The 57671-nt window shown below is 62.1% G+C and carries 52 protein-coding genes and 2 pseudogenes (1 of these 54 running past the window's edge); 35 read left to right on the forward strand and 19 right to left on the reverse strand.

The features are described 5' to 3' along the window. The first annotated feature begins 93 nt into the window (after positions 1 to 93). Together DXK94_RS00005 and DXK94_RS00010 are read left to right on the forward strand one after the other, a co-directional pair. Positions 94 to 1068: an IS481 family transposase gene (locus DXK94_RS00005; protein ID WP_115523290.1), complete on the forward strand. Its 975-nt coding sequence runs from the start codon at positions 94 to 96 to the stop codon at positions 1066 to 1068. 1666 nt (positions 1069 to 2734) lie between these two features. Next, the gene (locus DXK94_RS00010; RefSeq protein WP_115523490.1) at positions 2735 to 3082 is read left to right on the forward strand and encodes a hypothetical protein; all 348 of its coding nucleotides are present in this window, start codon (positions 2735 to 2737) and stop codon (positions 3080 to 3082) included. A gap of 63 nt (positions 3083 to 3145) precedes the next feature. Here the strand turns inward: DXK94_RS00010 and DXK94_RS00015 are convergent, their stop codons facing one another. The 4 genes and pseudogenes from DXK94_RS00015 to DXK94_RS00030 all read right to left on the reverse strand — a co-directional run bounded on the left by DXK94_RS00015 (position 3146) and on the right by DXK94_RS00030 (position 4746). After that, positions 3146 to 3358, reverse strand: a complete 213-nt coding sequence (locus DXK94_RS00015; protein WP_147294341.1) for a hypothetical protein — start codon at positions 3356 to 3358, stop codon at positions 3146 to 3148. Between the two features lie 43 nt (positions 3359 to 3401). Further along, positions 3402 to 3695, reverse strand: a pseudogene (locus tag DXK94_RS00020) (nucleoside deaminase); the annotation flags it as partial. A 62-nt stretch (positions 3696 to 3757) separates the two neighbouring features. Next, positions 3758 to 4306, reverse strand: a complete 549-nt coding sequence (locus DXK94_RS00025; protein ID WP_115523292.1) for a hypothetical protein — start codon at positions 4304 to 4306, stop codon at positions 3758 to 3760. 104 nt (positions 4307 to 4410) lie between these two features. Continuing rightward, the gene (locus DXK94_RS00030; RefSeq protein WP_115523293.1) at positions 4411 to 4746 is read right to left on the reverse strand and encodes a PadR family transcriptional regulator; all 336 of its coding nucleotides are present in this window, start codon (positions 4744 to 4746) and stop codon (positions 4411 to 4413) included. Between the two features lie 315 nt (positions 4747 to 5061). Between DXK94_RS00030 and DXK94_RS00035 the strand changes: the two genes are divergently transcribed. The 5 genes from DXK94_RS00035 to DXK94_RS00060 all read left to right on the forward strand — a co-directional run bounded on the left by DXK94_RS00035 (position 5062) and on the right by DXK94_RS00060 (position 10373). Further along, positions 5062 to 5580 carry a TetR/AcrR family transcriptional regulator gene (locus tag DXK94_RS00035; RefSeq protein WP_181884689.1) on the forward strand — a complete coding sequence of 173 codons (519 nt, stop codon included), beginning with the start codon at positions 5062 to 5064 and terminating at the stop codon, positions 5578 to 5580. A 1-nt stretch (position 5581) separates the two neighbouring features. Continuing rightward, a complete protein-coding gene (locus DXK94_RS00040) occupies positions 5582 to 6700 on the forward strand; it encodes a glycosyltransferase (protein WP_181884690.1) in 1119 nt (372 codons plus the stop codon). A gap of 432 nt (positions 6701 to 7132) precedes the next feature. After that, on the forward strand, positions 7133 to 7741 hold the full coding sequence (locus tag DXK94_RS00045; protein ID WP_115523491.1) for a LysE/ArgO family amino acid transporter: 609 nt from the start codon (positions 7133 to 7135) through the stop codon (positions 7739 to 7741). Between the two features lie 207 nt (positions 7742 to 7948). After that, positions 7949 to 8545, forward strand: a complete 597-nt coding sequence (locus DXK94_RS00050) for a TetR/AcrR family transcriptional regulator (RefSeq protein ID WP_115523492.1) — start codon at positions 7949 to 7951, stop codon at positions 8543 to 8545. Positions 8546 to 9524: 979 nt separating this feature from the next. Continuing rightward, complete coding sequence (locus DXK94_RS00060; RefSeq protein WP_181884691.1) at positions 9525 to 10373, forward strand: LysM peptidoglycan-binding domain-containing protein; 849 nt, start codon at positions 9525 to 9527, stop codon at positions 10371 to 10373. Between the two features lie 376 nt (positions 10374 to 10749). Here the strand turns inward: DXK94_RS00060 and DXK94_RS00065 are convergent, their stop codons facing one another. After that, the gene (locus DXK94_RS00065) at positions 10750 to 11775 is read right to left on the reverse strand and encodes a DUF4192 domain-containing protein (protein WP_115523298.1); all 1026 of its coding nucleotides are present in this window, start codon (positions 11773 to 11775) and stop codon (positions 10750 to 10752) included. A 438-nt stretch (positions 11776 to 12213) separates the two neighbouring features. Here DXK94_RS00065 and DXK94_RS21870 point away from each other — a divergent pair. The 5 genes and pseudogenes from DXK94_RS21870 to DXK94_RS00085 all read left to right on the forward strand — a co-directional run. Continuing rightward, a pseudogene (locus DXK94_RS21870) lies at positions 12214 to 12387 on the forward strand (DUF4236 domain-containing protein); the annotation flags it as partial. 15 nt (positions 12388 to 12402) lie between these two features. Then, complete coding sequence (locus DXK94_RS00070) at positions 12403 to 13851, forward strand: HIRAN domain-containing protein (protein ID WP_258868372.1); 1449 nt, start codon at positions 12403 to 12405, stop codon at positions 13849 to 13851. A gap of 851 nt (positions 13852 to 14702) precedes the next feature. Then, positions 14703 to 15158, forward strand: a complete 456-nt coding sequence (locus tag DXK94_RS00075) for a prevent-host-death protein (RefSeq protein ID WP_115523300.1) — start codon at positions 14703 to 14705, stop codon at positions 15156 to 15158. Between the two features lie 3 nt (positions 15159 to 15161). After that, entirely contained in the window at positions 15162 to 15506 is a 345-nt protein-coding gene (locus tag DXK94_RS21570; RefSeq protein ID WP_115523301.1) for a hypothetical protein, read from the forward strand. Between the two features lie 253 nt (positions 15507 to 15759). Beyond that, a complete protein-coding gene (locus DXK94_RS00085; protein ID WP_258868373.1) occupies positions 15760 to 18180 on the forward strand; it encodes a DEAD/DEAH box helicase in 2421 nt (806 codons plus the stop codon). Positions 18181 to 18339: 159 nt separating this feature from the next. On the opposite strand, the gene DXK94_RS21305 is transcribed toward DXK94_RS00085, so the two are convergent. Further along, the gene (locus tag DXK94_RS21305; RefSeq protein WP_181884692.1) at positions 18340 to 18579 is read right to left on the reverse strand and encodes a hypothetical protein; all 240 of its coding nucleotides are present in this window, start codon (positions 18577 to 18579) and stop codon (positions 18340 to 18342) included. A gap of 174 nt (positions 18580 to 18753) precedes the next feature. Here DXK94_RS21305 and DXK94_RS21575 point away from each other — a divergent pair, with 174 nt between their 5' ends. From DXK94_RS21575 to DXK94_RS00105, 3 genes are all read left to right on the forward strand, one after another. Next, on the forward strand, positions 18754 to 18909 hold the full coding sequence (locus DXK94_RS21575) for a helix-turn-helix domain-containing protein (protein ID WP_258868374.1): 156 nt from the start codon (positions 18754 to 18756) through the stop codon (positions 18907 to 18909). A gap of 1398 nt (positions 18910 to 20307) precedes the next feature. Then, positions 20308 to 20697, forward strand: coding sequence for a hypothetical protein (locus DXK94_RS00100; RefSeq protein WP_115523304.1), 390 nt, complete (start codon positions 20308 to 20310; stop codon positions 20695 to 20697). Continuing rightward, positions 20697 to 21074 carry a hypothetical protein gene (locus tag DXK94_RS00105; protein ID WP_115523305.1) on the forward strand — a complete coding sequence of 126 codons (378 nt, stop codon included), beginning with the start codon at positions 20697 to 20699 and terminating at the stop codon, positions 21072 to 21074. The genes DXK94_RS00100 and DXK94_RS00105 overlap by 1 nt, the downstream gene beginning before the upstream one ends. Positions 21075 to 22389: 1315 nt before the next feature. Here DXK94_RS00105 and DXK94_RS00110 read toward each other — a convergent pair. Next, entirely contained in the window at positions 22390 to 23325 is a 936-nt protein-coding gene (locus tag DXK94_RS00110; protein WP_258868375.1) for an AraC family transcriptional regulator, read from the reverse strand. A gap of 261 nt (positions 23326 to 23586) precedes the next feature. On the opposite strand from DXK94_RS00110, the gene DXK94_RS00115 reads away from it, so the two are divergent. The 9 genes from DXK94_RS00115 (at position 23587) to DXK94_RS00160 (ending at position 33239) form a co-directional block, all read left to right on the forward strand. Then, on the forward strand, positions 23587 to 24939 hold the full coding sequence (locus DXK94_RS00115) for a sugar ABC transporter substrate-binding protein (RefSeq protein ID WP_115523306.1): 1353 nt from the start codon (positions 23587 to 23589) through the stop codon (positions 24937 to 24939). A gap of 20 nt (positions 24940 to 24959) precedes the next feature. Beyond that, positions 24960 to 25928, forward strand: coding sequence for a carbohydrate ABC transporter permease (locus DXK94_RS00120; RefSeq protein ID WP_115523307.1), 969 nt, complete (start codon positions 24960 to 24962; stop codon positions 25926 to 25928). Continuing rightward, positions 25925 to 26848 (forward strand): carbohydrate ABC transporter permease, encoded by a 924-nt coding sequence (locus DXK94_RS00125; RefSeq protein ID WP_115523308.1) that lies wholly within the window; start codon positions 25925 to 25927, stop codon positions 26846 to 26848. Before DXK94_RS00120 ends, DXK94_RS00125 begins: the two co-directional genes overlap by 4 nt. A gap of 40 nt (positions 26849 to 26888) precedes the next feature. Further along, positions 26889 to 27947: an NAD(P)-dependent alcohol dehydrogenase gene (locus DXK94_RS00130; RefSeq protein ID WP_115523309.1), complete on the forward strand. Its 1059-nt coding sequence runs from the start codon at positions 26889 to 26891 to the stop codon at positions 27945 to 27947. A 59-nt stretch (positions 27948 to 28006) separates the two neighbouring features. Next, on the forward strand, positions 28007 to 29011 hold the full coding sequence (locus tag DXK94_RS00135; RefSeq protein ID WP_115523310.1) for a carbohydrate kinase: 1005 nt from the start codon (positions 28007 to 28009) through the stop codon (positions 29009 to 29011). An 8-nt stretch (positions 29012 to 29019) separates the two neighbouring features. Next, positions 29020 to 30498, forward strand: a complete 1479-nt coding sequence (locus DXK94_RS00140) for a mannitol dehydrogenase family protein (protein WP_115523311.1) — start codon at positions 29020 to 29022, stop codon at positions 30496 to 30498. Positions 30499 to 31187: 689 nt separating this feature from the next. Next, entirely contained in the window at positions 31188 to 31364 is a 177-nt protein-coding gene (locus DXK94_RS21310) for a hypothetical protein (protein WP_181884693.1), read from the forward strand. Between the two features lie 401 nt (positions 31365 to 31765). Further along, entirely contained in the window at positions 31766 to 32707 is a 942-nt protein-coding gene (locus DXK94_RS00155) for a glycoside hydrolase family 43 protein (protein ID WP_258868376.1), read from the forward strand. Between the two features lie 238 nt (positions 32708 to 32945). Continuing rightward, positions 32946 to 33239 (forward strand): DUF4259 domain-containing protein, encoded by a 294-nt coding sequence (locus tag DXK94_RS00160; RefSeq protein WP_115523314.1) that lies wholly within the window; start codon positions 32946 to 32948, stop codon positions 33237 to 33239. 29 nt (positions 33240 to 33268) lie between these two features. Here the strand turns inward: DXK94_RS00160 and DXK94_RS21315 are convergent, their stop codons facing one another. After that, entirely contained in the window at positions 33269 to 33439 is a 171-nt protein-coding gene (locus DXK94_RS21315; protein WP_181884694.1) for a hypothetical protein, read from the reverse strand. A gap of 579 nt (positions 33440 to 34018) precedes the next feature. Between DXK94_RS21315 and DXK94_RS00165 the strand changes: the two genes are divergently transcribed. From DXK94_RS00165 to DXK94_RS00175, 3 genes are read left to right on the forward strand one after another with little or no spacing between them, the layout of a single operon-like run. Further along, positions 34019 to 34306, forward strand: a complete 288-nt coding sequence (locus DXK94_RS00165) for a BatC protein (RefSeq protein WP_115523315.1) — start codon at positions 34019 to 34021, stop codon at positions 34304 to 34306. 3 nt (positions 34307 to 34309) lie between these two features. Beyond that, the gene (locus tag DXK94_RS00170) at positions 34310 to 35515 is read left to right on the forward strand and encodes a cupin domain-containing protein (RefSeq protein WP_115523316.1); all 1206 of its coding nucleotides are present in this window, start codon (positions 34310 to 34312) and stop codon (positions 35513 to 35515) included. 22 nt (positions 35516 to 35537) lie between these two features. Continuing rightward, complete coding sequence (locus DXK94_RS00175) at positions 35538 to 36434, forward strand: sucrase ferredoxin (RefSeq protein ID WP_181884695.1); 897 nt, start codon at positions 35538 to 35540, stop codon at positions 36432 to 36434. Between the two features lie 190 nt (positions 36435 to 36624). On the opposite strand, the gene DXK94_RS00180 is transcribed toward DXK94_RS00175, so the two are convergent. The 3 genes from DXK94_RS00180 to DXK94_RS00190 all read right to left on the reverse strand — a co-directional run bounded on the left by DXK94_RS00180 (position 36625) and on the right by DXK94_RS00190 (position 40192). Then, on the reverse strand, positions 36625 to 37959 hold the full coding sequence (locus DXK94_RS00180) for an MFS transporter (protein WP_115523317.1): 1335 nt from the start codon (positions 37957 to 37959) through the stop codon (positions 36625 to 36627). Positions 37960 to 38053: 94 nt separating this feature from the next. Next, positions 38054 to 39070 (reverse strand): PDR/VanB family oxidoreductase, encoded by a 1017-nt coding sequence (locus DXK94_RS00185; RefSeq protein WP_115523318.1) that lies wholly within the window; start codon positions 39068 to 39070, stop codon positions 38054 to 38056. A gap of 27 nt (positions 39071 to 39097) precedes the next feature. Next, on the reverse strand, positions 39098 to 40192 hold the full coding sequence (locus DXK94_RS00190; protein WP_115523319.1) for an aromatic ring-hydroxylating dioxygenase subunit alpha: 1095 nt from the start codon (positions 40190 to 40192) through the stop codon (positions 39098 to 39100). A 159-nt stretch (positions 40193 to 40351) separates the two neighbouring features. On the opposite strand from DXK94_RS00190, the gene DXK94_RS00195 reads away from it, so the two are divergent. Further along, positions 40352 to 40951, forward strand: coding sequence for a PadR family transcriptional regulator (locus tag DXK94_RS00195; protein ID WP_115523320.1), 600 nt, complete (start codon positions 40352 to 40354; stop codon positions 40949 to 40951). A gap of 119 nt (positions 40952 to 41070) precedes the next feature. Here DXK94_RS00195 and DXK94_RS00200 read toward each other — a convergent pair whose 3' ends face one another. The 3 genes from DXK94_RS00200 to DXK94_RS00205 form a co-directional block, all read right to left on the reverse strand. Continuing rightward, positions 41071 to 42111, reverse strand: coding sequence for an AAA family ATPase (locus DXK94_RS00200; RefSeq protein WP_115523321.1), 1041 nt, complete (start codon positions 42109 to 42111; stop codon positions 41071 to 41073). Positions 42112 to 42173: 62 nt separating this feature from the next. Further along, positions 42174 to 42329 carry a hypothetical protein gene (locus DXK94_RS21320; protein ID WP_181884696.1) on the reverse strand — a complete coding sequence of 52 codons (156 nt, stop codon included), beginning with the start codon at positions 42327 to 42329 and terminating at the stop codon, positions 42174 to 42176. Further along, positions 42326 to 42970: a hypothetical protein gene (locus tag DXK94_RS00205; protein ID WP_115523322.1), complete on the reverse strand. Its 645-nt coding sequence runs from the start codon at positions 42968 to 42970 to the stop codon at positions 42326 to 42328. The genes DXK94_RS21320 and DXK94_RS00205 overlap by 4 nt, the downstream gene beginning before the upstream one ends. 944 nt (positions 42971 to 43914) lie before the next feature. Between DXK94_RS00205 and DXK94_RS00210 the strand changes: the two genes are divergently transcribed. Then, on the forward strand, positions 43915 to 44520 hold the full coding sequence (locus DXK94_RS00210) for a carboxymuconolactone decarboxylase family protein (protein ID WP_115523323.1): 606 nt from the start codon (positions 43915 to 43917) through the stop codon (positions 44518 to 44520). Positions 44521 to 44747: 227 nt separating this feature from the next. Here the strand turns inward: DXK94_RS00210 and DXK94_RS00215 are convergent, their stop codons facing one another. After that, on the reverse strand, positions 44748 to 45278 hold the full coding sequence (locus tag DXK94_RS00215) for a DM13 domain-containing protein (RefSeq protein WP_309544302.1): 531 nt from the start codon (positions 45276 to 45278) through the stop codon (positions 44748 to 44750). Positions 45279 to 45528: 250 nt separating this feature from the next. Here DXK94_RS00215 and DXK94_RS00220 point away from each other — a divergent pair, with 250 nt between their 5' ends. Then, the gene (locus DXK94_RS00220) at positions 45529 to 46188 is read left to right on the forward strand and encodes a hypothetical protein (protein ID WP_220272940.1); all 660 of its coding nucleotides are present in this window, start codon (positions 45529 to 45531) and stop codon (positions 46186 to 46188) included. Positions 46189 to 46333: 145 nt separating this feature from the next. Here DXK94_RS00220 and fdhA read toward each other — a convergent pair whose 3' ends face one another. From fdhA to DXK94_RS00235, 3 genes are all read right to left on the reverse strand, one after another. Continuing rightward, positions 46334 to 47554 (reverse strand): formaldehyde dehydrogenase, glutathione-independent, encoded by a 1221-nt coding sequence (gene fdhA / locus DXK94_RS00225; RefSeq protein WP_079595940.1) that lies wholly within the window; start codon positions 47552 to 47554, stop codon positions 46334 to 46336. A gap of 119 nt (positions 47555 to 47673) precedes the next feature. After that, entirely contained in the window at positions 47674 to 49068 is a 1395-nt protein-coding gene (locus DXK94_RS00230) for a ferredoxin reductase (protein WP_115523324.1), read from the reverse strand. Beyond that, positions 49065 to 50369, reverse strand: coding sequence for an SRPBCC family protein (locus DXK94_RS00235; RefSeq protein ID WP_079595942.1), 1305 nt, complete (start codon positions 50367 to 50369; stop codon positions 49065 to 49067). The genes DXK94_RS00230 and DXK94_RS00235 overlap by 4 nt, the downstream gene beginning before the upstream one ends. 156 nt (positions 50370 to 50525) lie before the next feature. On the opposite strand from DXK94_RS00235, the gene DXK94_RS00240 reads away from it, so the two are divergent. Then, positions 50526 to 51458, forward strand: coding sequence for a LysR family transcriptional regulator (locus tag DXK94_RS00240; RefSeq protein WP_115523325.1), 933 nt, complete (start codon positions 50526 to 50528; stop codon positions 51456 to 51458). A gap of 75 nt (positions 51459 to 51533) precedes the next feature. Here DXK94_RS00240 and DXK94_RS00245 read toward each other — a convergent pair whose 3' ends face one another. Then, positions 51534 to 52325 (reverse strand): PIG-L deacetylase family protein, encoded by a 792-nt coding sequence (locus DXK94_RS00245; RefSeq protein ID WP_115523326.1) that lies wholly within the window; start codon positions 52323 to 52325, stop codon positions 51534 to 51536. 185 nt (positions 52326 to 52510) lie between these two features. On the opposite strand from DXK94_RS00245, the gene DXK94_RS00250 reads away from it, so the two are divergent. The 4 genes from DXK94_RS00250 to pntB form a co-directional block, all read left to right on the forward strand. Further along, complete coding sequence (locus DXK94_RS00250) at positions 52511 to 53710, forward strand: pyridoxal phosphate-dependent aminotransferase (RefSeq protein ID WP_115523327.1); 1200 nt, start codon at positions 52511 to 52513, stop codon at positions 53708 to 53710. Next, positions 53707 to 54666 carry a D-glycerate dehydrogenase gene (locus tag DXK94_RS00255; RefSeq protein WP_115523328.1) on the forward strand — a complete coding sequence of 320 codons (960 nt, stop codon included), beginning with the start codon at positions 53707 to 53709 and terminating at the stop codon, positions 54664 to 54666. The genes DXK94_RS00250 and DXK94_RS00255 overlap by 4 nt, the downstream gene beginning before the upstream one ends. Before the next feature lie 106 nt (positions 54667 to 54772). Beyond that, positions 54773 to 56326, forward strand: a complete 1554-nt coding sequence (locus DXK94_RS00260; RefSeq protein ID WP_115523329.1) for a Re/Si-specific NAD(P)(+) transhydrogenase subunit alpha — start codon at positions 54773 to 54775, stop codon at positions 56324 to 56326. Next, positions 56323 to 57671, forward strand: the 5' portion of a protein-coding gene (gene pntB, locus DXK94_RS00265) for a Re/Si-specific NAD(P)(+) transhydrogenase subunit beta (protein WP_258868377.1). The gene runs 130 nt beyond the window's last position; 1349 of the gene's 1479 nt are visible here — the first part of the coding sequence; it begins with the start codon at positions 56323 to 56325; its stop codon lies off the right edge, out of view. The genes DXK94_RS00260 and pntB overlap by 4 nt, the downstream gene beginning before the upstream one ends.

A 57671-nucleotide genomic window follows, 5' to 3' on the forward strand; every position in this document is an offset into this window, starting at 1 on the left:
TGTACTGAGTCAGGACGTTGGTTACAGGCGTGAATAGGTGAAGACCTCTTAGGTTGGTGGTTACCACACACAGCCAACGACTAAGAGGTCTTCATGATCCACCGTAATGCCCGTCTGACCCCGACCGGTAGGCGCATCCTCGTCGAACGTGTCATGAGTGGCCGTCCGGTTGCCCATGTAGCCAAGGAAATGGGCGTCTCCCGGACCTGTGCCCACCGCTGGATCAGCCGGTTCCGGTCCCACGGCTTGGACGGCCTTCAGGACCGCAGCTCCAGACCAAAGTCATGCCCGCATGCCACCCCGGTGGAAGTCGTTGCCGATGTCCTGACCCAGCGGGTGGAGCACCGCGAGGGTCCGACGGAGCTGGCCTTGCGCTGCGGCACCAGCGCCAGGACGGTCTCCCGGATACTGGCCCGTGCCGGCATGCCCAGACTGTGGGACCTGGACCCCGTGAGCGGGGCACGGATCCGGGCTTCCCGCGCCACCGACCGCCGCTATGAACGCGACGCACCAGGGGACATGATCCACATCGATGTCAAAAAACTAGGCAGGATCCCCGAGGGCGGAGGATGGCGGGCGGACCCTGCACAGAGCCCGGCCAACCACCGCTCCTCGGGCAGGAACCTGGGCTTTGACTACGTCCACGTCGCCATCGATGACTACACCCGGCTCGCTTACGCCGAGGTCCTGCCGGACGAGAAAGGGCCCACCTGTGCAGGGTTCCTCATCAGGGCCGCCGCAGTTATGGCAGCCAATGGTGCACCCGTGAAACGCGTCATGACTGACAACGCCTTCGCCTACCGGCTCTCCCGGGATTTCCAGGACGCCCTGGCCGCGCTGGGCGCGAAACACATCCTGATTAAGCCCCGCCATCCCTGGCAGAACGGCAAAGCAGAACGCTTCAATCGCACCCTGCAGGAAGGCTGGGCCTACCGCCAACCCTTCATGTCCAATCAGGCACGCACCGAGGCCCTGCAGCCATGGCTAGACTTCTACAACAACCACCGGCCCCACGGCAGCCTCGGAAGCAAACCACCCATCAGCAGGTGCAACCAACCTACTGGCTGAGTACACCTAGGCGCCGTCGGATTGGCGACACTGCGAAGCGGTTCCTTCCCCCGTTGGACCGGAGTCGTGGCACTAGTCGGGGCGGTTTCCTTCCTCATTACGTTCTTGACGGCCGTCGTAGGCCTCGGTGAAGACAGCGTTTTCGGGTACGGCTTTCTTCCTGGCATCCTGGCACTGGTGGTCTGGTCGATGGCCACAAGTATTACTGAATACCGTGCAGTGCCGACCTCTACAGCCGGGCCCGCCCCACCAGAAACCGAGGGGTAGACACCCCCAATACGAAAGAGCGCGCGCGTCATGTCAGCGCCCGGCGTCGGAGGAGCCTCTCTGCACAAGGTGCTCCTCCACGACAGGAACAATTCCGTAGGGCAACCCGCGCCGAGGACTTCGGCGGCGGCAGTGCACTCAAAACGCTCGTGATCGAAGCCATCAACCAGGGCCTGCGCACACACCGAGAGCGACATCAGCGCATCGCGGAGGACCTTCCCAGGCGCTGCACATCCTCAGTGCCCGGCAACGCCAGGGCTCCGATGCGCCTTTAACCCTGCCTTTCTGGACATCCCCGCCGTAAACTGGGTCCTGGCTGAACAATTCTGACCCAAGGAGTCCGGGGCGAAAACGCCACGAAATGAGGGCGGGAGACAGCCCCTTTCCAGGCACTCCCCCGCCTGTTATAAAGAGCCGATATTAGCGATTCCGTCAAGCTAGGGCGAGGAGCGGCTTCTTTACCCTTCGCGGGTAGGCACAAGTTGGTCTAAGCGTTACCGATTGCCTCTTCTCCTGGTGCTTCCAAAAGGGCCATGATTAGCCTTACAGCCACGTTATGCGGACAAACCAAGAGACAGCTGGGCAAGCCCCAGAAAAGACATCACCATGATCCGGAAACTGTTTTGCAGATGGGGCATCGGCCATCACTGGCTGGCCCGAATGAACGACGGCGAGTTTCGACGCCAATGCAGTCACTGCGGGAAGGAAGATTCCCACAGTGCCCGACGGTCGGGAAGGCTCGCTAGCGGTGATCACCCCGAAGACCCCCACACCCGCGACTACTACTAGGCGCTAGATTGTGATGCTCACAGACATGCTGTGCAAGCTCAATCTCCATCACCGCTGGCACGTCGAACACAACGACGACGGTGGCTTGTACAAACGCTGCCTGCATTGCGGCAAGGACGGCGCCGACGGGGACGGGGCAGCCAACGACTGGGCTCTAAGGCGGTGGTGGTAGGTGACCACCATGAGTGGTATGGACCATTTCGATTGGTTTCGGAGGATGCCATGATCCAGGCCCTGCTGTGCAAATTTAACATCCGACACGAATGGCATGTCGAACATGCCGAAGACGGCAGTGTGTACAAGCGCTGTCGGCGGTGCGGCAAAGACGATGATGAACACACTAGGGGAGGCGGCAACTTTAGTGCTTGGTGAGGCGGGTAAAACGAGGCAGTGCGGTTCGGGTCATCGCCTAGGCTGCCTGCGCAAGGTTGGGGTGTGCGTTAAGTGGACGCACTGAAGATGCAGGATTCACTTTTCTGCTGATGACAAGGACCCAACGCCGATAATGGTGAGGGCTCCGCTCACCACGCTACTGTCAGCGCCGGAGCGGCACCTGAGTGGACGGGTACGCGTTTCGGCAGATGGGGAACGCGTAGGTAGGCTCCAGTGGATGGGGGAGACGTTGCCGCGCGTGAAGCCGGCCGGGTGGCTGGCGTTGAGCGTATTGTCCGCGGTCCTGCTGTTCGTAGTCTTCTTCATAGGTGTCTCCGCCGGAGGGCTCGACGTGGGGGAGGTGTGCGAATTGGGTGGGCACAGGTACGACCACGAATACCGAAGTCAAAACGCGCATGAGCAGCTTCAGCTGTTCCCGCTGACCATTAAGTGCAACGCCGAGTACGATTTGGTTCCTCCGTGGACGAATCCGGCGTTGGCGGTCCTGGCCCTTCTGACTTTGTCCTTCTTCGCGATGGCGTTGGCCGTCCTGTTCGTCCGCGTAAGGAGCAGGCTCCGAGGATGACGCCCTAAACGCCTGACCGGGCGAGCGACCTGATGTCATCGAGGGCGGGAGCAGCTGAGGTGCTCACCATGTCCGGATCGCTTCCTTGAGCCACTGGTAAATGCTGGTCAGGATACACACCAGGCCAGCGGCCAGGATCAGTACGCCAACCAGGGAGAGCAGGGTGTAAAGGTCCTCATCGCTGCGGTACTGCTCTTGGCTGGACCGTCCGCCAAGGACCTCAAAGAGCACCCACCCGATGGGCAGCATACCCAGCCCGAGCAGGAAAGCCCTCATACGTGAACCGTGCATTCATCCCCCAAATTGGATTGGCCTTGAGCGTATCTGCTGCACACGGGGCCAGGGTGGTGTATAGCGTGCTGTCCCGGTAACTTTTCTGGCGGCCGGCCACGCGCAGAGCGGACATCTCCCCGTGCGCGATCGGATCGCCGTTTTGGACTCTTTCGTTGTGTCCGCTCGCGATGACCACGCCGTCACGGGCGAGTGCTGCCCCGATAGGAATGCCGCCCTCCCTGAGGCTCTTTTGGGCGGCTTGATACGCGGCCTCGAAAGCGGCGTCAGGGGCTGCTTCCGGTCCCGGCTGGGCGGCGGGCTGCAGCGGTTCGTGAGTCATGCGGTCATTGTCCCATTCCCCACTTTTGCCACGACCCCGCTTGCTGGGGCATCTGGCATTCCCTATCCGGCAGCGGCGTCGATAGGCCGTCCGTTCTCATCAAAGGGGACGCCCCGGTCGTCAATCAGGAAGTCCTCAATGACCAAGCCGGATGTGGCATCGATGATGACGATGGAATTGGCCGGCCACGAGGGGTCGGGGACAAGGTCGTAGTCGACATCCGAGATCAGTGTGCTGTTTTTCGCCCTGTTGAAGGCATCAATTATTTTGCCGGTGCGGGTGTTCACGGTCACGGTTTCTTGGGGGAGGCTCTCTGTGCTGCCGGAATCAGGGGTGGAGTTCCACCAGCCTTCGTAGCCGCCGATTGGACGGTCTGCCTCGGGCGTCCGGGGCACCGGCGTCTCTGTGTTGAAGTGGCCCGCCTGGATGCCAACGGCGGCGCCGCCGACCAGGATCGCGGCCGCACCGGCTATGCCCAGTAGCAGTTTCACGTTTTCCCCCTTTGTGATGCGCGACAGCACCTTGCCGCCACGGTGCAGCAGATCGTGAGACCTTGCCGTTGCTGATGAGCAAAGAGCGCCGATAAGCAGCGACTGCGCGGAGATGCCCATGGCGGGCCCATCGCGCAGGTCGGCTCTCCACTGCTCCTCGCGGACGTCCCTGAGACGGGTTGGAGTCAGGGTCACGGCCAAGGCAAGGATGGTTTCTGCGGGCCTCATGCGCCCTGCCACTTGCCCTCAAAGGTGGCAGGCGACGGCCTGGTCGCAGAGGTCCTGATTTTGGCCCGATGGGTGTTCACGTAGTCCTGTGCCAGCGGGCGTGCTTCAGCCAGCAGCCGGTAGTAGCGCCGGCGGGGCCCCTTGCGGTCCTGAGTAGAGCCCCATTCGCCCTGGATCCACCCGGCAACTTCCAGGCGGTCCAAAATCGGGTAGACAGTGCCGGGCTTTTTCCCGACGTGCTTCACGATCTGCAGCCCCCACACACTGTCGGCTGACAGCAAGGCCTCAAGGACCAGTGCGGTGGCGGGTGTGACCCGTGCCAAGTTCTCCATTATCCAAATCTAGCTATATAGATTTGGAAGTCAATGCCCGGGGCCCCACTTCTCGAGCTGCAAAACGATCGACAGGGCTGGTGTCCTGCCGAGCGTTTGCTCGAGCCATCAGCCACCCTCTCGTTTCATCCGACAAGAAGAGGGGTGAGCGCGCAGAGAGCTGCAGACGAAGTGATGCATGGAGCAGCAATTTAGTGTTAGTAGCTATTGACACGAAACACCGGTTTGGCGTTAATAGTAATTATCATGAAAAGCACCAGACCATACGTACTGAAGGCCAGAGCGCAGAGTGTGCACGAGACGAGGGAACGCATCATGGAGGCAGTCCTTGCATTGGCTAATGAAGCGCCCCTGTCAGCGCTTGTCTTGCCGGAGGTAGCTGCTCGCTCGGGTGTTTCGGTGCAGACCGTGCTGCGGCAGTTTGGGACCAGAGAGGGGTTGCTCGACGCAACCCAGGAACTTGCCTCGGCTCGGGTTACTGCAGAGCGGGAAGTTGTCCCCGGTGACGTCCCCGCAGCCATCACGAACTTGTTCGATCACTACGAGTTGCGCGGTGACGGGGTCCTCCTGCTGCTGGGGCAGGAAAGCTGGGAACCCCGCGCGGCCAAGATCACCACCGAAGGCCGCAGCATCCACCGGAATTGGGTGGAACGCGTCTTCGCACCCTTGCTTGCCGACACAGCTGAGCCCGCAAGGGGAGAAATTCTGGACCTGCTTGTAGTCGCCTGCGATGTCTATACCTGGAAGCTGTTGCGCCGGGACCGGAAGTTGGACCGGGAGGACGCGGAGTCGCGCCTGCTCCGGCTGGTCGCCTCTATTCTGCAAGGAGCTTGAAATGTCCACCTTTCTGTTCGTGACCATCGACGCCGGCGGGAACGTTCCTCCGGCAATTCAGATTGGCAGGGATCTGCTTGCCCGCGGCCATAGGGTCCGGTTCCTCGGTCACGAACGGCAGCGTGCCGCGCTGACCGCAGCCGGCTTCGAATTCAGCGCATTCGGGAGGATGCCCCACTGGGACCCTGCCGAGATACGGCCGGTGCATCGGGACCTCCCCGGCTTCCTGACCATGTGCACCAACGCGGGAGCTGGCCAGGACCTTGTCGACCTGCTCCACGCTGACCCGGCCGACCTGGTCATTATCGATTGCATGCTGCTGTCCGTCCTGCAGGCGGCGCACAGGCACGCACCTCCCTACGCCGTCCTGTTCCACAGCTTCTATCAGTTCTGGGGCGGCAACTTCGCGAACGGACCGATAGGAATGCTCGCCCGGGTCAAAGGCCTCAATGCGCGCACCCTGTGGGCGGAGGCTTCACTGGAGTTGGTAGTGAGCGATCCGGGACTGGACCCGGCCGGAAACCGCGCAAGTAAGACCCGCGTCTGGTGCGGGGTCACCGAACAGGCTGCACAGGAGATTGGGAGGACCACCAACAAACCGACAGTTCTGGTCAGCTTAAGCACCATTGGGGTCCCTGGACAGGAGGACGCCTACCGGAGGATCCTCCAGGCATTGGAAGACCTGCCGTTGGATGCAGTCGTTACGACGGGTCCGGCAATAGATCCGACACGGCTGCCCACCCCGCCCAACGCTGAGGTATTCGCGTTCACACCGCATGCCCAGATCATGCCGCGTGTCACCGCAGTCGTTGGTCACGGTGGCCACTCGACAACCATGAACGCACTCATCCACGGACTTCCGATGCTGCTGATGCCCATGAACCCGTTTATCGACCAGTCAATGGTTTCGCAAGCCGTTGCCGATGCTGGAGCCGGAATCAAACTCAACAAGAAGGCATCGCCCGCAGCAATCCGGCGGGCGATCCTGGACATCACCGGCACCGAGGGCTTCACAACGGCCGCCCGCGCACTCGGGACCCGGCTCCGACAAACGCCCGGAGCATCAGTAGCCGCCGACCGACTGCTCGCCGTACTGGAGCACCCCCGCGCCTCCAACTAGGACGACAACAACTCCGACACAAGTGCCGCCGCCCGTCCGGCACTTCGCCCTCAGGCCTAGCCGCGAACTGCGCACAGACCTGTCCACCTTTACCCCGACACCCGCACCCTTTCGCGCGGGATCCATCCGTGGGGAACAGAAATGCGCTCGAACCTATCGCCAGCAGTACTCATTCGTCATGGACCTCACCGCAAGACCAGAGGCACCCGACCCCAGGCGGCCCTGGTCTTGGTCATGGTGCCCATCCTGGCTGGCGGTGCCGCAACCCTAGCCCTGACCGATCAACCGGAGACATCCCGTCCGGTCTCGGATCACAGCTCCCCACCGGGTTCCTCGCTCTGGACGGATCGCCGTCCCGAGCCCAGCCCCCGACCAGGACCAAGCCCGGTACCCGACTCAGACGAAAAAAACTGAAGTGCGGTGGTAACAACCATGTGGAGCATTTGGAGTGCAGGGCTGATAACCGGCCTCGCCTTGATTGTTGCAATCGGTGCGCAGAACGCGTTCGTGCTGCGCCAGGGAATCCGCCGCGAGCACATGGGCGCGGTGGTGATGCTCTGTGTCACCAGCGACGCAGTACTGATTTTATGCGGTACCTTAGGAGTCGGCGCATTGGTGGCGGACTTCCCTACGGCATTGATTGTGCTGAAGTGGACCGGCGCGGCTTACCTTGCGTGGTGGGCTGGGCGGTCTTTCGCGGCCGCGCTGAAGCCTTCGTCCTTAATGACAGAGGCACCGCGATCCTTGGGATCAGTGGTAACCACCACACTGGCCGTGACCTACCTGAACCCGCACGTGTACCTCGACACAGTGGTGCTGCTCGGCGCGCTGGCCAACCAGCACGGCTCCGACTACCGGTGGGCCTTCGCGGCAGGGGCGCTAGCGGGCAGCGTGCTGTGGTTCCCCGCTCTCGGCTACGGCGCCCGGGCAATGTCCAATCTGCTGGCCAGGCCCACCGTCTGGCGAATCATCGACCTTGCTACCGGCGTTGTCATGATCCTCCTCACAGTAAATCTGATACTGCACCAATCTGCCGCGTGACAAGGACCAGCCAATGACACGGATGAGCCATCTCCAAAAAACGACAACAGCCGCACCCACAAAGCGCAGACCCCGCAAGGCGGGACGGGTCCTAAGTCGCGCCGGGTACAGTGGACCGTCCAGGAGAAAGGCGGGTGCCTCGTGGTTGACCAGAGACGGTTGAAGCGTGAGACAGTCCCGCAGACGGCTGAGCGGACACCGAATACAGTGGTACGCGATGAGCGGCGGCGGCAGCTTCTGCAGGCAGCCCAGGAAGTTTTTGTAGCCAGTGGTTACCAGGGTGCCAACATGGACGATATTGCCCAGGCGGCCTATGTGAGCAAGCCGGTTCTGTACGCGTACTTCCCATCCAAGCGTGAGCTGTACCTCGAGCTTCTGGACATCAATCTCACCGCACTCGGCGATGTATTGCAGGAGTCCGTCCGTTCCACGAAGCTCAATAAAGAACGGGTACATGACGCTATCCGGGCTTATTTTGGCTACATTGCCCGGGACGATGGTGCATATCGCCTCGCGTTCGAATCCGGTTTGAGCAATGATCCTGACGTCCTCGCGAGGCGGGAGGCATTCAGAAGGGGATTCGCCGGCGTTGCCGCCCGAATCATCAGGGAGGACGCTCAGTTGCCGCTTGTCGAAGCGGAATTCCTGGGCAGGGCTTTGATGGGTTTGGCTCAAGCAAGCGCCCGTTACTGGGTAGAGAACACTGCTGAACAAGGCAGCGCTGCCCTTAGCCTGGACGCGGCCAGCGAGCTTGTTTACCGCCTGGCATGGCGGGGTATTTCACGTTTTCCCAAGGAGACCTAGAAATGACTGAGGTGTCACCGGGGGCATGCCGATAGCTCTTGACCCCGTCGCTTTTTCTCCCACCGTTCCGCGGTGAACGGGCGGTGACATTGGCTCCCCAACATCGTTGGGGTAGCTCCCATTGCAGCAGTAGCGGTGGATAACCCCCAAGGAATTGTCCCCGGGCGTAGGCGGGACCGAGCCTCTCAATGGAACAGATCCAAGTCCCTCTTTCACGGGCCCAAGCCCAAACGCCCTGGGCTGCCAGAGCGGGACTTGCGGCGATCAGAGAATTTCAAGCCGCCTCATGGACGCCGTCCCGGTGCCGGGTTGAGCGTCAACGTGGGGAGTCGGCGTCCAGGCCTTCCATAGCCCAGGCCAGAACACTGAGTTCAAACGGGGGAGCCTCCTGGATCCCGTAGAGGTGTGCATCGAAGTCAAATTCGTCCGCACTGCCGCCATTGCCCCAGTACCTCAACCAGAGGCCCTCAAGGCTGATGATGTCCCGTTCTAATAAAACTCGGGCGGTTTGCCGTGGATCATTCATCACTGCTACCTGATCAACTGGCGGGAAGCACCCGCGTCTTAGTCAGTATACTTACTAATTCAAAGGGTACGGGATTGTGCTGGGCCAGCCAACAGGGAGTGCAAATTCTGCGGCCCGGGAGCAGATGCTGCACTACGGCCTCTCAGTTCCCGGATGCTGGTCCGGCCGGACGGCAGGTCCTGCCCATTGAGCCTCATCCACTAGGCTCAGGTTTGGTCTAACGGACTTTGCTCCCGGTGTGCGCCGGGCTTTTTGGGGGGATGTACGGTGAACAATGCAGTTGCACGGAAGCATGTAGGGCTATCCAGATGGGCAGCTGCGTCCATCGCTTTACTAGCGATGGGACTGGCCGGATGCACGCAAACAGAGCCTCCAGCCCCAGCACATCCCACCACGGCCGCACCGGAAGTAACAACAGCCAGCAACGGTAAGCCTTCCCTGCGTGGGGAAGCGGTGATCGACTCGTTCGGCAACGTCGATTACTACACCACCGTCTCCGGCGACACCCTTGCCAGCGTGGCTGCCGCATACAACCTTTCAGAGGCAAAGGTCGCAGAATTCAACGCACTCCAGCCAAGTTCACCCGTGGGTCCGGGCACTAAGCTCCGGTTGATTCCCGCTGGACCAATAACAGGGGCAAACGGCGCGGCCACCGTTGACCCCCACGGGATCCCAACCAGTTACAAGGTAGAAACCGGTGACACCTTGAGTGGCATTACGTACCGGTTCAACCTGACCCAGGAGCAGTTAGCCGAAGCCAACAAGGTCCCCTTCACCTACGAAAAAGGCGGCACCTACTTCATCCAGGCCGGACTCGTGATCCAGCTCCAAAAAAACCCGGTGGACAACCGATCAGGCAAGGGAAAAACCGTCACCAACTCGTTCGGGCAGCCCGTTTTCTACACCACCGTGGACGGTGACTCGTTCGACAGCCTCGGATACAAATTCCGCTCCACTACCGAACAGATCCTGCTTTACAACCCGGCACTCACGGCCGACGAGCCAATCCCGGCGGGAAGCATACTGCGGTTGATACCCGGTGAACTGAAGATCGAGGGTGCGCAGGGCACGTTCACTGCCAATGCTGAAGGAATCCCACTCACCTACACCACAGCCCCCGGTGACACGGAGCGACAAATTTCGTTCCGATTCAGTATTACCGACCTACGAGCAGCGAACCGCCCGACCACCGGCACAGGCGGAACCTGGTACGAAGCTGTTGACCTACCAACTGGCGAATTAGCACCCGGACAGACCATAAGCCTCGCGCTGGACAAGCCCATCAACAAACCAGGCCTTTGAGACCGCAATAATCCAGATACGGCCCGGCAGGTGGACGTGTCAGGACGGTACCCGAACAGCCCCATTCCGGGCTACTCCCCTCAATTTAAAGAGCCAATAATTGCGATTTTGTAAAGCTGTGGTCAGCAGGTGGAGCTGCTGACGGAACCATGAGGCTCGAAGCAGCGTGGGCGAGGGGTGCCAGATAAGCCGTATGCTCCTGCAGTCTAAGCGCACGAAGCTGATGCTTCTCAACCGCAATTGTCCAACAGCCTGTTGGACAATTTGCTGCGGCTTGTCTTGTCCGAGTAGATAAATCGCTCGTCAGCAGCCCACACATTGCGTGGCCGAACCACCCGGCTGCGGGGCTCGTTGATTCTCTGCCCTCCCTGGAGGGCTAGTCGAAGGGTAATGCTCTAAAGGCGGTGTTTTTGTTCATGTTCCAGCCGGCGACGATGCCGGAGCCGATCATTTGGTCGCTGAGGCATGCGAGGCGGTAGGCGGGGTCGGTGTCGAGGGCGAGTTGGAGGAATTGGTGTGCTTTGCTGCCTCTGCCTTCCCACCAGTTGATGTAGCCAATGGTCGTGAGGACCGGGGCTGCGTGTTCTGCGCTGGTGCGGGTGTAGGCGTGCAGGAGCAGTTGTTGTGCCCATTCGATGCGTGGCCATTTGGGGGCTTGGTCCGTTTGGGCGAACAGGATCTGCTGCATGGGTTCGTCCACTCCTGGGATGTCGGCGATGAGCCGGTCCCGGATCGCCGGGAACTGCAGGTTCGCGACCAGGGCGTGGCAGTCATCGTCGCTGGGGAAAGTGTCGGCGTCGAGCATGTCTGCCCAGAGTTTGCGGCCTTGCTGGAGCGCGGTGCCGGTTGGTTGGGAGGCGATGCCTTCTATGTGGTGTTCGACGGCGGCCGCTTTGGCTGCTTCCTGGCCGCTTGGGAGGGTGACGCGGTCGGTGGGTTCGATATAGCTGCCGCGGTAGATGAATTCGGCGTTGATTGCGCTGGTCTGGGTGGAGTTGACGGGTAGGGCGAGGCTGGTGCCGGGGTCGCCGTCGTAGGGGGAGAAGGTTTGATCTCCGACGAAGAGTCCGTCCCGGATGGTGATGCCCTGTTCGGCGAGGACCCCGGTGAGCGCGGCGATGGTGCCGGCGTATGGCCTGGCCTGTCCGGGGCGGGCGGTTTCGCTGGTGTAGATGGCGAAGAGGATGGATGTGGCGGTGGTGTCGCTGGTGAGGTAGTGGGCGACGGTGCGTGCGTAGGGGAGTTCCTGACCGGGTTGGCGGGGCAGATCGATGCGCAGGGTCGCGCCGATGCTGTTCTCGTTCAACGTAATGCACACCAGGCTCTCCTGAGGCCAAAAGCCCAGGGTGTGCCCGACGAAACTGAGCACATCTGATGGTGTTGTGATCGTGAGCTTTTCCATGATCCGTGTTCCCTTCACCCATTTTGTTGCTGTGTTTTTCGCGGTTGTTGGTTGTGGGCGTCGTTCTGGTAGGGGACCACCCGCTGGGGTAAGGGGCCGGAGTGCAACTTGGGGGACCGGCGCCGGGGCGAAAACTTCATATGGCGGTAGTGCTCCGCTGTTCTGGTGGTGAAGTTTTCGGTTCCGGGGTCGGCGCGGTAGCGCCCTGGTTGCGCGGAGGTCCCGCCCAGCGATCATTGGACATACCAGAATGACAAGCAGAGGTAATGCTCTCGTCTGTTCATTGAAGTCAGGGAATCAGTCGGCATGACTTCGACAGATGCAGGGGTTCTTACTGCTCTTGATTGGGTTTATATAGATAATTCGAGCTTCTGGAACTGTCCCCATTTATATGGCGCCGACGCATAGAATCTCTCGTACGAGGAGAACTGGCTTTTCGTGTGCCAAATTTGGGGGTGCGGGTTGGGGTTTCGTTACCGCAAGTCGAAGAGCTTTGGGCCTGTACGGATCACGGCATCGAAGCGGGGCTTGGGCGCAAGTGTTGGGGCTGGCCCGTTCCGGGTCACGAAGTCCGCGACAGGCCGGACCACAAGTACAGTGAGGATCCCCAAAACAGGGATCTCCCATGTGACCAGCAGCTCGAACCACCGCCGTACAGGGAAGCCCGCTGCACGGGGATCCAGTCCTGCTCGCGGCCAGACCGGTCGACAGATCATCAGCGACGAGACATGGCGCCAGCTCCTGGCCCCCGATGGCACTGCTGCAGCATCGAAGTTCCAACGTAACTTCGTGCGCGCGGCTGTCGCCCGCGTAACGGGCACGCGTCCTAGCCTCTTGCACCTGACTCTGGGCCAGGCAGCGAACATCCTGAACTACGTTGGTGAGAACCCTGCAAAGCTGAGCGGCGGCGGTCGCGGAGTGCCGCAGCTGGAGAAGGCTGGGACAGCTGCTCAGTGGGCCCTGTTCGGACTGCTGTTGCTGATCGTTACGGTGTCCTCGCCTGCAGGGGTTCTGCTGGCTGCGGCAATTGTCGGGTTGGTGTTGCTGATGCGAAACCGCCGCCGTGGCCGTCAGTCGTGGGAGGATGCGACATGGTCAGGCAGTTTCGAACCTCCTGTCCCTGGTGCCGGCGTTGAAGCTTTGGCCAATTTCGCTTCGCGTCCCCAGGATTCTTCAGGGGTGGTGGAACTTACTGCGCCGGTCGATCAGCGTGTTTCCCCTGTCAAAGGGTTTTATCCTGTTTCGCTTGGTCGCTCGGAATGGCCGAATGTCGAAGTCGTGGGTGAGCACGCGTACGGCGAGGGGATCAGGGCCACGCTGCGCGCCAATGGGGCCTTGACCGCTGGAAGGAGCGAGGGTGAAGTTGAAGGTCTTCAGGTGGAATTGGTGGCTGAACCGGACAACCCCTATGACTCAAATGCCATCAGTGTGCGTTGGAGTGGGCATGTCCTCGGTTATTTCAGCCGCGAGGATGCGCTTCGTTACGAACAACCGGTCAGGAGAATTATTGCAAGCGGGTTCACGGCGGCAGCCACGGCTCGAATCTGGGCCTACGACGAGGGGGATCGGCTTCGCGCCCGCGTCACCGTTGCAATGCCTGAACCGGGTCTGATGGCTCCGCTCAACGAGGTCCCCACGGGCGAGAACACGCTTGTACCGTGGGGATCAGCAATTCAGGTCCTGAAGGAAGAGAACCATTTCGACGTTCTTTTCAGTCACGTGCCCTCTGATGGTGTCGGACTCCTGTTAGTCAGTCTTCACAAAGAGATTTACACGTTGAAGAACGGTACCCAGCGCCCGTTTGTCGAGGTTCGACTCGACGGCAAACGGGTCGGGGAACTCAGCCAAGTCACCTCTGCACACCTGCTCCCACTTCTCGAACATACCGAGGCTGTCGGTGAAACGGCCTTGGCCTACGCAAGGATCACCGGCTCCGCCCTCGCGGCCCAGCTCGTTCTGCACGCCGCTAAAGCCATCGAGATCGGCAACGATTGGCTTTCCAGTGGGCCACACACGGCCCCGAAGCTCCTCCCGTTGGCCCCGCGATATGACGTTCCGCCCGCCTACGGAAAGTAGGGACCAGCCACGCAAGAAAACGCGAAAAAGGAGTGTGGACAATGTCCACACTCCTGGCCTCGGAGTAGCTTGTACTGCCGCAGGACGGGCCCGGACTCCGCATGTTTTCGCGAGTTCCCAGTGTTTGCAAGGCCTGGAAGACAGTTCGAGTCCCAGCTCGGGCACGACTTATCCCCTCGTCAGAGGGGTTTTTGCTTTAACGTGTTGACATGGCTTGTGGTGTTGTCCCTCTGACGCTAGGTGGGCGGGCTGGGGCCTGGCCGCCGCGGTGGCCTATTTCAGGTGTGGGGTGGCGGGTTCAAGTCCCTGGCTGGTGGGCCTTCCGCCTGCTGTGGTGGGGCTGAGCGCTTCCTCGTTCCGGATCTGTCGGGTTGGGCGTGGTTGTCCAACACCTATTCATGGTCCAAGGTTGCGGGGACGACATGACGACACCGACATTGGTGCGGCTTTGCTGCAAAAGCTCCTTCTATTTACCGCTCAGACGCTGAGGGCGCTCGATTTGTCCTGCCAAAGAGGTGTTGACATTGTCCACACTTATGTCTGCTTTGTTTTCGATCGGCACCGAGTCTCTGCTATGGGTAGGGTGTCGTTCGGATAGCGGAACGACCTCTGGGCTGCACGACGGGCTTGTCAAAACCTGCGGGCGCGCTGCAGCGAGCCCGGTCTACGCGAGACCACCCGCCAAGACCTCAGTGGGCCATCAGAATGAACAAGCGGCGACGGAGCGCCTGTGGGTTCATCACCTTCGGGGAATCAAACGGCATGACCTACATGGGCAGGCATTCACAACATGGGCGTCTGCAGGGACAGTTGGCTATACTTCAGAACAGGATCTGAAGTAGTGTAAGTGTATGAGCGCATTAGCCACTTCCCGAACGACGTTCCAGTCTTCCGAACTAAGCCGCGCCTCCGCTGAGGCCTTTGCCGCTGCAGCGGATCACCCGATTCAAATCACTCGACGCGACGGCGAGCATCTGGTGCTCATGTCCGAGAGCGCAGACCGGGCACGTGCGTCACTGCTGGAACTGGCCGCGCAGCTAATCGCTGTCACCACCAGTACAGAGGGGACGCTCGCGAACCGCATGAGTGATCGATTTCCCTGGATGCTTGCCCTGAGCCAGATCGACCGGGAAACATGCGCCTCGGAGATCGTGTCGGCAGCACGAGCCTCTTTCGCAACCAACCAGCCTCATCTGGCCATCGCGGAACTCAATGCCTGGCGTGAGACTGCAACTGCCATCGCCGCCGGCCTCGGCAAGGAAACGATCGAATGGCTTGATGACGCCGAAACTGTTGAGCGTCCTTAAGGGATGGCCAAGAGCGAAAAGGTCGAGCGGCCGACAAAGAAGAGTGAGTACCAGCTACGTTTCGCATCGGTGCAGGCTAAACGCGGTTGGACGGATCTGAAAGCCACGATCAGGAACTCACTGGTGGATTCATGGGACTTTCTTACCCGCACTCCGCAAGTGACGACACCAACGAACTACAGACTGCGTGGTGATCTGGGCAGCGTGTCACGAGGCGGCGTTACCCACGACAGATGGCAGCACAAGCCCACCTTAAAGGGTGATGCACGCATCTGGTTTTACGTTGTGGACCAGGTTGTCTACCTAGAGCAGGTCCATACAAGCCACCCAAACGAAACAAAGTCATAACAGAACATGGACAGTCCCCGGCCTTCAGCGCTGAGATGCAGCGAACGCTGATACCAAGGATTCCGCCACTTTGTAAGCCTCGTCCAAAATAGCCTGCAGGGTCTCTTGTTGAGTGCTCCGATGCCGGGATAGGGTCCAAAAGAAAGTGTGGATGTGTCCACACTTTTCGTCGTCCCGGACGTTCACGCAGCCCAAGACTGCCGCGGATTCCGCATGTTTCCGTGGTGCCCTGCCGGCTGTGAGAATTGGAACCGTGATTGAAGACACTCCTGAAGTTGGTGCGCAAACTGCATTGCCGGGCCTTTCCAGTGCGGCAGACAGGGCGTTAAGACGTGAGCTCGAGGAGCTTCGCCTGGACAACGCCAGACTGCGGAAGCTCTTGGAACTCACGGAAGCGGAGTCAAAGGCAGCCCACTTGGCTCAGGCTGTACTTCCTTCAGTGGTGCACCATGGTCCGGTCACCATGGATTCGTCTCCGGAAGCGAAAGTCCGGCTATTCCAGGATCTGTTCAGGGCGCGCAATGATGTGTACGCAGTCCGGTGGGAAAACTCGCGGGACGGCCGCTCCGGCTGGGTCCCGGCCATCGCCGGTGGCTGGCGTAAAGGCACAAACATCGCTGGTGCTAGATTCCTGCCGCTTACTCCATTAGTCATTGCCGACCATTTGCGCGGAGAGCAGCACATTGGCCTCTATCCCCTGACTGAACAGGACACCTGCTGGTGGGTCGCCGCGGACTTTGACGGCGGCGCCGCAATGCTCGATGCACTTGCGTACGCCAAGGCTGCTCGCTTTCGAGGTATTCCCGCGGCCCTGGAAGTGTCCCAGTCTGGGCGCGGCGCCCATGTGTGGATCTTCTTCAGCACCGCCATACTGGCGTCCGCAGCTCGCCAGCTTGGCAGCGGCCTCATTCATGAGGCGATGGCGCTGCGCGGCAGCATGAGCCTGGCAAGTTACGACAGGCTTTTTCCCGCCCAAGACGTTCACTCGGGCAAGGGTATGGGGAACCTGATAGCCGCACCGCTGAACGGTAAGCGCCGCCAGCATGGCACCACCCTGTTCCTCGACACAACGACCCTCGAACCATATGAGGACCAATGGGCATACCTGTCCAGTCTGGATCGGATCTCCGACCGTGAAGTTCGCGACCACATCCGCAGACTGCCGGAAGTTAGGCTGGGAAATGAAGTTCGCCGGCTGGAATTGCCCCAATCGTCCAAAATCGTTCCGCGCCCCGCACTGATTGTCCGCGCAGGTTTTGCGTCACGTCTGACGATCAAAGCCGCGGACCTTGGACCAGCAATGATCTCGGCCGTAAAGCATGCCGCGTCCATGCCGAACCCGGAGTTCTATGAGCGCCAACGCCAGAGGCGGTCCACCTGGAACATTCCTCGATACCTGCGCAACTACGACGAAACGTTTGACGGCGACCTTATCTTGCCCCGTGGTTTGTTGCCCCTGTTACAGCAACTCGTCGAATCGAGTGGCAGCTCGCTGCGCATTGATGATCAACGGGCGCAAGGCACCGCTCAAAGCTTCGAGTTCTCGGCCAGCCTGCGCTCCGAACAACAAAGCGGCTTGGAGGCCGCCACTGCCTCCGAGCACGGAGTCCTGGTAGCCCCGCCCGGTACCGGAAAGACTGTGATGGCGTGTGCTGCAATGGCACTGCGCGGCGTCTCGACGCTCATTCTGGTTGATCGTAAAGCCCTCGCAGAGCAATGGCGCAGCCGCATCCACCAATTCATGGACGAGCAGTGCGGCCAAATCGGAGGTGGCCGTGCCAAGACGACGGAGCGGGTTGATGTCGCGCTGTTGCCTACCCTGGCCCGGCGGGAAAATGTAGCCGAGCTGACCGCCGGCTACGGTTTTGTCATCGTCGACGAATGTCACCACGCCCCGGCGGCAGCGTTCACCCACGTCATGAACCAGATCCAGGCCCGGTACTGGCTGGGGCTGACGGCCACGCCATACCGCCGCGACAAGTTGGACTCGCTGATCTATCACCAGCTCGGCCAAATCTCCCACACGATTTCCCCAGCTGTTTCGCATCAGCTTCCGACGCACGCCCACGAGATTGCCGAACCGGTGCTGACTTTGGAACTGCACCGGACCTCCTATGCGTATGACGGCGCAGCAGACCCCAGCGAACCAGGTGGGATCTCTGCCATCTACAAGGACTTGATCGCCAACGAGGAACGTCTGCAGCAAATTTACGATGACGTCATTGAAGCCTACGAACGGAACTCCCGAATCCTTGTACTGACGACGTGGAAAGCCCATCTTGAGTCCCTGAGGTCCCGGTTCGAGGGGGCTGGTCTGGAACCTGTGGTTTTCACTGGGGCGATGAAGGCCAAGGAACGACAGACCGCCGTCGACCTCCTCGCCAGTACGGAAGATGCGCAGCCTCTGCTGGTCTTGGGCACCGGCTCATACATTGGAGAAGGCTTTGACTGCCCTAAACTGGATACCCTGTTCCTTGCAGCGCCTGTGTCGTTCAAGGGCAGATTGGTGCAGTACGTCGGCCGGGTAATCCGGCCGTATCCGGGTAAAACTGTGGCGACCGTTCACGACTACTATGACGAATCGACACCCGTACTGGCCGCGTCCCTGAACAAGCGAGCTCCGGGGTATGTCTCGCTCGGGTTCCGTGATCCGCGCAAGCTCATAGGTAGGTGACATCGTCCCCAGGAATGAACGCGGCGGTGTCTGCGTTGCCGCAGCTGCTCGGAACCGTTTTGTCGAGAGGGCACCTTCGGGCAGCCGAGTACATCTCACGCCAGTGAACTACCTGATACCGCTCACTATCATCGAATTATGGACATGAACCTCCGTGTTTCAGAAGACGGTGACCGCGGTCCGGGTGCGCCTACTGTCAAAGCGCACACCTCCGAGTCGGTGCTTTATGGCCCAGTTGCCGGTTCGGACGTCCAATGTCACCGGCACAGGCAAGAAATTAGCGAGGGCCTTGAGTTCGTGATGAGCCATGACGTCGAGCTGCTGAAGCGTCTCGAGGATGCCTGAGGTTTCGCCGCGACTACGACGACCGCATCGCCCTGCCAGGTGTTCGATGATCATCTGAGGATCCATTGGGAGAAGTACAGTGGCGAAGTCCATGGAAGAACTACAGGTTAAGCGTCCGGTGGACCGGATTGCTGTGGATGCCCTCAAGAAGCGGATGCTCGATGAGGTCCGGGCTTACCGGCTTGGGAGCTCCGTGAAGCCTCTGACCTCACGCAGGTCGAGCTGGCTGTGCGCCTGCATGTCAGCCAGAACCGGGTCTCCCGCATCGAGCACGGTGACATTGATCGTGCTCAGGTCGATACCTTGCGGAGATACGTGGAGGCGCTCGGCGGCCGGCTTCGTGTCGAGGTAGAGCTAGGCGACGAACGAATCCAGATCACCTGACGGAGTTACTGGCAGGTACGCATCGTCTATCGAATCGCCGCTATCAATGACTGGGAAACGTAGAGCAGGGGCGCAGGGCACGACGGATGGGTTCCCTGTCTCGCCGACGACCCTGCCTACTGCGCAGAAGTCGCCCGCTTTCTGCGGCGGGCAGCACGCCGTAGGTTTAAAATATGACAAACTTCCATCGCTTGCCTGATTCTCGACCTCAGTTTGCTAGGAATCAGCTGCGAGGAAACTTTGAGGAGCGATTCGGCATCCTTTCCAAGTACTCCGGAGTCTGCGGTGTTTGCGGAGCTTCTTGGATCCCCGGGGACAGGATTTTCAAGTTGCCAGAATCCCGCCGTTCCACTCAGAACCCGTGGGTCTGCCGCGGCTGTCGCTTCCCGGAGAACCGCCCCGAGCCAACACTTGAGGATGTATTCGTCAAGTTAAACCACCGCAATCACACGGGCCGTACACCCGGGCTCAACCGGCACGACGTCCAACACTTGCTTGCTCTGCACAGATCGCTCACCGGAGAAGCCGCGCTCGCGATGGATGATCGGCCAGCAATGAATAAGCTTCGGGGAGCGCACGAAAAACGAGTTTCGGCAAACCTCAATCGCGTTGAACTCCTGGATCTTTTGGAAGGCTTTGTCCGTGGCGGGCTAGTTAAGCGCGTGGGGCGGAGTCGTTACTACTGCATCCCCTCGAAGCTTGAGTCGGCGGGCTCGTAGACTGTGGCTCTAGTTCTTGTGCGGTGTATTAGGGCTGAGCGCATTTCCTAGACGGTCCTTGGGTGCGTGAAGCGAATTTTCTTCTTGGGGGTACCGTCTTACGGTGCTGGTGAGGGAGAGGATCGCTTCGAAAAAACGTGACCTGGCTGACCACGCGCGCGTGAGTACCGTACTGCTTTCTTGCGATGGAGAGAGGCGCTTCCTTGTTCTATACAAGTAACTTGACTTGTACCGCCGACGAGAGAGTCGCGCGTGGATGCTTGCGTCATCGGGGTCGGTACAGACTTGTCGCACTTGACTTGCACATCGTTTTTAAAGCCCCTAGGTTGTCCCGGACAGGGTTTCTAACAGATTTGTGGGCCCTGACGCCTGCTCAGCAGGGCGGGTGACATCTAGTTATTTGGGGGTTTCTAGAGTGGTTTATTCATCTACGTCTTGGTCGAGAGTTTCTTGGATATTAACGACCATTGTTGCGGTAATTGGGCTTGTTTTTGTTTCGGTGGCGCCCGCTGACGCTTCGGGGAATAAAACGATAAACGCGGGCGGATCTGGAGTTGTGTTGCACGAGCCCACGGCAGCTCAAAAGGCAGAGGCCATGAGGCGTTTGGATCAGGCGCAAAAAGCAGACCCCGAGGGCTTCGACTAGCGGCTCCGCCTGATCAAGAATTCCAAGGAGCTTATGACTTACCTCTCCTCGGATAGTCGTTTCGACGCCGGACTCCAACAGAAGTTCCTTGCTGCTTCCATGCCTACTGAAGTTCTTCAGTCGCTGGTTTCATTGACAGAAACAGGGTACTTAACTCTTGAGGTAAAAGACGGTCCTAACAACACCAAGGTGGCCAAGTTCAGCAAGGCTGAGCCGACCATGGTAGGCGGCGGCAAGGGAAGCATGGCCATGAAGCCCATGTTCCCACAGTGCCCCTCGGCCTGGGCGGCTATGTGGGCTTGGTGGGGAACAAATGCAGCTTTCTGTGGCGCTATGGGCTTCTTCGGGCCGGGTGCGGCTATCGCCTGCTCCGGCTTCATGATGCTTGCCGGCTCCGCTATCGATTTCAACAAAGGGTGCTAATGACGACTACTTCTAAATCAACCGAGCGCAACTACTGGCTGGCGTTGTCGGCCCTGTTCGGAGTGACGGTTAGTGTTGTGGCCATGACGGACCCGCCGTGGTCCGTGGCGATGGTCCTAGCCTTCGTTCTGTTCGTGGTTCTGCAGAGCATCCACTACAGACAAATCGGTCACCACGTACAAGGGAAACTTGCTACTGCCAATCCAGGGGTTGGCATCCTTGGGGCTGTCTTTGGAGGCGCAGCAGTTCTCATCCATGGCAGCCCGATAGCCCTATGGGCAGGGCCCGTCCTCGGCCTCGTGACCTTTGTCGGTATGTTCCTGTTCCTCCAGCGGTTTGGCCGATTCCACCACAGTCACAACACGAACTCCATCTGAACCAACTAGCCTGTGTTGAGGGCCGTACGAGCGGGCATTACCAGCCCCGTACGGCCCTCAACTCGTTTCCCGTTGAAGTGGCAGTTCATCCCTATCACCGTGAAACCTGCTGGTTAAAGAAAGAGAGCCTTCCAAGACTGAGCAGCAGCGGCTCGTGGACGTACGCCACGGAGGCCCAGTACAGGGTGGCCGGTTCCACCAACGTCTGGACCCGCAAGGCACCCCAGGCCAGCGTCTACTGCTGAGTGTTGCCCTGAAATGTCCGCTTCACTCGGACGAGCTTGACGATATGGAAAGGAGCCGGAGCTGCCCCGGCCGTCACCAACGCTGCATCGCCCCAGTGGAGTGGTTCGCGGATCTGCCTGGATTCGGTCACACCGAGGTCCCGGACGGGTTCGTCTAGTCGGGTCAACGGCAACGTCTATTAACAACTGGTGAAGTCGGATGGCCTTGGAGAGTAATTCAAAGGTGGCGTTCCCAAGCATCAGCTCGGGGGTAAAGGAGTGTGGACAATGTCCACACTCCTGGCCTCGGAGTAGCCCGTAAAGCCGCCGGACTGCTTCGGATTCCCTGTGTTTCCGCGGGCTCCCAGTCTTTGCAAGGCCCGGAAGACAGTTCGAGTCCCACCTCGGGCACGGCATATCCCCTCGACAGAGGGGTTTTTGCTTTAACGTGTTGACATGGCTAGTGGTGGCGTCCCTCTGACGCTAGATTTGCCGGCTGTGGCCTGGCTGCCGCTGAGCCTGTTCAGGTGTGTGGGGTGGCGGGGACAGGACCCTGGCTGGTGGGCCCTCCGTCATGCTGTGACTGAATTTGCGCGGTCCTCTTTCCAGTGCTGTCGGGTTGGTCCGTGGTGGCCGACACCTATTCATGGTCTTAGGGGGAGGACACAACATGACGTCGCCGACTTTGTACGAGGTTCTTCTTGGAGGGCTCCTCGAAGACGTTACGGGACATGCGGCTGGACGTTTTGTCCTGCCTAATAGGGTGTGGACGTTCTCCACGCTTACGTCTGCTTTATGGAGTCTCTTTGTGACGGCGGGCCTGGAAGAGAATCTGGATCACCATGGAATGAAGCCCTGATGGCGCAGGGGAGCCGCCCAGGGACCATGAAGTTCGATGTAACTGTTCGCTACCTGCGTCTACTTCTGGTCGCAGCACCGATCAAGAGCCTTCTTAGCCTGATGTCAGAGATGACCCAGGTGCCGGCTTGACGTCGGGTTTGGATGTGTCCTATGGACGAGCTCGCGGGCTCGTGTGCAATTTGGGTCTTAGGACAGGACCATCGGCACCACGGTGCTGGCCTTGCCAGTCCTCAATTCTGGACGCGCTGCCGAAACTGGCGCGGTGTTTCGCCGGCGTCGTTGAGGAAATGCCTGTTGAAGTTGGACAGGTTGGAAAACCCCACTTCGTAGCAGATGTCGGAGATCGCTTTATCACTGCGTTCCAGCAGGCGCCGTGCGTGGGCCAGGCGCAGCTTGCGGACCAGGTCGCTGAAGTTCTGGCCGGTGGCGCGTTTGAAGTATTTTGAGAACGTGGGTTCCGGCATGCCCACCAGGGCCGCGGCCTCGGACAACGTGACACTGCCGGCGTGGTTGCTGAACACATACTCCAAAACGAGGTCGACGACGGCGGCGGCCTGGCCGTCCAGCTGCGGCCTGAACCATTCCTCGGCCAGGTAGCGCCGGTCCTCCAGCGGCGCCCTGGTGAGGATCGCGAATAGCGCGAACAGATGCTGGAGCCGGTCCAGCCCGGTGACGGCCCCCATCGCCTCGATGGCTACAGCCGCCTGCCGTGCCGATTCGCCGAGGAACTCGATTCCCCGCGCAGACTGCTCCAGCAGCGGCTTCACCTCGGCCAGCTCCGGAACCAGGGCGGCCGCCTGCTCAACCCACTTACCGTCGAACTGGATGACGGCGTCCCGGTTCTCGAGCACTTCGCCGGGCTCAAGGTCGCTGACCCAGTCGTGCGGCAGCCCTGATCCCACGAGGGATACGTGGCCAGCCTCGAAGGTGCCGATGTGGTCACCCACGATGAACTTTCCGGTGCCCTTCCGGATGAGGTGGATCTCGTACTCGGGGTGGTAGTTCCAACGCGCCACCGGGCTGGGATAGCTGTGCTGGTGCCATCGGACCGAGTGGTTGGGGTCAGGCGGAATAACTTCCCGGTTGGCCCTCATCCCCAACAGCCGTTCCGCCAGCCGGGCGGTCGCTTCACCCGCGGTGTCCGTGGGGACCATCCGGTACTCCATCCGTTGGTTTCTATGAAATGTGGACGACGGTTGAGGCGTCCTACCCCAGAGTAGCGCGTGCCGCTGGATGACCGCCGGAAAATAAGTATCAGAAATTGGCAACCACGGCGCTAGTTGTGATGTATCCCGCACACCTAATCTTGAGGAACATCAGCGCGGCACATCGGATTCGATGAGAGACCACGCCCCCGCCGGAGCACGTGGACGCAGCAGTCGACGTGGCCCGGTCCTGCATCTTCCTGAAGAACAAAGGAGTCCTTAATGCGCCTGAAAACGCGCGCTGCCGTCCTGTCCGCCGGAGCCCTCTGCATAGTCTTGAGTGCCTCGGCCTGTGCAGGTGCCGGCGGTGGCAATTCCGCCGGAGACCGGAACAGCATCAGTGTCCTGATGGTGAACAATCCCCAGATGGAGGATCTGCAGCGGCTTACGGCAGAGAACTTCACCAGGGAAACCGGGATCAGGGTCAATTACACGATCCTGCCCGAGAACGATGTGCGGGCCAAGATCAGCCAGGAGTTCTCTAGCCAGGCCGGCCAGTACGACGTCGCTTCACTGTCCAACTACGAGATCCCGTTCTATTCCGCCAACGGCTGGCTGGCCCCGCTGGATGATGTTGCCCAGGACCCTGAGTTTGACCAAAACGACATCTTGCCCGCCTACACGGCATCCCTCACCGGTGAGGACGGCAAGCTCTACGGCGAGCCGTTCTACGGGGAGTCTTCGTTCCTGATGTACCGCAAGGACATCCTGGAGGCCGAGGGTCTGACCCTGTCGGCGAAGCCGACCTGGGACGAAGTTGCAGACATCGCCGCAAAGGTTGATGGGGCGGAACCGGGCATGAAGGGCATCTGCCTGCGCGGCCAGCCCGGCTGGGGCCAGGTCTTCGCACCGCTCACAACCGTCGTGAACACCTTCGGTGGGACCTGGTTCGACAAAGACTGGAACGCCCAGGTCAACAGCCCCGAATTCACCGAAGCCGTGGAGTTTTACACCAAACTGGTCCGCGAACACGGCGAAGCAGGAGCCGCGCAAGCCGGGTTCACCGAGTGCCTGAACAACATGAGCCAGGGCAACGTGGCCATGTGGTACGACGCGACCTCCGCCGCCGGCGCCTTGGAAGCCGAAGATTCCCCGGTGAAGGGCAAGATCGGCTACGCCCAGGCACCGGTGAAGGAAACCGCCTCTTCCGGCTGGCTGTGGACCTGGTCCTGGGCCATGCAGGCCGCGTCCAAGAAACAGGACGCTGCCGAAAAGTTCATCGCCTGGGCCAGCTCCAAGGACTACGAGGAACTCGTCGCCTCCGAGCTTGGCTGGGCCAAGGTCCCCTCCGGCAAGCGAATCTCCACCTACGAAAACGCCGAGTTCCAGAAGGCCGCCCCGTTCTTTGAAGCTGAACGCTTCGCCATCGAGAACGCCGACCCGAAGAACCCCGGTGCGCAGGAACGCCCCGCCGTCGGCATTCAGTTTGTCGGCATCCCCGAATTCGCTGCCCTGGGCACCAACGTCTCCCAAGGCGTCAGCTCCGCCATCGCCGGCCAAGGCACTGTGGCTGACGCGCTGGCCAAGGGCCAGGAAGCCGCCCAAAAGGTCGGCAACAAGTACAAGCAGCCCTAACCGAAACGCAGGAGAACATCATGACTACCGCAACGGCGCGCATCTCCCGCACGGGACACAATGCAGCCAAACCTTCACGAGACGCCAAGTCGCGCGAACGAGCCCTGGCCTGGGCACGGCGTGCACCGCTGCTCCCGGCCCTGGTCTTCCTCATCCTGGTCACCCAGCTTCCGTTCGTGGTGACGCTGGTCATCTCGTTCACGAACTGGAACAGCCTCAGCCCGGACAAAACAGCCTTCGCCGGCCTGGAAAACTACGTCACCGTCCTTACCGACCCTGACCTGCGCCAGGCGATCTTCACCACCATCCTCCTCACCGTGTCCGTGGTGCTGATCAGCCTGCTCATCGGCCTGGGACTGGCCCTGCTGCTGGACAAGAAGTTCATCGGCCGAGGCCTGGCCCGGACCCTGCTGATCGCCCCGTTCCTGGTGGTTCCCGTGGCAGCGGCCCTGATCTGGAAGCACGCCCTGCTCAACCCCACATACGGGCTGATCAACGGCGTCCTTACCTGGGTATGGTCCCTCTTCGGCAGCGCCCCGGCGCCGCAACTGGACCTGCTCTCACAGGCACCCATGATGGCCGTGATCCTCTCCCTGGTGTGGCAGTGGACGCCGTTCATGATGCTCATCCTGCTGGCCGGCCTGCAGTCCCGCCCCATGGACACCGTCGAGGCCGCCCAGATGGACGGCGCCACCCCCTGGGGGATCTTCCGCCACCTCACGCTGCCCCACCTGCGCCAGTACCTGGAACTCGGCGGACTGCTGGGCGCCATCTACATCGTGCAGAACTTCGACGCCGTCTTCACCCTGACAGCAGGCGGACTGGGCACAGCTAACCTGCCCTACGCCATCTACCAGACGTTCTACTTCGCCAACGAATACGGCCTGGCATCCGCCGCCGGCGTCGTCGTAGTCATCGGCACCATCATCGTGGCGACCTTCGCCCTCCGCACCGTCTTTTCACTCTTCAAGAAGGAGGCAGCACGATGAGAACCCTCACCCCCGCTGCACCACAGAGCACACCTCCCGGCCCCACCGCGCTGAACGCCGGCCGCACTCCTCGTCGTCGCGGCAAAGCACGCATGGACCCCACCCGCAACAACACCGCCGCCGGCATCGCCGCCTGGCTGCTCGCCCTGCTCTTCGCCGTCCCGGTCCTGTGGATGCTCCTGACCTCGTTCCACTCCGAGACCGACGCGGCAACGAACCCTCCCTCGATCGCCGCGAACCTGACCCTGGACGCGTACCGGGAGTTCTTCGGCGAAACATCCGGCGTCAGCCCGTGGCCGTCCCTGATCAACTCCGCCACCGCCTCGATCCTGTCCACGGTCCTGGTGCTGCTCCTGGCCTTCCCCGCCGCCTATGCGCTGTCCATCCGGCCGGTGAAGAAGTGGACCGACGTGATGTTTTTCTTCCTCTCCACCAAGATGATGCCCGTCGTGGCAGCGATCCTGCCGCTGTACCTCTTCGCACGGACCGTCGGGGCTTTGGACAACATCTGGTTCCTGATCCTGATGTACACGTCCATGAACCTGCCCATCGCCGTCTGGATGATGCGCTCCTTCCTCGCCGAAGTGCCCGAGGAAATGCTCGAAGCAGCCCAGATCGACGGCGCCAACCTGCTGCTCATCCTGCGCAAGATCATCGCCCCCGTGGCGATGCCCGGCATCGCCGCGACCGCCCTGATCTGCTTCATCTTCAGCTGGAACGAACTGCTTTTGGCCCGCGTCCTCACCGGCGTCGTGGCAGGCACCGCCCCTGTGTTCCTCACCGGCTTCGTCTCCGGCCAGGGCCTCTTCCTCGCCCAGGTCTGCGCGGCCGCCGTCGTGATCTCCCTGCCGGTGCTGTTCGCTGGCTTCGCCGCCCAGGACAAGCTGGTCCAGGGTCTGTCCCTCGGCGCCGTGAAATAACCCTCCGGTCCCCATCACACTCGTTCAAGGAACAACTTCGATGACAACAACAACCGCACAATCACCTGCCACCGGTTCCGGACTGCCCGCCACCATGCGCGCCAATATCCTCAAGAGCCAAGGCGACATGGCCATGGAAACCCTGCCCCTCCCGCAGCTCGACGCCGACCAGGTCCTGGTGCAGGTTGCCGCCGTCGGTGTCTGCGGCAGCGACGTCCACTACTACGAGCACGGCCGGATCGGCCCCTACGTGGTGGACCACCCGCTGATCCTGGGCCACGAACTCTCCGGCCGGATCGCCGCCGTCGGCAGCGCCGTGGACCCCGCCCGCACCGGCAAGCGCGTCGCCGTCGAACCCCAGCGCCCCTGCCGGAAGTGCAAGCAGTGCAAGGCCGGCCGCTACAACCTCTGCCCGGACATCGAGTTCTACGCCACCCCGCCGATCGACGGCGCCTTCGCCGAATACGTCACCATCCAGTCCGACTTCGCCTACGACATACCGGACAGCGTCAGCGACGAAGCCGCCGCCCTGATCGAACCGCTCTCCGTGGGCCTGTGGGCCTGCGAGCGGGCGGAGATCAGGCCCGGCGGCAGGGTCCTGATTGCCGGCGCCGGGCCCATCGGCATCATCGCCGCCCAGGCCGCACGGGCCTTCGGCGCCACCGAAATCTACATCAGTGACATCGCCGAAGACCGCCTCGCCTTCGCCCTGGAACACGGCGCCACCCACGCACTCAACGCCAGGACCGACACGGTGGAAGGGCTCGACGTCGACGCGTTCATCGACGCATCCGGCGCACCGCAGGCAGTCCGCTCCGGCATCAAGGCCGTAGCCCCTGCCGGGAGGGTTATCCTCGTCGGTCTGGGCGCGGACGACGTCGAACTTCCCGTCTCGTTCATCCAGAACCGGGAGATCTGGCTCTCCGGGGTCTTCCGCTACACCAACACCTGGCCGCTGGCCATCCAGCTGATCGCCGACGGGAAGGTGGACCTCGACATCCTTGTCACCGGCAAGTTCAGACTGTCCGAGTCGGAGGAGGCACTGAAGGCAGGCAAGCAGCCCGGCCAGCTCAAAGCCGTCGTCTACCCGGGCCGCTGAACCGGCAGCCCGCAAGCAGTACCCAGCCACATCAAGCACCGACCTGCGAGGAAGCAGCCATGTCATCACAAGGGACCGGCACCGGACCGAATCTCTCCGACAGCAAAGCCCTGGTCACTGTCATCGGGGAAGCACTCGTCGACATCATCGAAGACCCCCGCCAAGGGAGCACAGGACGAAAGACGCACCCGGGCGGCAGCCCGCTGAATGTGGCCGTCGGCTGCGCCCGGCTGGGCCTGCACACCAAACTCGTCACCCACTTCGCCGAGGACCCGTACGGCCAGTTGATCGCCCGGCACCTCGAGAACAACGCTGTCGAGACCATCGTCGGGGGATCCCAACCCACCTCAACAGCTGTGGCGACTTTAGATGACACTGGAGCCGCCCGGTACACCTTCGCCATCAGCTGGGACATCAACGGGGCCTCCATCCCGGCCCTGGCAGCGGCGGAAAGCTCCCTGCACGTCCACACCGGATCCATCGCCACGGTTCTGCATCCGGGCAGCAAATCGGTGATGGGCCTGCTCGACGGTGCCCGCCATCACGCCACCATCAGCTTCGACCCCAACTGCAGGCCGGCAATCAGCCCGGACAAAGCAGCCGCCAGGGAGCAGGCAGAGGACTTTGTTGCCGCCAGCGACATCGTCAAGGCCAGCGACGAGGACCTGCTCTGGCTTTACCCCGACAGGACCCTGGAGGAATCAATGAACGCATGGCTGGCTCTGGGCCCCGCCTTGGTGGCATTGACCCGCGGCGCCAACGGACCCGTCCTCCTCAGCCGGTCCGGAAGGGTGGACATCCCCGGCGAAACGGTCACCGTAGCGGACACCGTCGGAGCAGGAGACTCCTTCATGGCCGCACTGATCTCCGGGCTGGCGCAGCTGGACGCACTTGGCGCAGCTGGCCGGGAGCGACTCCACAGGATTAGCCAGGACGAGCTCCATGCCCTGGCCCGCCACGCGAACAAAGCAGCCGGCATCACCTGCTCCCGGGCGGGCGCCAACCCACCGGGACCGGCCGAGCTCGGCCCGCTGGCAATCCCATCGCCCTTCCTCGAAGCGTAGGCGCACCCATGCCATCCCTGAAAAACTACACCCTGCCCGATGTTCCCGGCCCGGTCAGCCAACCTGCATACAACAGGTCACAACTGACAGGGGGCATCGTCCACTTCGGAGTCGGCGGCTTTCACCGCGCGCATCAGGCCATGTACCTGGACCGGCTCATGAATGCCGGAAAAGCTCTGGACTGGGCCATCTGCGGAGTAGGGGTCCTGCCCGGCGACGCTCACATGAAGAAGGTCATGGACAGCCAGGACTGCCTTTACACCCTCACCGTGAAGCACGCCGACGGCATCAGACATGGCAGGATCATTGGCTCCATCATCAACTACCTCTTCGCCCCGGACGACCCGGAAGCAGTGATTGAGAAGATGGCCTCGCCCGCCATCCGCATCGTTTCGCTGACCGTGACCGAAGGCGGCTACAACTTCCACCACGTCACCGGAGAATTCGACGCGGACAACCCCGACGTGGTCCATGACCTTCAACCGGGAGCCACGCCCCGGACGACTTTCGGTCTCATCACAGCAGCCCTCGCCCGCCGAAGGCAGCGTGGACTTGCCCCCTTCACCGTGATGTCCTGCGACAACATCCAGGGCAACGGCAACGTTGCCCGCGAGATGTTCACCGCCTTTGCTGCCCTCAAAGACCCGGAACTTGGCGCGTGGGTACGGCAAAATGTCCCATTCCCCAACAGCATGGTTGACCGCATCACCCCCGCCACCACCGGCGAGGACCGGCAAGCCGCATCACTCGAATATGGTGTCGAGGACGCCTGGCCGGTCGTCTGCGAACCGTTCGAACAATGGGTCCTCGAGGACCATTTCAGTCTCGGCCGGCCCCCGTTGGAGGATGCCGGTGTCCAACTCGTTGCCGACGTAGAACCCTACGAGCTCATGAAACTCCGCCTGCTCAACGCCAGCCACCAAGGCATGTGCTACTTCGGCCACCTCGCCGGCTACACCTACGCCCACGAAGCTGCCCAAGACCCGTTGTTTGCCCGCTTCCTGCTGGACTACATGTACAAGGAAGCAACCCCGACCCTGGAGCCCGTGCCGGGAATAGACCTCGACAGCTACAAGCAAACCCTTATTGACCGCTTCTCCAATGAGCACATTCGGGACACCCTCGCCCGTCTGTGCGCCGAAAGTTCCGACCGCATCCCCAAATGGCTGCTGCCTGTGATCAACACAAACCTGGAACGGGGCGGGGACATACACCGCTCGGCCGCGATAGTGGCCAGCTGGGCCCGATACGCCGAAGGTGTTGACGAGCAGGGAAACAGCATCGACGTCGTCGACCGGCTCAAAGAACCGCTGATGGCAGCGGCTGCCCGCCAGCGCAAGGAGCCCCTGGCGTTCATCTCCAACCGCCAAATCTTTGGAGACCTGATCGACAACCAGCTGTTCGTCCAGGCCTACACCGAAGCGCTGAACACACTCCACAAGGCCGGGGCCAGGGCCACCCTTGAATCTCTTACCTCTCAGCCCTAACCCGAAGACACCAGGCGTTCCTGCCGGTCGACGAGGAAGTGGGCAACAATGAGCCACACGAGAAGCAGTCGGTCCCATCTTGAGGCGCAGTATGCCACCCAAAATCGGTCGGGACTTCGCGTCGGCGACGACGTGGACGTCAAATACCCCGACGGGCACGTCGACAAAGCAAAAATCGACGCTAAGTCGCCCGACTCAAGAATGGTCTGGTTACTCTCGTATGCCGGGCAGGGCCGCAAAATGTACGGCGACTGGGAAGGCGTGTGCCTTAGTTCGGCGCCGCGAGACCATGATGGTGACGAGTGACAACCGGTATGTGGCCGGAGTGCCGACGCCGGTTGTTGCCGGCTCTCGTCTTCCTCAACGTGTTCCTGATTCCCCTGTGGCTGGCGTGGCAGGCAGATGCGCGGCCCGGAACTGTGTACTGGGATCTGCTCTGGGGGAACCTGCCACTCTTCTGCGGATTGTTCCTTTTCGTTCTGGTTCCCTCACCGATTTTGAAGCCTGCCTCTGCGCTGTCGGAAGACCAAATGCGCTGTTTGCGGTATGCCGTCCAGACAGGGACTCTTCCCCTTGCCAGTCTATTCAGTGACTGGACAACGGAACTGTTCGAGCGGCGGCGCGGCCTGGAAAGAGCACTCCACGCTGTTCCATCAATCATCCTGATCTCCGCTGGAAGCACTGTTTACGTGGCTGCGGCGCTACCCGGGAGCTACGGATACTTCCTGACGAACGCTGCAATGGCCGTATTCCTCGGCCTGGTCCTCACGGAACACACCAGAGCCCGCCTCAAAAGCATCCGTTCATTGGAGGAACAGCTCCAACTCCAGAACCTCTACCTGAGGACCTCCATCACCAAGCTTTAGCCGCCCCTTCCTCATGCAAACCCCAAACCCGAAGTTAGGAAAGCAGCCACACTGCTTTGAACGGGAGCTCTCACAGCCACTTCCGCTAGCGGACTTAAGCCGGCATGCGCGGGTATTCATGAGACGGGAGTACTGCCCGAAATGTTCACGCTTACGAGGAATCTGGTGCTTCCAGGAAGCACCTAAGCGCTGGCCCCTAAACATCGGGGAGGGGCCGCCACTGGGGGAGGTGCGCATGGCCTGCTCGGGCACGCTTCGCTGGCCCGGCTCCGTTGGCGAAAGTTTCCATTGGGCGAAAGTGGTGCTCCAAACGGTTGCCGAAGACGGCAAGACTGGTGTCCGGTGCACGCCGGCCGGGTGCCCGGACGCGGTGAGCCGCCAAGCCGACGAAGGGAACGCAAATGCCCGTTGAACAACTCCGCCTTGAGGACATTCGGATGCGTGATCCGTTCATCCTGGAGCCGTCTCCAGGTGAGTTCGTCCTTTTCGGGACGACCGACAAGAACGTCTGGGGAGGCCCCGCGACCGGTTTCGACTGCTACATCAGCGATGATCTCGAGCGCTGGAACGGCCCCATTGCCGCGTTCCGCCCTCCGCAAGGCTTCTGGGCGGACACCCAGTACTGGGCGCCGGAAGTCCACTCCCTTAACGGGCGGTTCTTCATGTTTGCCACATTTGCCACCGCCACCGGCGCACGCCCCCGCGGAGTCTCAGTCCTGGTCGCGGACCACCCCACAGGCCCTTACGAGCCGTGGAGCGATGGACCCGTGACGTCGGCGTCTGAGCCAAGCCTCGACGGAACACTCTTCATTGCTGAGGACTCTGCCCCCTGGTTGGTCTACAGCCGCGGCGCGGAGGGGACAGCTGACAAGCCAGGGATCTCTGACGGCGAGATGTACGCGCTCCGCCTGACACAGGACCTGAAAGCTGGCATCGGTGAGCCAATCCTGTTGTTCGCAGCTTCATCGGCAGCCTGGAGCAGGCCACTGCAGTTCCCGAAGGGGGTCGAACCACCAGCGGGCCTGAACCTTGCCAAGGACCCCTTGTTCACCGACGGTCCATTTCTCATCCGATCGCCCGAGGGCTCGCTGCTGATGCTGTGGTCGAGCCACGGCGAGGCCGGATACGCGATGGGCGTCGCCGAATCCGAAAGTGGATCCATTACGGGGCCCTGGCTTCAGCACGACCGGCCCCTGTGGACCAGCAACGGCGGCCACGGCATGATCCTCCGTACCGCCAAAGGACAGGACTACCTGGTCTTCCACTGGCCAAACAACACCCCTGACGAACGTGTCAAGCTCATCGAAGTGGAGATCAAGGGGCCGCGGGTCCGTATCCTGTGATGAATGCGTGTGAGTCTTGAACCAAGATCCAGGGTTCCCAAGACTGATTCCGTGGTCCCTGTTCCTAATCGCATGTCTGGTTCTGGCTTGTGCGCGCCCAGCCATCCAGCATGGGCCGTGTAACTCGCGCGTCAGCCCGGATCCACCAGCACCAGAAACGAAACCCGGAACCGCACCCACTTCCTACAACCCCTAAATTCTCGCAGCTACTTCTACTGCCGTTGTTTGAATACCGATAATGGATATTCGATCAAGTATCGGGTTATGCGAGAGCAAAAATGTCGCCGCCGCCGACATCATTGCAGCCTGCCAGGGCAACGCGTCAGGGGACCTGCCGGAAAACGTTGCCGACTGGGTAACCGCTCACGGGGCCGAGCTCACCGCCGAGGACGTGGAGCTGGCACTGGAGGCGGTAGGCCGGGTGGCAGGGGAGGAATCCGAGCTGGCCGAGCTGTGGGATGACGCCGACGAACCAAAATGGCGCGAATCCCTCGAAGACCTCTCCGAAAGGCTGCGCGCGGCCTTGCGGTAGGGGCGCAGCGCCGGCGCACCAGGTTACGTCTAAGCCGCCCTTTCATCGACGCTTTGGACCTCCGCACTATGGACTGCGCGCCTGACTTCGCCGGGCGGCCGGCGCCGGGCTTTGACCAGAACAATCAGCGTGGTCAGGACGGTGACCGTCCAGGCAATCGCGGCGAGGAACACCAGGCCGATTGCCACTAAGGGGTGCATGCCGAAAGTCTAGGACCGTGCCGCCAAGATTCCCGGACGCAACTCCGCAGCATCAGAGCGGAATTTACACAAGCAGGGGTCGGTAGCCGGCTGACACGCGTGAGGGCACGAAAAAGGTGCGCCCAGTTCGCTGAGCGCACCTTTTCGACTCCCCTCACAGCCAAATCCCCATTCGACTGAACCCATAATAAGCATGCTTAGGAGTGTGTTCGCAAGCCTATGTGTACTTGGCGAAAGCGAACCGAGCCAAGGGACCTGGACGACCGGCCCGTGGTTGAGACTCAGACGCGGGAGCGGCGGGGGATGCCCCTGGCCCAGAGTGGGATCATGAGTCCTGCTGCAGCTGCCCGCCGGCATAGATCCAGGGCGGCTCCATGACGCTTCAGGGTGGGAATGGCAAAGGCCACCACGGCGGGGACCCCAGTTCTGAAGCTACCTGAGTTGTAAAAGAAGGTGTTCCCCAGGGCGGGCCCATGCCGTTAGGGTGATCACGGGCGGTGCCCATGAAGGATCGCCCGGTTGGGTAATCAGGTGCCAGTAACGGAGCTGATTCTAGCGATTCGATTCTCGGGAGGAAGCATGACCAGTCCAGAGCAGGATCCAAACCAGCAGGAAGGGCCCGCGGACGGTGGCGCGGCCGGCGTCCCCGGCATGCATGATGGGGGTGCCGACGGAGGAGCTGACAGCGGTGCCGACGGGGGTGCCGACGGGGGAGCTGACAGCGGAGCCGACGGCGGGGCTGACAGCGGTGCCGACGGCGGGGCTGACAGCGGTGCCGACGGCGGGGCTGACAGCGGTGCCGATGGTGGAGCTGACAGCGGTGCCGACGGCGGAGCCGATGGGGGAGCCGCAGAACGGGGCATCTGAATCTTGAGCACCACCCGTACGGACTTTCAGGACCCCGACGCCTTGGAAAGCGGCGGGGTCCTGGAGACACGCCTGATTGAGATTGGCCGTAGAAGGTTCGCCGACGACGTTTGGGGGCGCACAGCCCTGCTCACCCGTGGCGCAAGCGACTTCGCCGATCTGTTCTCTGCCGCGGCCGTCGACGAACTGGTCTCGCGCCGTGGACTGCGCACACCCTTTCTCCGCGTCGCCAAGGGCGGCACGACATTTCCCGACTCATCATTCACCGCACCCGCCGGCGTCGGCGCCACTATCTCTGACCAGCTGGACGACACAGCGCTGTGGCGCAAATTCGCGGACGGTGCCACGCTCGTGCTGCAGGCACTGCACCGCACATGGGAACCTGTATCGGACTTCAGCAGCAGGCTGAGCACCGAGCTCGGACATCCGGTGCAGGCCAATGCCTACATCACGCCGCCTCAAAACCGGGGTTTCGACGATCACTATGACGTGCACGACGTCTTCGTTCTGCAGATCGAAGGTACAAAGCGCTGGATCATTCACGAGCCGGTTTACACGGACCCGCTGCGTGACCAACCCTGGACTGATCGCCGGTCCACCGTGGCCGAGGCAGCGAAAGGGGAGGCCTATATCGATACGGTGCTGGAGCCCGGGGATGTCCTCTACCTGCCGCGTGGCTGGTTGCATGCTGCCCAGGCGCAGGGCGAGGTCTCCATCCACCTCACGCTTGGAATCCACAGCTGGACCCGCTACGCATTGGCCGAACAGCTCGCACAGGCCGCGCTCGCAGCGTTGTGCAACGATCCCGAGATGCGCCGTACATTGCCCTTGGGCGTGAACGGGCCAAACAGGGAGATCGACGTCGTCCGTGGGCGACTGGCGGCTGCCCTCGCTGAGGCTGATACCACTGCATTGTTCCACCGCACCCGGCGAGGACAGGGACGCCCCGCGCCGCTGGGACCGCTGGCCCAGCTCGCGGCCGTCGAAGGCTTAAGCCCCAAGTCTGCGGTGCGGCTTCGCGATGCACTGGAAGCACGGCTGGAGGGATTGCGCCTGACCACGCGCGTGGGTTGGCTCGACTTCCCGGAAGCCGATTTGCCGTCTGTGATGTGCGCGCTGGACGGCGAGGTCCACAGCGCGGGTGATCTCGGCGTCGGACTTGTTGAAAGGCTGTTGCGCGCGGGGGTCCTCGTTCCCGTTGAACAGTGACCCAGACAGTGAGTTCGCCGCAGTGGCGGCCACGGAGCGCTTCTTCTGCTCTGAAAGCGCCCGGTTGCGCAGCGATCCGATTGCAGGCACAGCGTCGCATGGCGTCGTCTGGGTCCTCATCGAGTACCGTGGCGGGTGGCCTCTGAATGGCTTCGAAGGGCTTGATCTCGAGCCTGAGACCAAAGCTATTGTGCTCTCCGCCGCGAAAGCGGCGCGGGCGCGGGTGCTGCTGGTGAGACGCCCCGGCCCCCGCCGCCGTGAGGGGCAGAGCCATTGGGCAGTACTGCACCATCAGGAATCGGGCGAGTATCGTCAGCGATGGGGAACGTGGGACAAGGATGAGGATCTCGCGGAGATTGCCACAGCCCTCAGCCTCCCCGGAACGCTCGGCCATCCGCCCGTCATCCTGGTCTGCACCCACAGTCAACATGACCAATGCTGTGCCGTATGGGGACGGCCCGTGGGACGTGCGCTGAGTGAGCGGTGGCCGGAGCTGGTGTGGGAATGCTCGCATGTAGGCGGTGACAGGTTCGCAGGCAATGTCGTTTTCGTGCCCGACGGTGTGTACTACGGGAATCTGGACGCTGAGTCGTCCGTCGCCACGATCGAAGAACACCTCGCCGGCCGTATCCACGCCGAATATTTGCGCGGTTATACTGATCTCTTCCCAGCACAGCAGGCCGCTGTCGCGGCCACGCTCGGACGTTTCGGCCCGGCCGGCCGGAATGACTACAGGGTTGTCGAGACCTCCCGCGACGGCGATCACTGGCGGATCCGCATCACCGGCCGACCGCCGCACCCGGCGCGTGTCGACGTCGAACTGCAGGCCCAGCCCGCCCCGCCGCGCCAACTGACCTGCCGCGGGCCGGCGATGAGCTCGGCCACGGTCTACGAGCTCATTTCGATCCGCGCAGTCTAAAGGCCGGGTTTGCCGAAGGCGGTTTCGTTGCTGGGGAAGTCGACGATGGCTGCGCTCGTCGCGGCGACCCAGGCCTCGCTCGTGGTGCGCTGCGAAGCCACAACGGCTGGTAGCGCCGAGCGAAAAGCGCGTTCGGCACAACGATGAACTGCCGCGCCCCCTGAAGTGAGGGCACGGCAGTCGACCATGCTCAGACTTCGGTGAGCTCCTCAACGGGGGCGCTCTTGACGGGTTCTTTGGACCGGATCATTCCGACGGCGGCGGCGCTGATGAGTACGACGACACCGACGGCGAGGTAGAGCTGTACGGCGGACCAGGATGCATCGAGGAGGGCGCCGGTGATCAGCGGGGCAATGATGGCTCCGATTCGTCCGATGCCGATACCCCATCCGACGCCCGTGCTGCGGACCGATGCGGGGTAGAGGGCAGGAGCAAGCGTGTAGAGCCCGGCGATGCAGCCGTTGATCAGCATCCCGACGAGGACCCCTGCACCCAGGGCGAGCAGGATCACTGACGCGGAAGAGATGAAGACGACGATCATGACGGCGGAGAGCACCGTGAAGGCCACGAGGACCATCTTGCTGTTCCACTTGGTGGCGAGGACGCCGTAGAGGACCGAGCCAAAGATGCCGCCCAGGGTCAGCATCAGGCCTCCGGTAATGCCTTGGCTTTCCGTCATGCCTGCGGTGACCAGGAGACGCGGGGTCCAGCTGTTGACGAAGTAGAAACCAAACATGGTGGTGAAAAACGCTACCCAGAGAAGAAGGGTGGAACGCCGGTTGGCGGGGGTCAGCAGGTCGGAAATGGGGTTGGTTTTTGCCTTGACGACGGTTTGGGCGTTTTGGAGGGCGTCGACTTCGGGATGACCGGTCTTGCGTGCGATCCGGTTGAGGCGGTCCAGGACGTTGCGGGGCCGCTTCGTTACGAGGAAGTCAACGGATTCGGGCAGGAGGAACAGCAGGACGGCCAGGATACTGAGCGTGCAGATGCCGCCGAAAACAAAGACGGAGCGCCAGCCGTATTGGCTTTGGAGGGAAACTGCTGCGGCGCCTCCAAGCGTCGCTCCGATGCCGTATCCGGCCGTGTAGATGCTGATGGTCAATCCCCGGCGTTTTTTGGAGGAGTATTCGCTGGCAATGACGTTGGTGCAGGCAAGGATGCAACCAACACCCAGTCCTGTCAGGAAACGCCAGATGCCCAGCTGTGCCATGTTGTTCGCCGTTGCTGCCAGCAGCATGCCGGCACCTGCCGCGCCCACTGAGGCGATGATCATCGGGCGCCGTCCGACGATGTCAGCCAGTGGTGCGAGGCAAAGGGAACCAATGGCCATACCCACGAGCCCCGCGCTGAGCAGGACGCCTAGTTCGGAGCCGGTAAGACCAAACTCTTTGGTGACGCCGTTCGCGGTGAAGGCCATTGCGAGTACGTCAAAGCCATCGAGAGCATTGAGCAGGACACACAGGCCGATGATGGCCCACTGGTATGGCGACATTTTTGAGTTGTTGATGCGTTCACGCAGATCCATGGCGTCTTCCTTGAAACCTAGGAGGCTCCCTCGGGAGCTTTAGCTGTTGTGGCTGCACGAGGTGCGCAGCCCTGATGGGGAGATCAGAGTGTGTCTAGGACACGTCGATGGTGACAACGGCAGGGGTGGCAGAAGAATTGGCGTCTGTACGGGAACCTGTGGGGGAGCTGACGGCCCGTGAAACGCAGCAGCACATCTTTTCTGCAGCGTGTTGCTGCCGTTCGCTGTAGAAAACGTCGCGGTGGTCGACGGCGGCGCCGTCCAAGTTCAGGATGCGCACCTCGCACAGGCCGCACTCGCCCTTGCGGCAGTCGAACATCATGTCCACGCCGGCGTCCTCGAGTGCTTCGAGCATGGAGCGGCCCTGCCCGACTTTTGCTTCGATGCCAAGCCGTGGAATGCGGACGAGGAACTCCTCCGGGTCGTACCAGCCGGAGTTTCCGAACGTCTCGTAGCGCAAGTCGGGCAGCACCAGTTCGCGCTCGGTCCAGCTGCGGCGGACTGCATCCATCAGCCGGATAGGTCCGCACATGTAGAGTTCGGTGCCCGGGTCGATTCCCCCCACCAAGGCGTTCACGTCCAAGCTGCTTCCCTCGTCGTCGACGTGGACCTGCAGCCGGGCCCCGTGGATCTTCTGCAGGTCCTGCAGATAGGCCATAGCAGCGCGGGTCCGCCCCGCGTAGACCAGGGTGTAGTCGGCCTTGACGTTGCGAAGTACCGCCGCCATGTTCATGATCGCGGTGATGCCGATGCCGCCGGCCAACAGAACGTACCGCTCTGCCCCGACCCGCAGCGGGAAGTTTTGCAGGGGCTGCGTGATGCGGAGTGTGTCACCCGGCTTGAGCGTGTGCATGTAGACAGATCCGCCCCGCGAAACGGGTGCCTTGAAGACGCTGATGACCAAGGTCTTCCCGAGGTCCTTGGATTCCACTATTGAGTAGGAGCGTTTCTCCTGCCCGCCGTCGATAGTGGCCAGGAGGTCGATGTGGGATCCGGGCTCTGCATGCTTCGGTGCTGACGGTTCCAGTTCAATGCGCCGGATGCCCACGGCCACGTCCGAGATGGCCACCACCGTTGCGGACTGCCAGACTTCGTTGTTGGTTGCTGCCATAGTCTTTTTCCTTGAGTCCTTGGCTGTTCAGAGGGCCGCTGCCAGGCGGCCCTCTGCCTGGAGCATGCGCTCGATCAGCCGACGGACCCACATGCCGCCGGCGTCGATGTTCAGGTTGTAAAACTCGTAATCGGGATTGGCGTCGATGGCTTCCTGCTGGGCCTTCAACATCGCCTCGTCCTCCCCGAACACGCCGTGCACGCCGTTGCGAAGTTGGGTGGTGATGAGCTGGCTGTCCAGCCGATAGTTGCGCATGAAGGCCCAGAAGTAGTGGCAGGTCTTGGCAGTTTCCGGGCTGATCGTGTTCATGACGTAGCCGTTGACACCTTGGCTGCGGTCGCCGTCGGGCGCGCCGGTGCCGGCTTTGGCGACGCCGACGTCAATGCGGATAGTAGAGGGCGCCTCGAAGCGGATAATCTGCCAGCGGTCCACTTTGCCTTCGAACCCGGGGAACTTGTCCCGCATGTTCTTGAGCCAGAACGGAGGGGCGTCGATGTTGAGCATCCACCGGGACACGGTGACTGTTCGGTCATCGTGCGTGACCACGAAGTCGGATTCACTGAGCTCGTCTTGGCCGATGCTGGAGGCGTGAACGAATTCTTCATGCGTAAGGTCCATCAGGTTGTCCAGGACCAACTGGTAATTGCAGGGAGCGAAAATGGTCTCCCCGTCGCCGGCCCATTCCTGGCTGTCCATCTGATGCATGTCGGGGACAAGATCGGGGTCGGCCTGGGTCGGGTCCCCCAGCCACACCCACACAAACCGATGGCGTTCCACGACGGGGAAGGAGGGGACAGTGGCTGAGGGATTGATGGTCTCCTGCGCCGGCATGGACGCGCAGCGGCCGGCAGAGTTGTAGACGATGCCGTGGTACGGACACTGGATGCCGTCCTTGCCAACTGTTTTCCCCATGGACAATGGCGCCAGACGGTGCCAGCACGCGTCCGCGAGAGCAACGGCCTTGCCGTCCTCTGTGCGGTAAAGCGCGAGCGGCCGGTCAGCAATCGTGCGGGCCATGGGTTTGCGGGTGACCTCGTGGTCCCAAGCAGCGACGTACCACGCATTCAGCGGGTGGCCGAGGACTTTAGCGGTGGTGGAACTATTGGACTGGAGCACAGTCATCTTTGACCTCTTTCCGGTGCCGGCGGACGTGTCTTACGCATGCCAGGCGAACGAAGATTCTTTGGGGAACGCCGCAACTATCTATGTCCATAGTTGGTGGCTTGGGTCACAGACTATCTATCGATATAGTTATTAGCAAGACCTTGAAGGGAACCTACTGTGAGTTTGCGTTACGCGCTTTTGGCTTTGCTTTCCGTCGAGCCAATGACCGGTTACGACCTGGCAAAACGATTCGAGTCTTCGGTTGCCTTCGTCTGGCATGCGCCTGATTCGCAGATCTATCCTGAGCTGCGGAAGATGGCCAAGGAAGGTCTGCTGCAAGCGGAGGAGGTGTCGTGGGGCCCCCGGGGAAAGAAGACGCAGTACCGCATCACTGAAGAAGGGCGGGCCGCGTTCCGGGCATGGATGCGTGAGCCGGTGGAGTATTCCCGTGAGCGCGACCCCGTGCACCTTAAGGCTGCCTACCTGGAGTGGGCTGAACCCAAGGCGGCACGGGAGCATATGCAGGCCCACATTGACTATCACACGATGCGCCGCGATCAATGGGCGGAGATGATCGACCAGTTGCGGGCAGGAACAAACGAGATGTTGAGCAAACGCTTGGCTGCCACTGCTGAGGCTGACCGCCAGCGGACTGTTGAATACAAGGTCTTCACGTATGAAGGCCTGATTGCCCGGGCGGAGACGGAGATCGAGTGGGGCAAACGGGGACTCAAACTCATCGATGCACTCTCGGGACCCGTAGGGGAGGATAGCTGACTAGACTTCGCTGACAACGCTTTCCTTCCCGGTCCACTCTGTGACGCCAGGGATACTTCGAGGGTCCGGCGCCCTTGGACATGGTGTTCAGCGCCTCCGGAACCGGTGCAGCGGAAGGGTCAGGCCAGCCAGCGCCACCAACGTGACTGGACCGGTTCCGGCGTCGGTTCCGGCTCCGGCTCCGGTTCCTCGCCCAAGGCCAGCGCGGCCTGGACGATGTCGTCCGCGGTAAGCGTCATGACGGCTTCACGATCGAGCGCGTCGAGACTTTGTTCCTCATCGAGCGACAGCCGCAGTGCCTGGCGGTTGAGCGCCTGCTCGAACAGTGTGCGGGCGAACCGTGCGTTGCCGGAGTCTTCGCCCGCGTGGAGCCCGGTGAGGATGCGGCGCAGCATTTGGTCGGCACCCGGCTCCAGCATGTACTCGTGCTGGGCCAGCATCTGGTGGAAGATCGTCTGAAGTGCGTCGACGGAGTAGTCGGGGAACGTGATCTCGCGGGCGAACCGGGAGCGGAGCCCGGGGTTCGAGAGCAGGAAGGACTCCATCAGCCGCGGGTACCCGGCCACGATCACGACCAGGCGGTGGCGGTGGTCCTCCATCCGCTTCAGCAGGACCTCGATCGCCTCCGGGCCGAAGTCCATCCGGCCGTCCTCCGGTGCCAGCGCGTAGGCCTCGTCGATGAACAGGACGCCGTCCAGGGCACGCCGGATCACCCGGTCCGTCTTGATGGCGGTCGCGCCGACGTACTGCCCCACCAGCCCGGAACGGTCGACTTCGACCAGGTGGCCTTTCTGCAGCAGTCCGACCGCGCGGTACATCTCGGCCAGGAGCCGCGCCACCGTGGTTTTGCCCGTGCCCGGGTTTCCGAGGAACACCAGATGCTGTGATGTGGCCACCTCCGGCAGGCCGTGCGCCTTACGGCGGGCCTGGACCTGGAGCAGTGCCACGAGGGCCCGCACCTGTTCCTTCACGGTTTCCAGTCCGACCAGCGCGTCGAGCTCGGCCTGCACTTCGGACAGCGGCCGGGCCGGCCCGGGCCTCGCGCCGATGAGATCGCCGACCAGGTCGTCGACGCGCTCCGAACTGGGCAGCTTGAGCTGATCGGCCAGATGGCCGATGGTTTCGCGCAGGTCGTCAAGAGGATGGCGGCTGGGAGCCATGCATCAACTGTAGTACTAGATTCCCGACCCACGTGGGGTTGGCCTCACCAGTAGCCTGGGAGTCATGGTTCAGCCTTGGCCTCCTCCTCGTGCGTGAGCCGCCGCTCATCGGCCTGCAGGATGCCGTCGCGGACGGCGGCGCGGATGACGCCGTAGAGGACGTAGAAGAAGACCCCCGAGATGACCACGGTCAGGACAAAGCTGTCGAGGGCTCTCACCCTTGTTCGCCCTCCGCCGGCCAGTATTTTTGGGCGCCTGATGCGGCCGCCCGGAGCTGGCCGCCGTCGATCGTGATCGAAGTTTCATCAACTCCTAGCTCTGCCCATTGGGCCACCAGCCGGAGGTCCCCGTCCGGCGGCAACGGCCAAAGCCACAGGGTGCCCTTGCCGGCCATCTCGTCGTCGCCTCCGTTGCCACCGTTGCCTCGCAGGATGAGGATCGGCGGGTCGGGCTGCTTCGCAGTTCCCGGAGGATAGCGGGAGTGCAGCATTGAATCGGCCCGGGCCTTGGTCCCGTCGGCCAATTGGACACCGAAGAGCAGGGCTGCGAAGGGACGTCGTTCTATGGCCTGCATGCTGTGAGGGTGACCGAAGAATGCCCCATTCAGCTGGGCCCAGGCTTCATCGTCTTCCTCAGCCCGTCGGAGCGTCCATGTCAGATCGAGGGAGCAGCCGGTCGAATAGACCTTTGCGAGCTCGACGGCGAGTACAAAGCTGCGGCTGCGATGCAGGAACTGCCCGATATGAACAACTGCCGGCAGCTCATGGGCTGGTGCACCAGCCCAAGCCGGGGAAACGTACCTGACGGTCCTGCCGCGGCGTGGTTCTTCGGGTATGGGCAGGTCATTGAAGACGGTCATGGACATCCTTGGTTCGCTGGCGGCGACCGACCAGCGGGACGACGGCGTGAGCCGCCTGGATCCCCCAATCCGTCCTTACCCGGCTCAGTCTAGCTCTGGCAAGCTTTTTCACCCTTCCCGGGTAGGCGCAGGCTGGTCACAGCCTTACTGATCGCCTCTTCACCTGGTGCTTCCGTAAGGCCATGATTAGCCTTATGGCCACGTTGTGCGGCCAGCCAAATCACAGCTGGGCAAGCCCCAGAAAAGACATCACCATGATCCGGAAACTGCTTTGCAGATGGGGAATCGGCCATCACTGGCTGGCCCGAATGAACGACGGCGAGTATCGCCGCCAATGCAGCTACTGCGGGAAGGAAGATTCCCACAGTGCCCGGTGGTCGGGGAGGCTCGCTAATGGGGACCACCCTGAACATCCACACACTCACGACTACTACTAGGCGCTATCTCGCTGAGCGTAGGCTCCGCAAGCCCCATGTGGGTCCATCATCCCAGGTACAGAGAGCTGCGATGCGAGGAGGATGCCATGATCCAGGCCCTGTTGTGCAAGCTGAACATTCGGCACGATTGGCACATTGAGCATGCCGAAGACGGGGGCGTATATAAACGCTGTCGCAGATGTGGCAAGGACGACGACAGCGGCGGGGGAGGAACAGGAGGCAACTACAGCGCGTGGATAGGTCCGACAGCGGGAGGGTAGCGCCACTCAGCCAACCTACAGAGTGCGCCTCCATGAGGCTTCCTGTCACGGAGCCCAACTACCTTGGCCCGTGGACGTCGGCGCCGGTCGCGTTCCATCACTAGCTGCTGGAGGTATGCAAACAGGGGGATCGGAACTGTTTACATCCGGCTGAGCCGGGGATCACAATGAGTCAGAATCAGGGCCTCCGTTCTGGGAGAGGGTGGCACCGGCTGCTCGCCGCGGCCTTCAAAATGGAGGAGATCCCATGACCATCTTAAGAATGACCACTGAAGCTGAAGCAACAGGCCTCACCGCTCAAATTTACGACGACGATCGCCGGTCACTCGGCTACGTGCCGAGCCACACAAAGGCCATGAGCTTGAACCCGGAGGCCTTTCTGGCATGGGAGTCGCTCACCAAGGCCATCAGCAGCTCCTTAGGGCTACGTAGGTACGAACTGGTGACCTTGGCCGCAGCTCAAGCCATCGGCTCATCACACTGCAGGTTGGCCCACGGGAAAAAGACGCTCAGCATCATGAGTGAAGAGGAACTGCTTGCCATCGCAAGAGACTTTCACGATGCCGGTCTGTCCGAGGCGGAAGTAGCAATGATGGACTATGCAGTTGAACTCTGCACGGACGCGGCCGCCATGACGGACGCGGACACGCAGCGGCTCCGGGACTTGGGCTACAGCGACCGTGAAATTGTGGACATCACCATGGCGGCCGCTGCACGAAACTTCATCAGCCGGTCGGTCCTGGCTATGGCAGTTGACCTCGACGTTCCAAGGGAGATGAGCGAAGAGCTGAAGAGTGCGCTACTGACCCCCCTGTTCCCGCTGAAAGTGCCTGGACTCGGCAGCATCACGTAGAAGGATCTAGGCACGCATGTTGCCGAACTGACGCCTCAATCAATACGGCGGAGGGCAGTCATGAAGACTCCGGCTCTCGAACAACAAACGATTAGCCGCCTCGTCCAAAAGGCGACGAAGGCAGCGCATGAAGTCGACGTATCTGGCTGGACAATCACGACAATCAGCACGGGAGGGGGAGAAGCGGCCGGCATCTACAGGCTCAGTGGGCATGGTTCAAATTGAACTTAGCCCTTGTTTACAGATGTCGCACGCGGGGAACTCAAAGGGGCGCTGAGGTCGGCAGTGCCGTACGCGGTCTTGGTGGCATAGTTGTAAATCACCACGCTCAAGACCGGCTCCGGCATGGTGTCCCACGCCTGGGGGTCCATCACAAAGCGCTGGGTGGCGCCAGCTCGGAACGGGCCGACCTCCAGCATTTTGGTCGATGACAACACAGACACCCCGCCGGCACCGGGAGTCAGAGTACCGGGACTTAGCATGACGCGGAGATCATCGCCGGGGCCCGTCGCCATATTCTCGAGCTGCAGGATTGCGCCGGACTCGTTTACCTCGATGGTGGCTGTACCAGTGGTAGCGACAGCCTGGGACTGAAATGTCCCCACCAACGTCTTGGACCTAGCTGAGGGAGTGCTAGGAGTCGCGGGGGACTCGGCTTGCCGGACTTCTTGCTCTTGCCCGGGGTCGGCATACGTACAGCCAGTGAGTCCCGCGGCAAGAATTCCAGCCAGCACCGCAACTGCGATCCGTTTCATCATCCCCCCTGATTCTTGTCCTAGGCACCCTACCTGACTCGCTGGAACGGCAGTGCCTTCATTCACCGAAATGGCTGGATGGCTCCTGGCCGGCCAGTACTCCTATGCACAAGTTCCCTTTCCTGGGCGTATCGAAGTGCACCGGCAGTCCTCAGACCTCGAAAAGAGCTTGCGCTAAGCGAGGCGATTCTCGAAACTCGAGACTAGGCGGCTTTGGGCGGATCCGATATTGGGGGCGAAGTAATCATTGGATATGAAACCGGAAGTTGGCGAACCCGCTGCGGGGCCGTGGCGAGCCGAAGCGCTGGAAGGCTTGGTGCGGCGGCTGCTGCCGGCGGCGGGACAACGCGCGGACCGCCCCTGGATTGTGGCGGTTGATGGAAGGAGCGGGGCAGGGAAGACCAGCTTGGTTGATCGTTTACTGGCTCAAGTGCCGGCCTCAGCCGTCGTTCACACGGACGATGTAGCGTGGCATCTCTCATTTTTTGACTGGGCCGATGAGCTCCGTACCGGTGTCCTCGAACCCCTGCATAGGGGCGAGGAAGTCCATTATCGTCCGCCGGGCTGGGTGGCCCGTGAGCGACCGGGTGCAATAGCTCTACCCGCCGGGCGTTCCGTGGTGTGGGTGGAGGGGAGCGGATCATCCCGCCAGGCGCTGACGGACCTCATTGACGCTTCGATCTGGGTGCAGTGTGACAACCTTGAAGCCCGACGCCGCCTCAGGGCTCGAGATGGGCAGGAAGAAGAAGAGCTGCACAGGGAGTGGGAAGAACAGGAAATTCCCTTCCTGCTTCAAGACCGGCCATGGGAGCGGGCGACAGTGATCGTGGCCGGAAGGCCGTTGATGGAGCACGATCCGAATACGCAGGTAGTAACCGCGCAGCCGGCACCAGCACGCGCGGAAGTCATCTAACGCACGAACTTACTAATTTCGCCTCCACTCCGACGTGACAACGGGAGAGGTTTAAAGACAACGCGGTTGGTGCACCACCTCCACTATCTGGGTGGTGCACCAACCGCTCTGGCCTGCCTGCAGGGAACCCTGCCTTGCCTGGGACTTAGTTGCTGAGGTAGCCGTTCGGGTCCAGGACATACTTTGTAGCGGCTCCGGCATCGAATTCCGCATACCCCTGCGGAGCATCCTCGAGCTTGATGGCCGTGGCGTTGACCGCCTTGGCGATCTGGATCCTGTCATGCAGGATCGCCATCATCAGCTGCCGGTTGTACTTCATGACCGGGCACTGGCCGGTCGCGAAGGACAGGGATTTTGCCCAGCCGGTGCCAAGGGACAGGGACAGGCTGCCCTTCTGGGCCGCCTCGTCCACGGCACCCGGATCCCCGGTGACGTACAGGCCGGGAATGCCGACGGAGCCGCCGGCGGCGGTGAGGTCCATCAGCGAATTGAGCACGGTGGCCGGTGCCTCCTGGGCCCCGGCGCCGTGTCCGTGACCGCGGGCCTCGAAACCTACTGCGTCGATGCCGGCATCGACTTCCCGGACGCCGAGCAGCTGCTCAATTTGGTCAGCCGGGTCACCGTTGGCCACGTTGACGGTTTCGCAGCCAAAGGAACGCGCCTGGGCCAGGCGATCCTCATTGAGATCCCCCACGATGACCACCGCGGCCCCCAGCAGTTGGGCACTTGCCGCCGCGGCAAGCCCCACTGGACCGGCGCCGGCAACGTAAACGGTGGACCCGACGCCGACACCTGCCGTGACAGCCCCGTGGAAACCGGTGGGGAGGATGTCCGAGAGCATGGTCAGGTCCATGATCTTCTCCAGGGCCTGATCGCGGTCCGGGAACTTCAGAAGGTTCCAGTCTGCGTACGGGACCAGGACGTATTCGGCCTGGCCGCCGACCCATCCGCCCATGTCAACGTAGCCGTAGGCGGACCCGGGACGGTCCGGGTTCACGTTCAGGCAGATCCCGGTCTTGCGCTCCTTGCAGTTGCGGCAGCGCCCGCAGGAGATGTTGAAGGGGACAGAAACGATGTCCCCGACCTTGATGAACTCGACGTCGGGCCCGGTCTCGATGACTTCCCCGGTAATCTCGTGCCCCAGGACGAGGCCGGCCGGGGCGGTGGTGCGGCCACGAACCATGTGCTGGTCGGAGCCACAGATGTTGGTGCTCACGGTGCGCAGTATGACGCCGTGGGGGACCTTCCGGCCGACATTGACGGGATTAACGCCAGGGCCGGCCTGCAGTTCGAAGGTGGGATACGGAGTGTCGATGATTTCCACGATTCCCGGTTCCTTGTACGCAACGGCTTTGTTACCTGACAATGGATGGCTCCTATGGGTTGTGTATCGAACCCTCACGTGATTCTGCTTGCAGCAGACTGTCCGTGAGGTAGTTTGTCGTCGGTTTTGGTGAAGGAAGTTCCTAGCGAAGCTGGAACCGGCTAGGCGTCGATTACCATGTCAGTCTTCGCGGTGGAGCAGCAGGGCAGGAACTTGCCTGCAGCGATTTCCCGTGCCCGGATGCCGCCCTGGTGGTTCATCTCAACGTCCCCGGAAAGCTTGACGACCTTGCAGGAGCCGCACATGCCTTCCTTGCAGTTCGCGCCGATTCTGACACCGGCCCGTTGTGCCGCCTCGAGGATGTGCTCGGCGGGGTCGATGCGTACGTTAATGCCGGTGCGCATGAAGGACAGGGTGAGGCTTCCCGTTCCGACTGTGTCGAAGCTGGAGGCATCTGGGGTCGCGGCCTCGGGCCGCGCGTCGGGAGAAGGCGTGTCCGGGTCCACGGTTTCCAGCGGCAGCCCCGTGGCCTTCAGGGTTCCCTCGGCGTCGTAGCCGGGCTCGTAGAGCCCGAACGCGGCGGGCTGGCTTTCATAGTAGTCCTCGGCGGAATCGGCGATTTCCTCGGCGATTTCCTCCGCAATATCTACTGCAAGCGCGAGCTCCGCCTGGTATTCGAGGAGCGTCTGGCGGTCTCCAGAGAAGAATTCCATGTAGATGGAGGTGTCGTCGACGCCCACCTTTTGCAGGAGCTCGGTGGCAGTATTCAGGTAGCCTTCCGGGCCGCAGGCATAGACCTGGCGGCCGTTGGCATCGGGGGCCACCTCGTCGAGCATGGCCGCCGTCAGCCTTCCACTGAGCCCTTCCCAGCCCTCGGGTTTGCTGCGGTCACCCAGGGAGTAGAAGACCTTGATCCGCGAGTCCACGGAGGCGATGTAGGCCAGCTCCTTGTGGAAGGCAAAGCCTCCGGCCTCCGCTCCGTGGTAAAGGACCACGACGTCGGCCTGTCCGGGCAGGGAGTGAATGGTCCGCACCATCGACATGATGGGAGTGATACCTGCGCCGGCTGCCAGCAGGAGGTACCGTGCCCGCCGGTCGGCGTCGGGCAGGTGGAATGCCCCGACCGGTCCCAGCATCTCGAGGACGGTGCCGGGTTTGACGTTCTCGTGCACCCATGGTGAGACCAGTCCCGTGGGATCACATTTGACGGTGATGTCGAAGGTCCACGGTTGGGTGGGTGAACTGGACAGCGAGTAGCTGCGGTCCGCCGGGTCCTGGTCCTCGCCGTTTACGGGAAATGCGACGTTCACGTACTGGCCCGGACGGAACGCCAGCGGCGCACCGTCGCAGCGGCGGAATACGAAGGTCATCATGCCGCCGGCCTCGGGCACGGTCTCGACACATTCGGCCATGAACTCCTGCGGATGCCAGGGGCCCAAGGCGCGGGCGGCACTGGCGGGTCCTTCGGTGCTGCCCATGACCCTGTTCCACGGCATCTCAAGACCGCGGATGCGCTGTGGTTCCTGGGTTGCCGTCTCAGTGAGGAGTTCAATCATGCCAAGTGCTCCTGCACGCGCTGCACGTACCAGTTGATGAAGGCCTCCACCTGGTACTCGCTCTTCATGTAAGGGCCGGGCTCGTAGGCGGGGCTTCCGGCGCCCGTCTGGCACAGCTCCACGAACGCCTTGTCCTGCAGATTGGTCTGCTTCCAGGTGTAGGTGAGTTTGTCCAGGTCGTAGTCGACGCCTTCCTCGGCGTCGTCAGCTACCAGCCAAGTGGTGCGCACGAGGGTCTGGTGTTCGTTGATGGGGAAGACGCCGAAGGTGATGACGTGGTCTCCCAGGAAGTGGAACCAGCTGTTGGGCTGCAGGTGCATCGAGCAGCGGCCAAGGCGGAAGTCCCGCAAGTCACCGAGCAGCTTCTTGGAAAGCCGGCGCCCGTCGGGCGAGAACGATTCCCCTTCGCCGTCCAGCGATTCCCGTGAGATGCGGATTCCTGCGATGCGCGTGTCAAGCTCCTCGACCACCTCGTAGGGGAGGCCATAGCGGCGGCAACGCTCCTCGAGCGAGGACTGTGCTTCCTTGTTGCGGTCCCACACTTCCTCGAGATGGGCCGGGATCAGGCCCTCCGTCAGGCCCCAGGTGGGAAAGAGGGAACAGGCGAGCTCGGGGTGGCCGTCGCAGTGGTAGCACTCACGGTTGTTCTCCATGACGAGCTTCCAGTTGCCTTCCTCAACGATGTTCTGCTGGTAGGCGATTTTCGTCTTCGACAGATCGTGGGGAGCAAGGTAAGGCTCGAAGATCTTAGAAGTTTCGTCAAAGTCGGCCGGCGGCTCGTCCGCAATGCAGACGAAGATGAGTCCGGCAACCTCGCGGCTGTGGGCGCGCTTGAGGCCGAAGCAGCTCTTGTCGAATTTCGTTTCCCCGGGTGCCGAGGCGTGGATCAGATTGCCCTCGGGGGAGTACGTCCAGGAGTGGTAGCCGCAGACCAGGTTTCCTGTTGACCCCGCAGTCTCGGTCAGGACGCGGGCGCCGCGGTGGCGGCATACGTTGTGCAGGACGTTCACGCCGCCGTCGTCGTTGCGCAGCACGATCAGGGAGTAGGGACCATAGTCGACGGTGACGTAGTCGCCCGGCTCCGGGAGTTCGGCAATGCTGGCGGCAAAAATCCAGTGCTGGCCAAAAATGGCTTCCATGTCGATTTTGAAAATCGTGGAATCGGTGTAGAAGGGTGCATCGAGGGAATACCCTGCGCGCCGGAAAGCGAACAACTCGGTGATTTCCGCCAGCTGCTCAGCAGGCAATGATGAGGCGAGTTTTCCGCGTGAATTGAGGGGCAGGTGCACTGGAGCAGTCATGGGTTTCCTCCCGGGAGGCGTGGGTACTTGTGAGATCTGTCGAGACCGCGGATGCGTGGTGCAACCGTTGCCAAAAGTCGTTGTTCCACGAGATTAGGGCTGACTGGGCTGCAATAAAAGCGCAAGATTCCGGAGATAACAGTGCACAATGGGTGCATGATCGATCCACGCCTCACAACACTTCGGGTGTTTGCCCGATGCGGCACTGTCGGCGCCACCGCAGAGCTCTTGGGTTACTCTCCTTCCGCCGTCTCCGCACAACTGCGGGAGCTCCAGCGCGTCCTTGGAATGCAGCTGCTGACGAAGGACGGCCGGGGTGTGCGGCTGACCGCCACGGGCCGCTTTCTGGTGAAGGGCTCGGACGCCCTTGTTGCTGAATGGGAGAGCCTGCGGGCTGCTGCCATGGAGGCAGGCGACCAGGTGCAGTCCCGTTTTGGCCTCGGCGGATTCTCGACGGCGGCCGCCCAGTTACTCGCGCCCTTGGCCGCTGCCTTGCGCTCAACACGCCCCCTGCTGGAGGTGCAGGTTCTGGAAGCCGACCCGGACCGCTGTTTCGACTTGTTGGTTGCCGAGCGAATCGATCTCGCGGTCATCGTTGCCATGCAGTCCCACACCTATGTTGAGGACGATCCCCGCTTCGAGCAGACCGTTCTGCTTGATGACCCCCTGGACGTGATCATTCCCTCCGACCATCCGCTGGCATCGCGGGAAACGGTGACGCTCGAAGAGCTGGCGTCTGAACCCTGGATCACCGAGGCAGCCGGATCCACCTACCATTCCCTGTTCACCGCGGCGTTCACGGCAGTCGGGGTGACGCCCCGTATTGCCCATGAGGCCGTTGAATGGGAAACCCAGATCGCCTTCGTTGGTGCCGGGCTGGGCGTAGGCCTGCTGCCGCGGCTGGCGCCCCTGCGCAGCGCCGAAAACGTGGTTCGACTGCGCATTACAGGCAAGGGGAAGCCTGCGCGCCGGATTGTCGCTGCGGTGCGCAGCGGCAGCATCGCATCGCCCCTGATCCAGGAATCGCTCGGCATTCTTCAGGACAGGGCCCATCGGATCCTCACGGCACGGCCCGAAGACGATCACTGAAGCAGCACGGTCACGGTTAGTTGCTGACGGGCAGGCAGGTCCACCCGCAATAAAGGCGGGACGTTGAGGGGCAGCTCAGAGTCCCTCAAACAGGTCGGTCAGCAGCGGACTGTTCGGCAGCCTGGCCGGCCACGCGATGATCGAAGACTCCCGGGAAACGATTCTGGCCCACCGGCGCTCGTTCACGCCGGGGTCGACAATGACATGTCGCTGGGATTTGTGCTCCAAAAGGCCCGCGACGATCCGGTGCGCCACCGTACTCGTGTCCACGTCAATGTCGATCCACTCATCCGGAACCGGGCGCAGATGGTACTCACGGGCAGGGTCCCAAGGCTCCAGGCCCTGTTGTTGCCGCCTCTGGTTCCAGCGTTCAAAGGTGGACGCGCGCAGGGCGCCGTGAACGAGCCGTTTCAATCCAGGGCCCGGAACCTGGCGTGCCCGTGTGAAGGCTTCGTCCGTGGCCCTGCCTATTGCGATGTGGTCGCGGTGCCCTGTGATCCCGTCGGGCCCGAAAGTCGCCACTACCTGCGGGCGCTCCTGGAGCAGGATGGCCAGGATCCTCCTAACCAGCTCCTCGAAATCCACTTCCGGGACGTGCCCGTCGTCGTAGTCCAGCCATTCGTGCCGGTCCGGAATGGTGCCGTGGGCCCGCCAGGCATTGACGCTTTCCTTTCGCCGCCAAGTGCCCAGCTCCTGCGGCGTAGTGGGGACGCCCTCTGCGATCTGCCCGGCCCCGCCGTCGGTCGCAAGGACCAGGCAGAACCGGAACCCGGGGTCGTTCTCGTGCAGGGCAATGGAGCCCGCGCAACCATAGGCATCATCGTCGGGATGCGCAACCACAACGGCCAGTGAACGGGCTTCGTCCATAGGACAGAGGCTAAACCCCGCGGATCCAGAAATACAGACTGCCAAGATGTGCTCGACGACGACCTGCCGCCTTACCAACGGAAGGCGTTGCTCTTATATCTTTTTTCAGCTATTGATATATGAGTCCTATACTAGGGCTGCATCTGCGAAAGATGGATCGTCAACTCAATGAGGAGTGGAACAGCATGCAGCAACTCGCGCACCGGCTCGAACGTCTGGGCACCGAAACTGCCTTCAGCGTCGCCCAAGCCGCGGCCGCCTGGAAGGCGAAGGGTAATCCCGTGTTCCCCTTCCATCTTGGGGACATCAACATCCCCACGGCCCCGCATATCGTTGAAGCAATGAACCGGGCCATCGCCGACGGCCATACGGGTTACTGCCCCGGCCCCGGCATCCCGCAGCTTCGCGAAGCCCTCGCCGAGGATATTGGCGCCCGCCGGGGAATCCAGTTCTCACCCGACAACGTCGTGGTGATGACGGGCGGCAAACCCGTCATCACCAAGTTCCTGCAGGCGGTCATGAACCCCGGCCAGGAAGTGCTCTATCCCAACCCCGGCTTTCCGATCTACGAATCGCAAATCGAATACCTCGGCGGCACGGCCGTGCCGTACCGCTACGTGCCCACAAGCCAGGGCTTCGCCATCGACCTCGACCAGGTGCGTGCATCGATCACCCCGAACACTGTCGCAATCATCTACAACGACCTGCAGAACCCCATCTCGGCCGAGTCGACGAGTGCGGAGCGGGAGGCAATCGCGCAGCTCGCGCAGGAGCACGACCTCTGGGTCCTCTCCGATGAGGCGTACTTCGAGACGCGCTATGAGGGTGTCTCGAGCTCCATCGCGTCGCTTCCCGGCATGGCCGAGCGCACCGTGATCCTCTACACCTTCAGCAAGAAGTTCGCCATGACCGGATCCCGCCTGGGCTGCGCCGTCGCCCCGATCCAGATTGCCAAAATCCTCAGCACACTCAACACCAACGACGAGTCGTGCACCACGCACTACGTGCAATGGGCCGGCATCGAAGCGCTCCGGGGCACCCAGGAGCCTGTACGGGAGATGCTCGACATCCTGCGAGGGCGCAGGGATGCCGCCTGCGAACTCGTGAACGACATTACCGGCGTGCATGTCGCTGTCCCGCAGTCCACGTTCTACCTGTTCCCTGACGTTACCGACGCCATGCAGCGCATGGGTTACACGGCAGTGGGCGATTTCGCCTCAGCAGCCCTGTACGAGACCGGCGTCTCCTTCTGCACCCGCGAGCACTTCGGCCGCCGCCAGCCCGGTGAAGAGCGGCAGTACATCCGGCTCGCCTACTCGGGCATTGACGTCGCCGATATCCGCGACGGCCTCGGACGCCTCCGCAAGTGGATCGAGACCGCATGAGCCGGGTGGTCGTTACGGGACGTGTACCCGAAACCGCACTCGAGAAGCTGCGCGCAGAGCACGACGTCGATGCCTGGTCCGGCCCGGAGTCCATTGGCCGCGAGGAGCTCCTGCGCCGGGTAGCCGGGGCCGATGCCGTGCTGAGCCTGCTCACCGAACGCATCGACGCTGAGCTGCTGGACGCTGCGGGCCCGCAGCTCAAAGTGGTCGCGAACGTCGCCGTCGGTTATGACAACATCGACGTGCCGGCCTGCACCGCACGGGGCATCGTGGCCACCAACACGCCGGGCGTGCTCACGGAGGCCACCGCCGACATCGCGTTTGGCCTCATCCTCTCGGCAACGCGTCGGCTGGGCGAGGGGGAACGGCTCATCCGCTCCGGCCAGGCCTGGAAGTGGGGCATGTTCTTCCTGCTCGGCAGCAGCCTGCAAGGCAAGACCCTCGGCATCGTCGGGATGGGCGGCATCGGCCAGGCCACCGCACGCCGTGCCAAGGCCTTCGGCATGGAGATCGTCTACCAGTCGCGCAGTGAGATCGATCCAAGGGTGGCAGCCGAGCTGGGCGCCCGGCGGCTCGAACTCGATGAGTTGCTGGCTACCTCGGACATCGTCTCGCTGCACTGCCCCTACGGGCCTGCCACCCATCACCTGATCGGCGCGGGGCAATTTGCGGCGATGAAGGATTCGGCATACCTCATCAATACGGCGCGGGGCCCGATTGTCGATGAAGCAGCACTCGTCGCTGCCCTTCGCGACGGGCAGATTGCAGGCGCCGGGCTCGACGTTTTCGAAAAAGAGCCCAGCGTGCACCCAGGATTGCTCGAGCTCGACAATGTGGTGCTCGTGCCGCACCTGGGCTCCGCCACTGTGGAGACGCGAACCGCAATGGCCATGCTTGCCGCCGACAATGCCCTCGCCGTGCTCTCAGGTGAACGGCCGCCTGCACCTATCGCCTAGGACAAACCAGCTGCCCCGAGCGACACAACAACGCGGCCAAGTAAGGCCCCTGTCCATTGGACGGCGGCAGCAATGACCGGGCATCACATCTTAGAGAGAAGAAATAGTGACACGTATTGGCATTGTGGCCGAGTTGGGCCGCGAAACACGGGTGGCGGCGACGCCTGTCACCGTGAAGCAGTTGTTGGGGTTGGGCTACGAGGTTGTGGTCGAGAAAGGTGCGGGGGAGTCGGCATCCTTCCGTGATGAGGCTTACGCCGAAGCGGGTGCCCTGGTTGTGGGTGCTGATGAGGCGTGGGGCAGCGAGGTGGTGTTGCGGATCAATCCGCCTACTGAGGATGAGATCACCCGTCTCACCGAGGGTGCCACGCTGATCGGGTCGTTGAGCCCTGGATTGCGGCCTGAGCTGGTGGAGGCGCTGGCTTCGCGTCCGATCACGGCGCTGGCGTTGGATGCGGTGCCGCGGATCTCCCGGGCCCAGTCGATGGACGTGCTCAGCTCGATGGCAAACATTGCCGGGTACCGTGCCGTGATCGAGGCGGCGCACGAGTTCGGCCGGTTCTTCACGGGACAGGTGACCGCGGCGGGCAAGGTCCCGCCCGCGAAGGTGCTGGTTGCCGGGGCCGGTGTCGCCGGGTTGGCGGCGATCGGCGCTGCGTCCAGCCTGGGCGCTATTGTCCGGGCGACTGATCCGCGGCCGGAGGTTGCCGACCAGGTGAAATCCATCGGCGGTACCTATCTTAAGGTCGAGGTCGCGGAAGAGATGAAGTCCACGGACGGGTACGCGAAGGCCACGTCTGAGGCGTATAACGCCAGGGCTGCGGAAATTTACTCGGAGCAGGCAGCGGATGTGGACATCATCATCACCACTGCCCTGATCCCGGGGCGTCCGGCACCGAAGCTGCTCACCGCCGAGGATGTGGCAAGCATGAAGGCCGGCAGCGTGATCGTGGACATGGCAGCGGGCCAGGGCGGAAACGTCGAAGGCTCCGTCGCCGGGGAACGGATCGTGACGGACAACGGGGTGGTGATCCTGGGCTACACGGATCTGCCGGCCCGTTTGCCGGCCCAGGCGTCCCAGCTGTACGGGACGAACATGGTGAATCTGCTCAAGCTCCTGACCCCGGACAAGGACGGTCAGCTTCGGATCGATTTCGACGACGTGGTGCAGCGTTCGGTGACGGTGGTGCGTGAGGGTGAGAAGACGTGGCCGCCGCCCCCGGTCCAGGTCTCCGCCGCACCGGCGGCCAAGACCCAGGCTGATGTTGCCGAAAGCACGGCGCCGAAGAAGAAACAGGGCCTCAGCAACGCCGGTAAAGCCGGGCTCTTTGCCGCGGGGATCGCGGTGCTGTTCGGGATCAATGCGGTGGCTCCGGCGCCGCTGCCGCAGCACTTCACGGTCCTCATGCTCTCGATCGTGGTCGGGTTCTATGTGATCGGGAAAGTCCACCACGCCCTGCACACGCCGCTGATGTCCGTGACGAACGCGATCTCCGGGATCATCGTCGTCGGGGCCCTGCTGCAGGTCACTTCCGAGAACCTCGTGATGCAGGTCCTCGCCGCCGTCGCGGTGCTGCTGGCCAGCATTAACATTTTCGGCGGGTTCGCTGTCACCCGGCGCATGCTCGCGATGTTCTCCGCCGGAAAGGTCCGTTCATGAGCGCCGTCCCCGAAACAGCAGCAGGATTTATCTCAAGGAGCTTTACCGTGTCTGACACTGTCTCCGGTCCGTTGACGGCCGACTCCATCGCGGGGGCGGCCTACATCGTCGCGGCCCTGCTGTTTATCCTCAGCCTCGCCGGGCTGAGCAAGCACGAGAAAGCCCGCGCCGGGGTCGCCTACGGCATCACCGGCATGGTCATCGCCCTCGCCGCCACGATCTGGCTGACCCTGCAGGACGCCTGGGGCACGGGCCACGCCCTGACCGGCCTGGGCCTGCTGGTCGCCGCGGTCGCCGTCGGCGGTGCGATCGGGCTCTGGCGCGCCCGGGTGGTCGAGATGACCGGCATGCCCGAACTGATCGCCCTGCTGCACAGCTTCGTGGGCCTCGCGGCGGTCCTGGTGGGCTGGAACGGCCATCTCGAAGCTCCCGCGTTGTCTTCTGAGCTGATGGCGATCCACCATGCCGAGGTGTTCATCGGCGTGTTCATCGGCGCGGTGACCTTCACCGGCTCGATCGTGGCGTTCCTGAAACTCTCAGCCCGGATGAAGTCCTCACCCCTGATGCTGCCGGGTAAAAACGGGATCAACCTCGGGGCGCTGGCCGCGTTCATTGCCCTGACCGTCTGGTACGTCAACGATTCCCAGCTCTGGCTGCTCATCGTCGTCACCGTCCTGGCCCTGGGGCTGGGCTGGCACCTGGTGGCCTCCATCGGCGGCGGCGACATGCCCGTGGTCGTGTCCATGCTCAACAGCTACTCCGGCTGGGCCGCCGCCGCGGCCGGCTTCCTGCTCAACAACGACCTGCTCATCATCACCGGCGCCCTGGTCGGCTCCTCCGGCGCCTACCTGTCCTACATCATGTGCAAGGCCATGAACCGGTCCTTCATCTCCGTGATCGCCGGCGGGTTCGGCATCGCCGCCCCCGCCAGCAAAGGGGACACGGACCAGGGCGAGCACCGCGAAATCACGGCCGAGGCCACAGCGGAAATGCTCACCAACGCCTCGTCCGTCGTGATCACCCCCGGCTACGGCATGGCCGTTGCCCAGGCCCAGTACCCTGTGGCTGAACTGGCCCACCAGCTCCGTGAGAAGGGTGTGAACGTCCGGTTCGGGATCCACCCGGTCGCCGGGCGCCTGCCCGGACACATGAACGTCCTCCTTGCCGAAGCCAAAGTCCCCTACGACATCGTCCTGGAAATGGACGAAATCAACGACGACCTCGGCGACACCTCCGTGGTCCTGGTCATCGGCGCGAACGACACCGTCAACCCCGCCGCCGCCGAAGACCCAGGCAGCCCCATCGCCGGCATGCCCGTCCTCAAAGTCTGGGAAGCCGAAAACGT

It is taken from the genome of Arthrobacter sp. RT-1 (genome assembly GCF_003367205.1).
Lineage (GTDB): Bacteria > Actinomycetota > Actinomycetes > Actinomycetales > Micrococcaceae > Arthrobacter.

Coding starts and splice junctions, on each gene's coding strand:
- DXK94_RS00005 (WP_115523290.1), top strand. CDS start 94: ATGATCCACCGTAATGCCCGTCTGACCCCGACCGGTAGGCGCATCCTC.
- DXK94_RS00010 (WP_115523490.1), top strand. CDS start 2,735: ATGGGGGAGACGTTGCCGCGCGTGAAGCCGGCCGGGTGGCTGGCGTTG.
- DXK94_RS00015 (WP_147294341.1), bottom strand. CDS start 3,358: ATGAGGGCTTTCCTGCTCGGGCTGGGTATGCTGCCCATCGGGTGGGTG.
- DXK94_RS00025 (WP_115523292.1), bottom strand. CDS start 4,306: ATGGGCATCTCCGCGCAGTCGCTGCTTATCGGCGCTCTTTGCTCATCA.
- DXK94_RS00030 (WP_115523293.1), bottom strand. CDS start 4,746: ATGGAGAACTTGGCACGGGTCACACCCGCCACCGCACTGGTCCTTGAG.
- DXK94_RS00035 (WP_181884689.1), top strand. CDS start 5,062: ATGGAGGCAGTCCTTGCATTGGCTAATGAAGCGCCCCTGTCAGCGCTT.
- DXK94_RS00040 (WP_181884690.1), top strand. CDS start 5,582: ATGTCCACCTTTCTGTTCGTGACCATCGACGCCGGCGGGAACGTTCCT.
- DXK94_RS00045 (WP_115523491.1), top strand. CDS start 7,133: ATGTGGAGCATTTGGAGTGCAGGGCTGATAACCGGCCTCGCCTTGATT.
- DXK94_RS00065 (WP_115523298.1), bottom strand. CDS start 11,775: ATGGAAAAGCTCACGATCACAACACCATCAGATGTGCTCAGTTTCGTC.
- DXK94_RS00075 (WP_115523300.1), top strand. CDS start 14,703: ATGAGCGCATTAGCCACTTCCCGAACGACGTTCCAGTCTTCCGAACTA.
- DXK94_RS21570 (WP_115523301.1), top strand. CDS start 15,162: ATGGCCAAGAGCGAAAAGGTCGAGCGGCCGACAAAGAAGAGTGAGTAC.
- DXK94_RS21305 (WP_181884692.1), bottom strand. CDS start 18,579: ATGATCATCGAACACCTGGCAGGGCGATGCGGTCGTCGTAGTCGCGGC.
- DXK94_RS00100 (WP_115523304.1), top strand. CDS start 20,308: ATGACTTACCTCTCCTCGGATAGTCGTTTCGACGCCGGACTCCAACAG.
- DXK94_RS00105 (WP_115523305.1), top strand. CDS start 20,697: ATGACGACTACTTCTAAATCAACCGAGCGCAACTACTGGCTGGCGTTG.
- DXK94_RS00110 (WP_258868375.1), bottom strand. CDS start 23,325: ATGGAGTACCGGATGGTCCCCACGGACACCGCGGGTGAAGCGACCGCC.
- DXK94_RS00115 (WP_115523306.1), top strand. CDS start 23,587: ATGCGCCTGAAAACGCGCGCTGCCGTCCTGTCCGCCGGAGCCCTCTGC.
- DXK94_RS00120 (WP_115523307.1), top strand. CDS start 24,960: ATGACTACCGCAACGGCGCGCATCTCCCGCACGGGACACAATGCAGCC.
- DXK94_RS00125 (WP_115523308.1), top strand. CDS start 25,925: ATGAGAACCCTCACCCCCGCTGCACCACAGAGCACACCTCCCGGCCCC.
- DXK94_RS00130 (WP_115523309.1), top strand. CDS start 26,889: ATGACAACAACAACCGCACAATCACCTGCCACCGGTTCCGGACTGCCC.
- DXK94_RS00135 (WP_115523310.1), top strand. CDS start 28,007: ATGTCATCACAAGGGACCGGCACCGGACCGAATCTCTCCGACAGCAAA.
- DXK94_RS00140 (WP_115523311.1), top strand. CDS start 29,020: ATGCCATCCCTGAAAAACTACACCCTGCCCGATGTTCCCGGCCCGGTC.
- DXK94_RS00155 (WP_258868376.1), top strand. CDS start 31,766: ATGCCCGTTGAACAACTCCGCCTTGAGGACATTCGGATGCGTGATCCG.
- DXK94_RS00160 (WP_115523314.1), top strand. CDS start 32,946: ATGGATATTCGATCAAGTATCGGGTTATGCGAGAGCAAAAATGTCGCC.
- DXK94_RS21315 (WP_181884694.1), bottom strand. CDS start 33,439: ATGCACCCCTTAGTGGCAATCGGCCTGGTGTTCCTCGCCGCGATTGCC.
- DXK94_RS00165 (WP_115523315.1), top strand. CDS start 34,019: ATGACCAGTCCAGAGCAGGATCCAAACCAGCAGGAAGGGCCCGCGGAC.
- DXK94_RS00180 (WP_115523317.1), bottom strand. CDS start 37,959: ATGGATCTGCGTGAACGCATCAACAACTCAAAAATGTCGCCATACCAG.
- DXK94_RS00185 (WP_115523318.1), bottom strand. CDS start 39,070: ATGGCAGCAACCAACAACGAAGTCTGGCAGTCCGCAACGGTGGTGGCC.
- DXK94_RS00190 (WP_115523319.1), bottom strand. CDS start 40,192: ATGACTGTGCTCCAGTCCAATAGTTCCACCACCGCTAAAGTCCTCGGC.
- DXK94_RS00200 (WP_115523321.1), bottom strand. CDS start 42,111: ATGGCTCCCAGCCGCCATCCTCTTGACGACCTGCGCGAAACCATCGGC.
- DXK94_RS00205 (WP_115523322.1), bottom strand. CDS start 42,970: ATGACCGTCTTCAATGACCTGCCCATACCCGAAGAACCACGCCGCGGC.
- DXK94_RS00210 (WP_115523323.1), top strand. CDS start 43,915: ATGACCATCTTAAGAATGACCACTGAAGCTGAAGCAACAGGCCTCACC.
- DXK94_RS00215 (WP_309544302.1), bottom strand. CDS start 45,278: ATGATGAAACGGATCGCAGTTGCGGTGCTGGCTGGAATTCTTGCCGCG.
- DXK94_RS00220 (WP_220272940.1), top strand. CDS start 45,529: ATGAAACCGGAAGTTGGCGAACCCGCTGCGGGGCCGTGGCGAGCCGAA.
- DXK94_RS00230 (WP_115523324.1), bottom strand. CDS start 49,068: ATGATTGAACTCCTCACTGAGACGGCAACCCAGGAACCACAGCGCATC.
- DXK94_RS00235 (WP_079595942.1), bottom strand. CDS start 50,369: ATGACTGCTCCAGTGCACCTGCCCCTCAATTCACGCGGAAAACTCGCC.
- DXK94_RS00240 (WP_115523325.1), top strand. CDS start 50,526: ATGATCGATCCACGCCTCACAACACTTCGGGTGTTTGCCCGATGCGGC.
- DXK94_RS00245 (WP_115523326.1), bottom strand. CDS start 52,325: ATGGACGAAGCCCGTTCACTGGCCGTTGTGGTTGCGCATCCCGACGAT.
- DXK94_RS00250 (WP_115523327.1), top strand. CDS start 52,511: ATGCAGCAACTCGCGCACCGGCTCGAACGTCTGGGCACCGAAACTGCC.
- DXK94_RS00255 (WP_115523328.1), top strand. CDS start 53,707: ATGAGCCGGGTGGTCGTTACGGGACGTGTACCCGAAACCGCACTCGAG.